Below are 57,671 nucleotides of genomic sequence, written 5' to 3' on the forward strand. Positions count from 1 at the left end.
GGGGGGGGCGGTGGGCACCGCCCCACCCCCGGCCGGGCGTCGGCAGGGGGCCTGTGGCGTGAACGGCGCCACGGGCCCCCTGCCGTTCCGTCTCCCGCCCCTGCGCGGCTCACGCGTCGCCGGAGCCGAAAGATTTCAGCCCTGAGAGACCGTCCGGGCAAGGCGCCCGCACGGCGTGGGACGTGCGGCATCAGGGCAGGTCACGCCGTATTTCCGCAGGAACGAGGGAGGGGTGGGTTCCAGCCGGATTGGCCTGCGTGTCTTGTGCCTGGGCAGCGCAATATTTAGGTTCGGTAACCGTTGTTTGATCTTCGTACGGTGATGCGGCTGGGTGGCAAGGGGAGGGGCTGCCGGTGAGTTCGGCCGGTTCGGCGCGTGGCGCGACCGTCGGGGCGGGGCTTCCCGAGGCCGGCCCCGGCAGGGGCCGTGACGGCGGTCGCCGCGACACGGACGTGGGAAGCGTCCGTACCAGGCACCACGCGAGCGTGGGAATTCCGTAGGCCACCGCGTCTTCACCCGTTTTCCTCCGCGTCATGTGACGCGCGTATTTCCTGTCCTTGTTGACCGTCACGTGCGGCCGGTTTCCCGTGCGCCGGGCCACGTCGTGGCCCGGGTGCGGGTCTGCCGTGCGCTTTCCATCTGAAGGGCTTCCCCATGGAAGAGCTGAGAGAGCGGGATGAGGATGCGATTCCGCTTCCGGAATGCGGACTTCCTGAAGCTTTCGAGAAGCAGGTCGCGCAGTCCCCGGAAGCGGTCGCGGTGGAACACGGGGAGGAATCCCTCTCCTACGCGGAGCTGAACGAACGGGCCGACCGGCTCGCCCGGCTGCTCGCCGGGGCCGGGGCGGCCCCGGGGGGACGGGTCGGTGTCCTCCTGGAGCGTTCCGCCGCCGTGGTGGTCACCCTGCTCGCCGTGGCCAGGACGGGCGCGGCCTACGTCCCACTGGACACCCGTTCCCCCGAGGCCCGGCTGCGCGGCATGGCGGACAGGACCCGCTGCGCGGTGCTGGTCGTAGACGACGGCACCCGGGGGCATCCGGTGGCGCGGGGGCGGCGCACCGTGCGGGTGCGCCCGGACGGGCTGCCCGCGGGCGCGGGCGGGGACCAGGGCGTGCTGCCCGCCGCCGGGCCCGGCCCCGACGACCTGTTGTATGTCATGCATACGTCAGGATCGACCGGTGTCCCCAAGGGCGTACGGGTCACCCACCGCAACGTCATGGCGCTCGCCTCGGACCGGGTCTGGCGCGGCGGGGCGCACGAGCGGGTGCTCTTCCACTCACCGCACGCCTTCGACGCCTCCACCTACGAGCTGTGGGTGCCGCTGCTGTCGGGCGGCCGGGTCGTCGTGGCCCCGGAGGAGGTCAACGCGGTCCTGCTGCGCCGGCTGCTGGAGAGCGGACGCGTCACGGCGCTGTGGCTGACGGCGGGACTGTTCGGCGCGCTCGCCGCGGGCGACCCGGGCTGCCTGCGGGGGGCGAAGGAGGTGTGGGTCGGCGGTGACGTCGTCCCCGCGCACGCGGTGCGGCAGGTCGTGGCGGCCTGCCCCGGCATCACCCTCTACAACGGGTACGGCCCCACCGAGACGACCACCTTCGCCACCCGCCACCGCATCCACCCCGGCCCGCCGGTGGGTGAGGACATCCCCATCGGCCGCCCGATGGACCACACCCGCGTCCACCTCCTCGACGACGGCCTGCGCCCCGTCCCCGACGGCGAGGTCGGGCAGCTGTACGTGGCCGGCGCCCACGTGGCCGCCGGGTACGAGGGCCGCGAGGAGCTGACCCGGGAACGCTTCCTGCCGGACCCCTTCGGCGCGCCCGGGGAGCGGATGTACGCCACCGGCGACCTGGCCCGCCGGGACGCGGACGGCGTCCTGCACTACGTGGGCCGCGCCGACCGCCAGGTGAAGATCAACGGTTTCCGGATCGAGCCCGGCGAGACCGAGGCCGCGCTCGTGCGGCACCCCGCGGTGGCGCAGGCGGCCGTGACGGTGGAGAAGGACCCGTCGGGCGGCGGGCGGATCCTCGCCTACGCCGTACCGGCGCACGCGGCGGGAGCCGACGCGGCGGCCGTGCGGCACGACCTGGAGGCACAACTGCCGTCGTACCTCGTCCCCGACGAGCTGGTCTTCCTGCCCTCCCTCCCGCTCACCGCCAACGGGAAGATCGACCGGGCCCGCCTGGCCGGTCACGGCAGTGTGCCCGCGCTGGTGGAGCGCTGGGTGCGGCGGCGGCCCGACGCGCCCGCCGTGCACGACCCGGTGGCCGGCACCTCACTGACCTACGCCGAGCTGTGGCGGCGGGCCGGAGCGCTCGCCGGGGAGCTCGCCGCCCGCGGCATCGGCCGCGGCGACCTGGTCGCCGTGGACCTGCGCCGGTCGGCCGAGCTGGTGGTGGCGTTCCTCGGGATCGCCCGCTCGGGCGCCGCCTACCTGCCGCTCGACCTCCAGGCGCCGGCCGAGCGGGTGGCGGACGTGCTCGCCGAGTCCGGTGCCGTCGCCGCGGTGGCCGGGGCCGAGAGCCGCATCCCGGCCGGGGTGCCGGTGCTGCGCGCGGACCGGACGGCGGACGGCGGCGACACGCCCGCACCGCCGGCCGGCGCGGGCGGCGAGGACCCGCTCTACGTGACCTACACCTCCGGCTCGACCGGGCGGCCCAAGGGCGTGGCCGTACCGCACCGGGCGGTCCTGCGGCTGGTGGAGGGCGCGGAGTACTGCCCGATCGAGCCCGGTGACCGGGTGGCGGGCACCTGCAACCCGGCCTTCGACGTGACGACGTGCGAGATCTGGTCCACGCTGTGCGCGGGCGGCACCGTGGTGCCGCTGCCGACCGTCACCGAGCTGGCCCTGGACGAGTGGATCGCGCTGGTGCGCGACCAGCGGATCGCGGTGATGTTCCTGACCACCTCGCTGTTCCACACGGCCGCCTGGGAACAGCCCGACGCCTTCTCCTCCCTGCGCACCCTCGTCGTCGGCGGCGAACAGCTCGACCTGGCCGCGGCCCGGCGGGTGCTGGCCGCCGGACCGCCCGAGCGGCTGGTCAACGGATACGGCCCCACCGAGGCGACCGCGTTCGCCACCTGGTTCCTGTGCACCGGGACGACCCTCGCCGGGCGGGAACGCGTCCCCATCGGCCGGCCGCTGCAGCAGACCACGGCCCACGTCCTCGACGACGAACTCGCGCCGGTCGCCCCCGGCGAACCGGGCGAACTGTGCCTGGGCGGCCCCGGAGTGGCACTGGGCTACCTCCACCGCGACGACCTGACCGCCGAGCGCTTCGTCACCGAACCCCGCACCGGCGAGCGGATCTACCGCACCGGCGACCTGGTACGGCTGCTGCCCGACGGCGAGCTGGAGATGCTGGGCCGGCGCGACCGGCAGGTGAAGCTGCGCGGCTTCCGGATCGAGCTGGAGGAGATCGAGCGGGCCGCGGTCGCCACCGGCCTGGTCGAGGCCGCGTTCGTGGAGAAGGTGGACGAGGGCACCCTCGCGGGCTGCGTCCTGCCCGACACGTCCTGCCCGGCCGCCCCCGAGGACCTGCCCGCCGCGCTGTCGGCACGGCTGTCCGAGCGCCTGCCGGACTACATGGTGCCGGCCCGCTGGCTGGTCCTCGACGAACTGCCCATCGGCTCCACCGGCAAGGCGGACCGGTCCCGCATGCTCGAACTCCTCGGCCGGCCTCAGGAACGCGCCGGGCGGCAGACGGCCACGGACCTGCGCACCCCCACCGAACGGCTCCTGGCCGAGATGTGGTCCGACCTCCTCGACACGCCGGTGACCTCCCGCGACGCCTCGTTCTGGGACCTCGGCGGCCACTCCCTGCGCGGCGTCACCCTGGTCGCTCGCATCCGGGAACGCCTCGGCGCCCGGCTGCGGCTGCGCGACCTGTTCCGGCTGCCGGTCCTCGCCGACCTGGCCGCGCACATCGACGCGCAGACCCAGGGGAACGGGACCGCCCCGGCCGCGCCCGCCGCCCCGGCACCCGAGGAGAGCCCGGCCTCCGCGTTCCAGCAGCAGATCTGGCTCGCCCAGAGCCTGGACCCGCAGCCCGGCCTGTACAACGTCCCCTTCGCCTGGCGGGTCGAGGGCCGTCTCGACGCTCAGCGCCTGGCCGCCGCGCTCGAACGGGTGGTGGCGCGGCACGAGGCCCTGCGCACCACCTTCGCCCAGCGGCCGGACGGGCTGCGCCAGCTCATCGGGCGGCCCTGGCGCCCGGAGGTCCGCCAGGAGAGCTGCGCCGGCCGGGAACAGCTCGGCGCACTGCTGCGGGACACGGCCGGCCGGCCCTTCGACCTGACCGGCGGACCGCTGCTGCGGGCCGGTCTCATCGACGGCCCCGACGGGCAGATCCTGACCCTGACGGTGCACCACATCGTCTTCGACGTCTCGTCGCTGCCGGTGCTCCTGGAAGACCTGCGGCAGGAGTACGAGGGACACGGCGGTGAACGCGGCGGACCGCAGTACCGGGAGCTGGTCGCCGCCACCGAGCGGCCGGACCCCGAGGGACTGGCCCGCTGGACGCAGCGGCTGCGCGGCGCCCCCAGCCGGCTGGAACTGGCCGCCCCCCGGGAGGCCGGCCCGCACGGCAGGGTGCCGCTGGAGCTGCCCGCCGGCCTGCTGCACCGGATGCGGCCGGTGCAGGAACGGCTCGGCATGTCCTGGTTCATGGTGGCCGCCGCGGCACTCGCCGGGCTGCTGCACCGCTGGACCGGGGCCGAGGAACTGACCTTCGGCTTCCCCGCGGACACGCGGGAGGGCGACACCTTCGCCCGGGTGCTCGGGCCCTGCCTGAACACGGTCGTCGTACGCTCCCGCTGCACCGCCGGCACCACGGTGACCGAGCTGCTCGAAACGGTCCGGGACGGGGTGCTGGACGCCCTGGAGGACCGGCACGTGCCGTTCGGCGCGGTGGTGGAGGCCCTCAACCCGCCCCGCACGGCGGGCGGCACGCCCTACCTCGACGTGGTCCTCGCCCCGCAGGTGCGCCCCGCCACCCCGCCGCGGATCGGCGGCTGCGCGCTGCTGCCGGTCACGGACGCGGACGGGACGGCGACGACCGGGAAGTTCGCCCTGACCGTGGGGCTGACGGTGACCGGCGACCGCATGAGCGGGGAACTCCTGTACCGGGGGGACCGCCTGTCGGCCGGGCAGGCGCGGGAGCTGGGGCGGGCCTACCCGGAGTTCCTGGCCGGGTTCGTGGCGGGCGCGGACGGCGACGCGGCGGTGAGCGTGCACGGCCTCGCCGCCTCCCTCCCCCCGCGGCCGGCCGCCGCCGACGCCGCGCCCCGCACCGGGGCCGGGGCGGGCCCGGCGGACACCGCCGCACCGCAGACGGGCGCCGACGACGGTGCCGAGCGGCGCGTCGCCGCCCTGTGGGCCGCCGTCCTCGGCCTGGACACCCCCGACGCCCTGCGGCCCGAGGACAACTTCTTCGACCGCGGCGGCACCTCCCTGAAGCTGGTCACCCTGCACGCCGAGCTGTGCCGCGCCTTCGGCACCGACCTGCCGATCCAGCGGCTGTTCGAGAACACCACCGTCCGGGCGATGGCCCGCATGGCCGCGCAGCCGCACACCCGGCCGGCACCGCCCGCGGCGACGGACCTGGACGCACGGGTCGCCGCCCGGCGGCGTGCCCGCCGCCACAGCACGGGAGGGCGCGCGTGAGCACCGCGAGCACACCCGGCGACGAGGGCGCCGTCGCCGTGGTCGGCATGGCCTGCCGCTACCCGGGGGCACCGGACGTGCGCCGCTACTGGCAGGCACTGCGGTCCGGGACCGAGGGCATCACCCGGTTCCGGCGGGAGGACCTGGTGCGGGCCGGAGCCGACCCCGACCTGGTCCGGGACCCGGACTACGTCCCCGCGCGCGGCGTACTGGCCGGGTCGCGGCACTTCGACTGGACGTACTTCGGCTACAGCCGCGCCGAGGCGGCCCTGCTCGACCCGCAGCACCGCGTCTTCCTGGAGTGCGCGGCCACGGCCCTGGACGACGCGGCGCTCGACCCGGAGCGCTTCCCCGGCTGGATCGGCGTGTACGCGGGGAGCGAGGGACCCACCCTGCCGGAGCGGACGGACGTGGACCCGCTGGCCCAGATGATCGGGCGGCGGCCGGACTTCCTGACCACCCGGGCCGCGTACAAACTGGGCCTGCGCGGACCGGCCGTCACCGTGCAGACGGCCTGCTCCACCTCGCTGACCGCGGTGCACACCGCCGTCCAGGGTCTGCTCGCCTACGAGTGCGACGCCGCGCTGGCCGGCGGGGTGTCGCTGACGCCGCACGGCGAGTGGGGCTACCTCCACCAGGAAGGCGGCATCCTCTCGCCCGACGGCCACTGCCGCCCCTTCGACGAGCGGGCCGCCGGGACGGTCCCCGGCGAGGGCGTCGGCATCGTCGTGCTCAAGCGCCTGGAGGACGCGCTGCGCGACGGCGACCGCATCGCGGGGGTGCTGCTCGGCACCGCCCTCAACAACGACGGCGGCGACAAGATCGGCTACACGGCGCCGTCCCTGTCCGGGCAGCGGGACGCCGTCCTGCTGGCGCAGAAGACCGCCGGCGTCGACCCGGCGGACATCACCTACGTCGAGGCGCACGGCACCGGGACCAGGATGGGCGACCCGGTCGAACTCCAGGCGCTCACCGACGCCTTCCGCACCGCCACCGACGCCGTCGGCACCTGCTGGATCGGCGCCGTCAAGAGCAACATCGGGCACACCGGGTCCGCCTCCGGCGTCGCCGGGCTGATCAAGACGCTGCTGATGATGGAACACGGCGAGCTGGTGCCCACCCTCCACTACCGGCGGCCCAACCCGCTGCTCAAGCTGGAGGAGACGCCGTTCCGGGTCTGCGCCGAGCCGGGGCCCTGGCCGGAGCGGAACGGCACCCGGATCGCGGCGGTCAGCTCCTTCGGCGTCGGCGGCACCAACGCCCACGTGGTGCTCGCCGGTTCACCGGTACGGACCCGGCCGCGCCCCCGGAGCGGCGCGCACCTGCTCGCCCTGACCGGCGCCTCGCCCGAGGGCCTGGAGGGACTGCGCGAGGAGTTGGCCGGCCACTTCGACCGGCACCCCGCGACCTCGCTCGCCGAGGCCGCCCGCACCCTCGCCGACCGGCCCCGCCGCCCCCGGCGCCAGGCCGTCGTCGCCGACGGCGCCGAGGACGCCGCCCGCGCCCTGCGCACCGCGCCGCCGCCCGCGCCCGGCACCCTCAAGCGGGTCGCCTTCCTGCTGCCGGGCCAGGGCACGCTCACCGCCGCGGCCGGAGCCGCCCCGTACCGGCTGCTGCCCGGCTTCAAAGCCGCCTTCGACGCCTGGACCGAGACCGTACGGGACGTGTGCGGCGTCGATCTGACGCCGGTGGTCCTGCCGGAGCGGGCGACGGAGGGCTGGTTCGAGGACACCGTGCACCAGCAGCTCGGACTGCTCGCGCTCGGCCACGCCCTCGGCCGCAGCCTGACGGACCTGGGCGTCGCCCCCGCCGCACTCCTCGGCAACAGCATCGGCGAGTACACGGCCGCGGTGCTCGCCGGGGTGTGGACCCCGCAGGAGGCGGCGCGCCTGGTGCACACCCGCGCCCGCGCCATGCGGGACACCGAGCCCGGCCGGATGGCCTCCGTGTCCGCCCCGGCCGCCGAACTCGCCGCCCGGCTCGGCGAGGAGCACGGCGGCGTCGAGGTCGCGGTCGCCGGACCGGGGCGCACCGTCCTGTCCGGGCCGCGCGCCGCCATGGACGCGCTGCTCGCCGGCGACGCCCTCGACGGCCTCGACGTGCGCCTCCTCGACGTGGGCCGCGCCTTCCACTCGGCCGCCATGGAGCAGGCCCTGCCCGCCCTGCGCCAGGCCGTCGCCGCGGTCCCGGGCCGGGCCGCCACCGTGCCCGTGGTGGCCAACGCGTCCGGCACCTGGGCCGACCCGGAGCACCTGCGCACCCCCGGCCACTGGGCGGCCCAGCTGCGCGGCACCGTCCGCCTGGAGGACTGCCTGGGCACCCTGCTCGCCGACGGCTGCGACACCTACGTCGAGCTGGGCCCGGGCACCTCCATGTCCGGGGCGCTGCGCCGGCACCCCGCGTGGGACCCGGAGCACGCCGCCGTACCGCTGCTCGGCGGTGACGCCACCGGCGGCGACCGGGCGCTGCTGCGGGCGCTGGGCACCCTGTGGGAGCGCGGGGCCCCGCTCGACCCGGCCGAACTGGCCGGCGAGCCGCGGCCGTCGCGCTGCTCGCTGCCCGGACACCCCTTCCAGGCGCGGGAACCCGACCGGCCGGCCGCCGCCGGCGGACCCCACTCACCCCGCGGGTCCGGGCAGCCCTATGGGTCCGGGCAGCCCCACGGACCCGAGCCGGCCGGCACCCCCGCGCCGGCTCCCCGCCGGCCCGGCCCCCGGCCCGGACCGTCCACGTCCCTGCGCGCCACGCTGGAACGCCTGTGGTGCGAGGCGCTCGGCGTCGCCTCCGCCGCCGACGGGGACGACTTCCTCGCCCTCGGCGGGGAGTCGCTGATGGCGGTCGGCCTGATGGGCGCCGTACGCCGGCACACCTCGGCCGCCGTGCCGGTCGCCGACTTCCTGGCCGGCCCGACCTTCGGCCGGCTCCTCGGCCTCGTGGAACGAGCCGCCGACCGGTCCCTGCCACCCGGTGTCGTACCACTGCGCCGGGGCACCGGACGGCCCGTCTTCCTGGCCGCCGACTCCCTGGACAGCACCGGCGGATACCGCACCCTCGCCGCCCTGACCGACACCGCGCGGCCGCTGTACGGCCTGGAGAGCGACGCGCCCGCCGGGGCGCGGGTCGAGCAGATCGCCGCCCGGCACCTCACGGCGCTGCGGGCGGTGCAGGCGGAGGGGCCCTACACCCTGGGCGGGTGGTCGTTCGGGGCCGTGGTCGCCCACGAGATGGCACGGCAGCTCACGCGCGCGGGCGCCCGGGTCGACGTCCTGCTCTGCCTGGACGGGTACGCCCCCGGCCGCGGGGGCCTGCCGGCCGGCGCCGATCCGGCGTTCCTCGCGGCCCAGCTGCGCCTCCAGGCCGACGCGGTCCTCGGCACCGGCGTCCTCGGCGCGAAGCTGCGCCGCGCCCCGGCCCTGCGCCGCGTCTTCCTCGCCCGGATCGGCGCGCTGCTGCGCTACCGGCCCCGGCCCGTGCCCTGCCCGGCCGTCCTGCTGAAGGCCGGGGCCACCCCCGCCACGGCGGCCCGGCTGCGACGGGCGCTCACCCCGCTCTACCCGCGCCTGGAGGTGCGGCCGGTGGCCGGGGACCACTGGTCGATGCTGGCCGAGCCGCACGCGCGCGGGCTCGCCGACGCGTTGGGCGCGGTCCTCGCGGACTTCGAACCATCCGGCGCATCCGGTGACCGTGGCACGGCAGGAGACGAGTGACACCCGTGAAACCCCTCGAAGAACCCCCCACGCCCGCCTCTCCCGCCGGGCAGGAGCAGCCCCCCGGTCCTCCCGGGGACGTGCCGCTCATCCGCAACCGCGACTTCCAGGCGCTGTGGATCAGCCGCTTCCTCGCCTCCATCGGCAAGGAGTCCGCCGAGGTGGCGTATCCGCTGCTGATCCTGGCGATCAGCGGCAAGGCCACGTACGCGGGTGCCGTCGGAGCCGTGCAGCTGCTGACCGCCGGGGCCGCCTCGATCGCGGGCGGCACGCTCGCCGACCGCATGGACCGGCGCCGGCTGCTGCTGGCCTGCGACGGTGTCAGGGCCCTGCTGCTCATCGTCTTCAGCGTGCTGGTCGCCACCGGCCGGGCGAGCGTGCCGGTGGTGTTCGCGCTGGTCGTCGGCTCGGCGCTGTGCCTGGGCCTGTCCGAGCCGCCCGCGCTCGCCGCGATCAAACAGGTCGTGCCACCGGCACAGCTGACGAAGGCGACCGCGCAGAACCAGATCCGGCCGCTCGGCGCCACCGTGGCCGGCGCGCCCATCGGCAGCTCCCTGTTCGGGATCGCCCGCAGCCTGCCGTTCCTCGCCACCGCGCTGACCTTCGTCTGCTCGGCCGCCGCCCTGCTGTTCATCCGCAGGCCCCTGCAGGCCGCGCCGACCGGCAACGCCGAGCGGATGCGGCCCGCGGAGGGCTTCCGGTTCATCGCCCGCACGCCGGTGCTGCTCATCTGGATCGTGTGGATCATGGGCTCCAACATGGCCTTCAACCACACCGGGGCCTTCCTCGCGCTGATCGCCACCGGCCAGGAGCGCGGCGCCTCGGAAGCGGCCGTCGGCACGATGCTGAGCATCGCCGGAGCCGGCGGCCTGGTGGGCGCGGTCCTCGCCTCCTGGGCCCTCAGGAAGCTGCGCCCGGCGACCCTGTTCCTCGCCGCGGCCTGGCTGGGACCGGTGGCCGCGGTCCTGCTGATGACGGTGCCGGGGGTGCTTCCCCTGGGCGTGATCCTCGGCTGCGTCTTCCTGCGCGGCCCGATCGTCAACGCCCTGTTCTTCGCCTATGTCGCCGTCCTCGTCCCCGACCGGCTCCAGGGCCGGGTGATGGGCGCCGTGACGTTCCTGTCCTACGGCGCTCAGCCGCTCGGCATCCTCGCCATCGGGGCGATCTTCGACACGGGCGGCCCGATCTGGGTCTTCGCCTTCATGGCGGCGGTGTCGTCGCTGGCCGCCCTGCCCACCCTCACCCGGCTCATCCGGCGGTTGCCGGCCCCCGACGAGATGGACGGCCGCGCCGCCCCGGACCGGGCCCCCTGAACGCCGAAACCGCCGCCCCGCCCTTCCGCCCGCCCCGCCCATCAAGGAGTGACACGTGCCCGGCCATCCCGAACCCCCCGCCGTCCCGGACGCCCCGGTCGTCCCCACGGAGTTCGTCACCTGCCCGGGAGCCGACCCGCACACGGCCGCCGCGCGCCTGCGCGAGCGCTGCCCGGTGCATCCCGTCGACTTCCCGGCCGGCGCCGCGGACCACGCGTACATCGTCGTCGGCCACGACGCCGTGACGCGCGCCTTCGGCGACCCCCGCATCTCCAAGACCCTGGAGAAGGCGCCCGCCTGGTTCCGCGAGCAGACCGTGAGCAACAGCTCGGTGCTCACCCGGAACATGCTGCTCGCCGACCCGCCCGAGCACACCCGGCTGCGCAAGCTGGTCAGCCGCGCCTTCCTGCCGCGCCGCATGGAACTGCTGCGGCCGCAGGTCCAGGAGATCACCGACGAACTCATCGACGCCTTCCCGGAGTCGGGCGAGTTCGACCTGCTGGAGGAGTTCGCGCTGCCGCTGCCGCTCATGGTGATCTGCGCGTTCCTGGGCGTGCCGTACGAGGACCGGGACCTGTTCACCCGGTGGGGCAAGGTCCTCAGCCAGGACCCCAGCCAGGAGGGCGAGGCGGCGCGCGAGCGCAAGCGGGTCAACGACGAGGTGGTGGAGTACTTCACCGGCGTGCTCGCCCGGCGCCGCGCCGAACCCCGGGAGGACCTCCTCGGCGACCTGGTGCGGGCCGCCGACGAGGACGGCATGTTCACCGACGAGGAACTCGTCTCCACGGCCATCTTCCTGGTCATCGCCGGCCACAAGACCACCGCCAACCTCGTCGGCAACGGGGTCTGGGCCCTGCTCACCCACCCCGACCAGCTCGAACTGCTCCGCTCCAGGCCCGAGCTGACCGATTCCGCGATCGAGGAGTTCCTGCGCTACGAGGGCTCGGTGGACCGGGGCACCCTGCGCACCGCCGCCGAGGACCTCACCCTCGGCGGGCAGCCGATACCCAAGGGCAGCTTCGTCCACCTGTCGGTCTCCGCCGCCAACCGCGATCCCGCCGTCTTCCCCGACCCGGACCGCTTCGACATCACCCGCTCTCCCAACCGCCACCTCACCTTCGGGCACGGCCCGCACTTCTGCGCCGGTGCCCCGCTCGCCCGGCTGGAGGGCCGCATCGCCTTCGAGACGCTGCTGCGCCGCGTGCCCCGGCTGGAGCCGGCGGTGCCGCCGGAGAAACTCACCTGGATCGCGGACAGTTCCATAAGCCGGGGGCTGGAGCGGCTGCCCGTCCGGATCGCCGGGAAGCTGCCGCGCGGTGTTCCGTACGGCCTCCCGGGCGAGGGCCGCTGACCCGCCGCCGCCCTCCGGCGCACCGGAACACGGCACGCAGGAACGCAGGATCACGGCACACCACACCACGGGGTGCCGGAACACAGCACACCGAAACACAGCACACCAGAGCAGGAGCACTACACCATGAGCAACGCATCCCCCGTGGCGCTGATCACCGGCGGTTCCAGCGGCATCGGCGCGGCCACCGCGCGGCGGCTGCTGGCCGAGGGCCACCGGGTCGCGGTCACCGGGCGCGGCGCCGGCCGGCTGGAGAAGTTCGCCGAGGAGACCGGCGCGAAGCCGGACACCCTCCTGACGATCCCGGGGGACGCCGCCGACCACGAGGCGGTCGCCGCCGCCGTGCACCGCACCGTGGAAACCTTCGGCCGGCTGGACACCGTGGTCGCCAACGCCGGGTACGCCACCCACGACTCGCTCGCCGACGGCGACCCCGCCGGGTGGCGCGACATGGTCCTCACCAACGTGCTCGGCCCGGCGCTGCTGATCCACCACGCGCTGCCGGCGCTGAAGGAGTCCCGCGGGCGGATCGTGCTGATCGGCAGCGTCGCCGGCGTCGTCTACACCCCCGGCAACATCTACGGCGCCACCAAGTGGGCGGTGACCGGCCTGGCCGAGAACACCCGGCGCATGGTCACCGGTGACGGCGTCGGCGTCACCCTGATCGCTCCGGGCCGGGTGGAGACCGCGTTCTGGGACGAGGCCGGCGGCGCCCCCGAGGGCCTCAACCTCACGGCCGAGCAGATCGCGGACTCGGTCGTCTGGGCCGTGCTCCAGCCCGCCGGAGTGGACGTCAACACCGTCGTGGTCCGGCCCACCGGCCAGGCCGTCTGACCCACCGCCCGGCACGATCCGCCACCCGGCACAACCCGCCGAAACCTCGCTTCGCAGAACCCAGGAGTGCAGTCAATGTCCACCGAGATACAGGGCGCATCCGGCTCCGCAGCGGACACCCCGACGGAACGGCAGGCCGCGCTGCGGGCCGAACTGGCCCGGCTGTGGGGCGAGGTGCTCGGCACCGGCCCGGTCGACGCGGAGGCCGGCTTCACCGCCCTGGGCGGCAACTCCCTCCAGGCCGCCCGGATCGCCGCCCGGGTCCGCACCCGCCTGGGAGTCGCGCTGACCGTGGCCGAACTGTTCGACTGCGGCACCGTGGCCGGCCTGGCCCGCCTGCTCGCCGGCCGGCCGCGCGACACGGCCGCGGACCTGCCCCCGGTGACCCCCGCCCCCGGCGGGGAGCCGCTCCTCGCGCCGGGCCAGCGCCGCCTGTGGTTCCTGGACCACCTCAGCCCGGCCGCGGGCACCGCGTACAACGTGCCCGCCCTCACCCGCCTGCGCGGCCCCCTGGACCCGGCCGCCCTCCGGGCCGCCTGGGCCGACGTCGCGGACCGGCACGAGCAGCTGCGCACCGTCTTCACCCTGGACGGAGGCGAGCCGCGCGCCCGGGTGACACAGACCCGGCCGGAGCCGGTGTTCACCGACCTGAGCGGCCACCCGGACCCCTACGGGGAGGCCGTACGCCGCGCGGAGTCGCTCGCCGCCGCGCACATCGACCTCGGCACGGCGCCCCTGGTCCGCCTCGCCCTGTTCCGCCTGGCCGCCGACGACCACCTGATGGTGCTGGTCCTGCCGCACCTGGTGGCCGACGGCCGCACCCTGGACGTCCTCGACCAGGACCTCGCCCGCGCCTACCGCCACCGCACCGGCGCCGCCCCGGACACCGAGCCGCCCGGCCTTCCGCTGTCCTACCGGGACTACGCCCACTGGGCGGCCGGCCTGGACGCCGTACGCCTCCTCGACCACTGGCGCGCCCGGCTCGCCGGCGCCCCCGTCACCCTCGACCTGCCCGCCGACCGGCCGCGCCCCCGGGTCCGCACCCACCGCGGCCGCCGCATCACCCGGCGCACCCGCGACGGCCTGCTCACGGCGGTCCGCGACCTGGCCGCCGCCACCCGCACCACCCCCTCCGCGGTCGCCCTGGCCGCCTGCGGGGTGCTGCTGGCCGAACTCACCGGCCGGGACGACCTGCTGGTCGCCACGCCCGTGGACGGCCGCCCCGACCCGGCCCTGGAGGACGTCGCCGGGTTCTTCGCCACGACGGTGCCCGTCCGGCTGCGGCCGCGCCCGGAACCCCGCCACTTCCGGCACCTGGTGACGCAGGCGCACGCCGCCGTCCTCGACGCGGTGGACACCCAGTACGTGCCCTTCGACCGGCTCGCCGCCGAACTGGCCCCGGCCGGCGACCTGTCCCGCACCCCGCTCACCCAGGTGGCCCTCGCCTACCAGGGCCGGCGCCGCCCGTACGCGCACCTCGACGGAGTGCGGGCCGAACCGCTGCCGGTGGACAACGGCACGGCCAAGTTCGACCTGACGCTGGAGGTGCACGAGGACGGCGGGGAATGGGAGGTGACGGCCGAGTACGCCACCGACCTGTTCACCGAGGAGCGGGCGGAGCGGATGCTCGGACGGTACCTGGAGATCCTCCGGACGGCGGTGCGCGCGGCACCGGAGGAGGACACCGCCGCACCCGCCGTACCGGACCGCGCCACCGTCGGCCGGCACCCCCGCTGCCTGCACGAGATCTTCGCCGAGACCGCCGCCCGCCACCCCGGCGCCACCGCCGTCACCGACGGCACCCGCAGCCTCACGTACGCCGAACTCGACCGCGCCGCCAACCGGCTCGCGCACCGGCTGCGCGCCCACGGCGCGGGGCCCGAGCGCCTGGTCGGCCTGTGCGCCGAACGGACCGTGGACCTCGTCGTCGGCGTCCTCGCCGTCCTCAAGTCGGGCGCCGGCTACCTGCCCCTCGACCCGCGCCACCCGGCCGCCCGCCTGTGCGACACCCTCGCCGACGCCGACTGCCGCCTGGTCCTCGGCGACGCGGACACCTGCGCCCCGCTGCTCGACGGCACGCGTACGCTCGTCCGCCTCGACGCCCCCCTCGACGACGAGCCCGACCACGCCCCCGACTCCGGCGCCGGCCCCGGCAGCACCGCGTACGTCATCTACACCTCCGGCTCCACCGGCAGGCCGAAGGGCGTCGTCGTCACCCACGCCAACGTCACCCGGCTGTTCACCGCCACCGAGGCCGACTTCGGCTTCGGCAGCGAGGACGTGTGGACCCTGTTCCACTCCATCGCCTTCGACTTCTCGGTGTGGGAGCTGTGGGGGCCGCTGCTGTACGGCGGGCGCCTGGTCGTGGTGCCGTACCTGACCAGCCGTGACCCCTACCTCTTCCTGGAACTGCTGCGCGACCAGCGGGTCACCGTGCTCAACCAGACCCCGACCGCCTTCCGGCAGCTCGCCGCGGCGGCCGAGGACACCGGCTTCCCGCCGCTCGGCCTGCGCACGGTCGTCTTCGGCGGCGAGGCACTGGACCCGGCGACGCTGCGCGGCTGGGTCGCCGGCTACGGCATCCGCCGCCCCCGCCTGGTCAACATGTACGGCATCACCGAGACGACCGTGCACGTCACCGTCCGGCCGCTGGAGATGGCCGACCTGTCCGGCTCCCTCAGCCCCATCGGCCGGCCCCTCGCCGACCTGCGGGTGTACGTGCTGGACGAGAACATGAACGAGGTGCCGCCCGGTACCGAGGGCGAGATGTACGTCGGCGGCCCCGGCGTGGCCCGCGGCTACCTCAACCGGCCGGAGCTGACCGAGCAGCGCTTCGTGCCCGACCCGTTCGGGGCGCCGGGGGAGCGGCTGTACCGCTCCGGCGACCTCGCGGTACGGCTGCCGGACGGCGAGCTGGAGTACCGGGGCCGCGCCGACCAGCAGGTGAAGCTGAACGGCTTCCGCATCGAACTCGGCGAGATCGAGCGGGCCCTGCTCGACCGGCCCGGCGTCCGCGCCGCCGCCTGCGTCCTGCGCGAGGACACCCCCGGCCTGCCCCGCCTGGTCGGCTACCTGGTGCCCGCCCCCGGCCACAGCCCGGACCCCGGACGGCTCCGTGAGGCGCTGGCACAGCGGCTGCCCGCCCACATGCTCCCGGCCGCCCTCGTCCCGCTGCCGGAACTCCCGCTCACCGCCAACGGCAAGCTCGACCGGAAGCGGCTGCCCGCCCCCGAGGACCTCCGCACCGGTCCCGGCACCGACTCCGGCACCGACTCCGGCTCCGGCACCGCGCCGGTCCCGCCGCGCACCCCCGCCGAACGCACCCTCGCCGCCCTCTGGTGCGAGGTCCTCGGCCTCCCCGGCCTCGGCGTCCACGACAACTTCTTCGCCCTCGGCGGCGACTCCCTGCGCGCCGTACGCCTGGGCGCCCGCGCCCGCGAGGCGAACCTGCCCGTCACCGTGGAGAAGATCTTCCTGCACCCGACGGTCGCCGAACTCGCCGCGGCCTGTGCCGCCCCCGACGGCACCCCGGACACCCCGGACACTCCGGACACCCCGGCCGTCCTCACGACCACCCTCGCCGACCTCGACCCGGCCGCGCTGCCCGCGGGCACCGCCGACGCCTACCCGACCGCCGCGATGCAGCTCGCCATCCTCTTCGAGTGCGAGTACGCCGAGGACGACACCGCCGGTCTCTACCACGACCTGATCAGCGTCCGCCTGGACGGCCCCTTCGACCGGGCCGCCCTGGAACGCGCCCTGGCCGTGATGTGCGAGCGCCACGAGATCCTGCGCACCTCCTTCCACCTGGGCGCCTTCCGCGAGCCGATGCAGCTCGTGCACGCCTCGGCCACCCTTCCGCCGACCGTCGAGGAGCACACGGCGCAGCCGGACGACAAGGCCCGCGAACGGCTGCTGCGGGCCTGGTGGGAGCGGGAGAAGGCGGACCCGTTCGACGTGGCGCGCCCGCCGCTCGTCCGCTGCCACGTCCTGCGCTGCGCCCCGGACGGCTTCCAGCTCTCCCTCGCCGTGCACCACGCCGTCCTCGACGGCTGGAGCCTGGCCCACCTGACCACCGAGCTGCTCCTGGCCTACGACGGCGAACTGACCGGCGCCGGCCGGGCCGTCCTGCCGCCGGTGCCCGCCACCCGCTACCGCGACTTCGTCGCCGCCGAACAGGCCGCCCAGGCCGACCCCGCCGCCCGCGCCTGGTGGGAGGAGCTGCTGCGCCGGGAGGGACCGGCCGCCGAACTGCCCGTGCTGCCCGGCGGGCCCGCCGAGGACGAGTTCGCCTTCCACGCCCCGCTGCCCGAAGACCTCGACACCGCCCTCGACCGGACGGCGGCCCGGCTCGGACTCCCCGCCAAGAGCCTCTTCCTCGCCGCGCACGCCCGGGCGCTGGCCGACCTCACCGGCCGCGGCCGTACGACGACCGGAGTGCAGGTCAACGGCCGCCTGGAGGAGCCCGGTTCGGACCGGCTGCTCGGCCTGCTGCTCAACATGGTGCCGGTCCACCTCACGGCCGACGGCACCTGGGCGGACCTGGCCGCCGCCGCGTTCACCGCCGAACGCGACCGGCAGCCGTACCGCCGCTTCCCGCTCGCCGCGATGCAGCAGCTCGTGGGGCGGGGCCACAGCCTGTTCGAAGTGGCCTTCAACTACACCGACTTCCACACCTTCGACGGCCTGGGGGCGCTGAAGGGCGTGCGCCCGCGCGACTGGTGGTTCTCCGACCGGCACAGCTTCCCGCTGATGGTGGAGATCACCCGCTCGCCCCGGGACGGCCGGCGGGCGCTCGCCGTCACCGTCGGCGCCGACAGCCCGTACGCCGGTACCGGCGCCCGCCTCGGCGAGCTCGTCCTGCGGGCGCTGCGGCGGATCGCCGCCGGCCCGCACTCCCCGGCGGCGGACCCGGCGGCTCCGGCGGACGGAGGCACCGCGTGATCCTCGTGACCCCCAGGCCGCTGCCGCACGCCGCCCACCGCCTGGTCGTCTTCCCCCACGCGGGCGGCGGTCCCTCCTACTACCACTCCTGGACCGCCGTCGACGACGTCGAGATCTCCCTCGTCCAGTACGCGGGCCGGGAGCGGCGCATGGCCGAACCACCGGTGTCCGACCCGTACGCCGTGGTCGCGGAGGTGTGCGCCGCGCTGGCCGACGGCGACGACGGCCGCCCGACGGCGCTGTTCGGGCACAGCATGGGCGCGCTGCTGGCCTACGAGACCGCGGCCGCCCTCGTCGGCGGGCCCGAGCCGTCCGCGCTGTTCGTCTCCGCCCGCCGCGCGCCCTCCACCGTGGAGCCCGTCCCCCTGGACCCGGCCACCGGCCGGGCCCGGCCCCGCAGCGACGAGGAGATCCTCGCCTCGCTGCGGGAGCACGGCGGCACCCCGATGGACCTCTTCGACGACCCGGCGGTGCGGGAACTGTTCCTGCGCGTCCTGCGCGCCGACTACCAGCTCATCGAATCGCACCGCCCGCCGGCCGGGCGACCCCCGCTCACCCTGCCCCTGACGGCCCTGTGGGGCGAACAGGACCCCACCGCCGACGAGCCCCTGATGCGCCCCTGGGCCGCCTGCACCACCGGCCCCTTCCACGGGTACGGCTTCGACGGCGGTCACTTCTACCTCGTCCCGCACCGCGAGCGCGTCCTCACCCTGATCCGTGAACGCCTCGGCGTGACCGGCGCCGTGCCCGGACGAGCCGGACCACGACCGGGTCGTGGTCCTGCGGTGCGTGCAGCAGGTCCACCGCCTCGACGGTGAAGCCGCGACCGGTGAGCAGCTCTTCCCGCTGCCGCGGGGCGAGAATCCACATCAGGACGGGGGCGGGTTCCTCGTCCCGGAGCCGGACGAACTCCTGGCGCGGTGCCACGGCGGCGGACGGGGCGCGCCCGTCGGCGCCGTCGGCGAGGGCGCCGTGCGCGCGGGCCACGCGGGCCGGCGCGGACCCGCCCGCTTCGCGGGGGCCCGCCGGCAGGTGCCGCGTCGAGAGAGCGAACGCGCCGCCGGGGGCGCGGGGGCGTCCGCACGGTGACCGTGGTCACGCGGCACCGCCCGACTGGTCGCCGGTGTGCTGCTGGAGTTCCCACAGGGAGCGGAACAGGCCGGGCTCCCGGGTGAGTTGGGCGTACGTTCCCTCCTGCACGATCCGGCCCTGGTCGAGGACGACGATCCGGTCCGCCACGGCGACGTTGGCGAGCCGGTGCGTGATCAGCAGGATCGCGCGGTCCTTGGCCAGGTTCCGCAGGCCGGTGAAGACGCGGTGCTCCGCTCGCGCGTCCAGGGCCGCCGTGGGCTCGTCCATCACGAGCAGAGCCGCTTGCCGGTGGAACGCCCTGGTGAGCACGACACGCTGCCACTGCCCCCCGGACAGCTGCTGGCCGCCGAACCACTCCGACGTCAGGAGGGTGTCGAGACCGGAACGCAGGCCGGGCAGCATGTCCGCCGCCCCGGACGCCTCGCAGGCCGCCAGAACGGCGGCGTCACCGGTGTCGCCCTGCCCGAGGGTGATGTTGTCGCGCAGCGTCAGCGGCAGGTAGGTGTACCTCTGCGGGGCCAGGGCGACGTGTTTCCACGCCTCCCAGGGCTCCATCTCGGCCGTGGTCGCGTGGTCCCAGGCCACCTCGCCGGACGTGGGCAGCAGCAGGCCGCAGAGCAGCCGGGACAGCGTGGACTTGCCCGACCCGTTCTCCCCGACCAGTGCCACGATCTCCCCGCGCCGCACCCGCAGGGACACCCCGCCGAGGCTGTCCCTCGCCGCGCCGTCGTACCGGTAGGTCACGTCGCGGACCTCGAACCGCTCCGGCGGACCGGACAGCGTCCGGGTGCCCCGGGACGCCGCCATGGCCTGTCCGTGCGCGTTGTCGAGGAAGTTCTGCCAGTCCTGCACGTACCAGCCGGTGCGCACCAGCCGGGCCCCGCTGTTGATGATGCCGCGCACGGACCCCGTCGCCGTCTGCAGGGCGAAGACCGCACCGCCTCCGGCGGCGAGGTCCATGCGGCCGGAGGCCAGGAGCCACAGCAACGCGGCCCACACCGCGGCGGAGGCCACGCCGCCGGCGGCCGCGCCGGCCAGCCCCATCCACGCACCGGTGTCCGCGGCTTTGCGTTCGGCGGCGTTGACCGAGGCGGCCAGCCGCCGGTACCGGGCGATGAGGAAGGGCCCGGCCAGACAGGCCCGCATCTCCTCGCTGGACTCCACGTAGGCCATGTGCCAGCGCAGTTTGTACAGCATCCGCCGCCGCCCCGAGGTCTCCAGGCCCGCCAGGTACAGCACACGCGCCGCCCGCACGTACGCGGCGGCCTGCGGCAGGCACGCCAGCAGGAGGAGCGGCAGAAGCACGGGGTGCAGTACGGCGACGACGGCCGCGCCGGCGGCGAGCGTCGCGGTGGCGGCCAGCACGTCCTGGGCCTCGTCCACGAGGTCCGGGGTGACCTGGGCGCCCCGGTCGGCGATGTCGTAGAAGTCGTTGTAGCCGGGCTTGTTGTTCGCCGCCGGTTCCGCGCCGAGCGCGGCCTCGAGCATCGTCAGCTCCGCCGCCCGGGCCAGCACCGGCCGCAGCCGCCCGGTCAGCCACGTCACCGTGATGCCCAGCACGGCCCGCAGACCGGCCGCCGCGGCGATGACCGCCAGTTGCGGGGCCGCCTGCCACAGCCGCTCGGTGACGTCACCCGAGGCGATCAGCGCGGTGATCGTCCCCGTCACCGCGAGCAGCCCCAGCGCGGCGAGCACACCGGTGCCCACCTGGCACGCCAGCAGCCCGGCCGTCGCGCCGCGGTCCACCTGCCAGGCCATCTTCAGCGACCGGAGGATCAGCACGGGCAGCCGCCGCGCCATCGTGCCGGTCGTCAGCTGCGCACCGGCCTGGCGCCGGGACTCGTCGCGGTACAGGAACTCCTCGTCCTGTCCGCTGCTCGCGGTGCTCGCGGTGTTCGTGCTGCTCGACGTGCTCGTGTCCGGTGTGTCCGGGGTCGGCTGCTGCCGTGTGCTGGACGAGGTCAACGTGGTCCTCCTTCGGCGGCCGGTGCGGCCGGTGCGGCCCGCTCGTGAGGCTCAACGACCCGGCCGGAATTTCGAACACGTGTATTTCGGCCGGGTACGGAACCCCGGAATCAGGGGCGTGGCGGAGGGTGCGCGTTGCATCGACCCTTGCCGGGCAAAGGGAGGGATGCGGAGCGGCGGTGGCCGAAACGCCGCAGCCGATGCCCGGGTGACGTATGAGTCCGTGTCGCCTGCGGGGGAGAGGAGGAGCCGGCAGGGAGGAGGAGAGGGGTGCGGGAGCCGGAGTGCGGGAGCCGGGGTGCCAGGGGCGCGGGCCGCCCGGTGGTCTCGGTGACGAAGCGCGCGGGAACGTCGCCGGAGTGCGGTGGGAAGCGGCTCGGGCACGCCCCGGCTCCCTCCCGGGGAGGGCCGTCGTCACGGGGGCGGTACGGCGGAGCCCGCCACCGTGGCGGACACGGGGCCCGCCGGCGCGTACCGGCGGTCCGTCCCGCCACACCGCGTCCGGCGTCTTCCGAGGTCACCGGCCGGCCCCGTCCGACGAGCCCGGCGGGGCCGGCCTGCGGCCGTCCGGTCAGCGCCACACGGACAGTGCCGACTGCGGCAGGCGCCGGACCAGCCAGGCACTGACCAAGCCGATGGCCGCGCCGGCGGCGACGTCGCTGGGGTAGTGGGCGCCCGACTGCACCCGCTCGACCGCCACCAGCGCGGCCGGTACCGTACAGGCGGCTCCGGCCAGGGGCCAGGAGGGGAGGACGGCGGCGGTGAAGGCCACGGCCGCCGCGGTGTGCCCGGAGGGGAACGAAGAGGAGTCCGGCCGGTCCTCGACCTCGTCGTGCGGGATCCACTCCTCGGGCGGCCGCGAACGGCCGGTCACCTGTTTGCACACACCGTTGGAGATCAGCTGCGCCACGGCGAGAGCCGCCACTCCCGCCACGGCGGCCGTGCGGCCTCGCCATCCGCCGGCCCAGGCCATCATCACGGCCGCACCGCACCACAACTTGCTGCTCTCGGCTGCTTCCTCCGTCACCGACAGCGTCCGGTGCACAGCGGGCTCCTGCCAGGCGGCCACGCGTTTGGTCACGCGCCGGTCGATATCGCGCACCACAGCCAGAATGCTCATGGCCTGCTGGTATCCCGCCCGCGGAGGATCAAGACCACCGAATCCGCCGGACGGACGGCAGCGGCGCATCCTGTGGCGCCCCGGCCGAGGTCCGGTACGGCTCGCTGCCGCCGACGGCCGCGGCCAGGGCGGTCAGGACGGCGCCGCACGGTTTCGGCCGAACGGCGACACGCCGCGGCCCGTGCGCCGACGGGCCGCCCCCCGGGCACAGGCCGAGGGGCGGCCGGAACCCACGGGTCACATTCCTTCGCCGGCGCCTGCGGCAGGGCGATGCCACCGCCGGGCACGATGCCCTCCTCGACGGCCGCCTTGGCGTTGCGCACGGCGTCCTCGATGCGGTGCTTGCGCTCCTTTTTTCGGCGTTCCCGGTGGTGGCCCACCGCCAGGGCAGGCGCACCACCAGGTCGCCGCCGTCGACGTGCAGCCGCGTCACGTTACTCACCTGCCCTTCCGTCCCGCCCTGCCCCGGCTCGCCGGCCGAGGCGGCCTGCGACGACGGCGTCCTCACTCTGCGCATCCCGCTGAACGCCGACCCTCGGCACCTCGGAGCCCGGATATTCCTCTCCGGCCGTCACGCTTGGTTACTATGCTCACTTCATGCCGGAAGTCCGGAAGCAGGAAGCAGGGGGGCGGAGCGCCATCGGCGAAGCTGCCGGGGAGAAGGCGAGCGTGCCGGCCGGAACTCCCCGGGTTCTCCCCGGGGGCGGCAGCGGGTGCTTCCCCCCCCCCGGTTGCAGCACCTCAGAGGTGACCATGGGAGACGAGGAAGGTAGGCGATGGAGCCTTCGAAGGCATTGAGGGAGGTCGCTGCAACCCGCTACATCGAGCCCCTGCGCTCCGGTGGTTCCGTCCCCGGTGTCGTCGAGGCCGACGACCTGGGCACCTACGTCGTCAAGTTCACGGGCTCCGCGCAGGGCCGCAAGGCGCTGGTCGCCGAGGTGATCGTGGGGGAGCTGGCGCGGGCGCTCGGGCTGCGCGTGCCCGAGCTGGTCCTCGCCCGCTTCGACCCGTCGCTCGGCGCCCACGAACCGCACCAGGAGGTACGGGAGCTGCTGCACGCCAGCGCGGGACTCAACCTCGGCATGGACTACCTGCCGGGCGCGCGGGACTTCACGCCCGAGGTGGCGAAGGTGTTCCCGGTCGGTTCCCTGGAGGCGGGCCGGATCGTCTGGCTGGACGCCCTCACCGTCAACGTCGACCGCACGGTCCACAGCTCCAACCTCATGGTCTGGCCCACCTTCGGCACCGCACCGGCGCGCCTGTGGCTGATCGACCACGGGGCGGCCCTCGTCTTCCACCACCGCTGGGACACCTCCGCGCCGGAGAAGTCCTACGACTTCCGCCACCACGCCCTCGGCCACTGCGCGCCGGACGTGCGGGCCGCCGACGCCGAACTGGCGCCGAAGGTGACCGACGTGCTGCTGCGGGAGGTCCTCGCCGAGGTGCCCGACGCCTGGCTGGACGGCGAACCGGGCTTCGCGACGCCGGACGAGGTGCGGGACGCGTACGTCGGCTACCTCTCCGCGCGCGTGAGGGCCTCCGGCGACTGGCTGCCCACGGACTTCCCCAGCCGCGAGGAGCTCGCCGCCGAGGAGGCGCGCCGCGCGGCACGGAACCAGCGAGGACGGCCGGACTGGCTCAAGCGGGTCCCCGACCTGCACGGCAAACCGGCCGCGGAACAGGATTGGTCGGTGCACCTGGGATGACGGACATCCAGCGCGTGGAGATCGAGTACTGCACGCAGTGCCGCTGGCTGCCGCGGGCGGCATGGCTGGCACAGGAGCTGCTGACGACGTTCGAGGCCGAACTGACGGAGCTCGCGCTCAAGCCCGGAACGGGCGGGGTGTTCGTCGTGCGGGTGAACGGCGAGGTGGTGTGGGACCGCCGTGAACAGGGCTTTCCCGAGCCGACGGCCGTGAAGAGAGCCGTACGGGACCGGGTGGCGCCGGGGAGATCCCTCGGCCACACGGACCGCACGGACGCCTGAACGCCTGGGCATCCACCTCCGGGTGCCCGGACGCCCGCGCCCCCGGTGCTGTGCGGTACCGGGGGCGCGGGCGGCTCGGCGCGGTGGGTCAGCCCTTGAGCTGCTCGTACGCCGGCAGGGTGAGGAAGTCGGCGTAGTCCTCGTCCAGGGAGACCTTCAGCAGCAGGTCGTGGGCCTCCTGCCAGTGACCGGCCGCGAACGCCTCGTCGCCGATCTCGGCGCGGACGGCGTCCAGCTCCTTGGCGGCGACCTCGCGGGCCAGGTCGGCGGTGACCTTCTCGCCGTTGTCGAGGACGACACCGGCGTTGATCCACTGCCAGATCTGCGAGCGGGAGATCTCGGCGGTGGCCGCGTCCTCCATCAGGTTGAAGATGGCGACGGCGCCCAGGCCCCGCAGCCACGCCTCGATGTACCGGATGCCGACCTGGACGGCGTTGACCAGGCCGTCGTAGGTGGGCTTGGCGTCGAGCGAGTCGATGGCGATGAGGTCCCCGGCCTTGACGTCGACGTCCTCGCGCAGCCGGTCCTTCTGGTTCGGCTTGTCGCCGAGGACCTTGTCGAAGGACTCCATGGCGATCGGCACCAGGTCGGGGTGGGCGACCCAGGAGCCGTCGAAGCCGTCGCCGGCCTCGCGGTCCTTGTCGGCGCGGACCTTCTCGAAGGCGACCTTGTTGACCTCGGGGTCCTTGCGGGAGGGGATGAACGCCGCCATGCCGCCGATCGCGTGCGCGCCGCGCTTGTGGCAGGTGCGCACCAGCAGTTCGGTGTAGGCCCGCATGAACGGGGCGGTCATCGTCACCGCGTTGCGGTCCGGCAGGACGAACTTCTCGCCGCCGTCACGGAAGTTCTTGACGATGGAGAAGAGGTAGTCCCAGCGGCCGGCGTTCAGGCCCGCGGCGTGGTCGCGCAGCTCGTAGAGGATCTCCTCCATCTCGTACGCCGCCGTGATCGTCTCGATCAGGACGGTGGCGCGGACGGTGCCCTGCGGGATGCCGACGTGGTCCTGCGCGAAGACGAAGATCTCGTTCCAGAGGCGGGCCTCCAGGTGCGACTCCGTCTTGGGGAGGTAGAAGTACGGGCCCTTGCCCAGGTCGAGCAGGCGCTGGGCGTTGTGGAAGAAGTACAGGCCGAAGTCGACCAGGGCGCCGGGGACCGGCACGCCGCGCTCGTCGACGAGGTGCCGCTCGTTCAGGTGCCAGCCGCGCGGGCGCATGACGACCGTCGCCAGCTCCTCGTTCGGACGCAGGGCGTAGGACTTGCCGGTCCGCTCGTCCGTGAAGTCGATCTTCCGCGTGTAGGCGTCGATCAGGTTGAGCTGGCCGAGGACGACGTTCTCCCAGGTGGGCGCGGAGGCGTCCTCGAAGTCGGCGAGCCAGACCTTCGCGCCCGAGTTGAGGGCGTTGATGGTCATCTTGCGGTCGGTCGGACCGGTGATCTCGACGCGGCGGTCCTGAAGGGCGGCCGGGGCGGGCGCCACCTTCCAGGAGTCGTCCTCGCGGATCGCGGCGGTTTCCGGGAGGAAGTCGAGCGTGGAGGTGCGGGCGATCTCGGCGCGGCGCTCCGCACGGCGGGCGAGGAGCTCGTCACGCCGGGGCGTGAACCGTCGGTGCAGCTCCGCCACGAAGGCGAGCGCAGCCTCGGTGAGGACCTCCTCCTGCCGGGGCAGGGGCTCGGCGTCGACGATGGCCAGCGGGGACGGCGCTGGTGCGGACATGAGCTGTCACTTCCTTCAGCGAGCTTCGTGGCACGGGGTGTCAGGGGCCCGGACAGGGCGGCCGGCGCCCCGCGGAGCGGTCGGGCACTTCTGAACAGTGGATAGTAGTTTCCTCATGGTGGAAGTTCAATGGTTTGTTGATGTCGAGATTCTCTGAGTCGAGGGAAGGTGGCGCTGGGTGCCACGCCCCTCACTCAAGGTGGAACAGATCGGCCTCGGTGTCGATGTCGTAGGGCCGGGCCACGTCCCCGCACTCGACGAGCGTGATCTCCCGCTCGTGTTCCTTCAGGTAGGCGCGTGCCCCGCGGTCCCCGGTCGCAGTCGCGGCGACGGCGTCCCAGTGGGCCGCGCCGAAGAGGACCGGGTGCCCGCGCACCCCCGCGTACGCGGCCGAGACGAGCGAGAATTCGTCCCGGCAGGCGGCCCGCACGCGCGCCATCGCCTCCGGTCCGATGCCGGGCTGGTCCACCAGCGACACCAGTGCCGCCCGCGCCCCCGTCCCGGCCAGCGAGGCGAGCCCGGCCCGCAGCGACGTGCCCATGCCCCGCTCCCACGCGGGGTTGTCCACCAGGACGCACGCGCCGAGCGATGCGCTGCGGCGTACGGCGTCGGCGCGTGCCCCCAGCACCACGTGCACGCGGACGCAGCCGGCCGCCCGCAAGGCGTCGGCCGCGTGTTCGACGAGGAGTCGTCCCCGGTGTTCGAGCAGTGCCTTCGGGCGTCCGCCGAGCCGCCGTCCGCCCCCGGCGGCGAGGAGCACTCCGGCGACCTGGTCTTCGTTGTCCGTCATGGGTCCTGCATACCCGACCGCCGGCCGGGCAGATGGGGTGCGGGCGGGCGGACGCCAGGCTTCCGAAGGCTGAATTTCGGTCCGCGTGGTGGCGTGTCGCGCACCGGGTGGCGTTTACTGGCCCGCGTCCCCGGCGCCCGCCCAGCGTCCTGGGGCGCTCGGCGTGAGAACGACGTGGAGGCGCACAACGGTGTGCGAGGGGGAGGGGCCGTGCTGCGAAGCGTGGAGCAGGGGTCGGAGCAGAGGCCGGTGTCCGGCGCGGACGAGGACGTGAGGGTGACGGCGCTGCGGACCGCGGTGTCCCGGCTGCGCCGCCGGCTCGCCGTGCTTCCCGCCGAGTTCCCCGACCGGGTCGTCGCCGAGGAGGAGCTGGCCGCGCTCGCGGCGATGGCGGCCCACGGCGTCCCCGAGGTGCCGCGGCTGCGCCGCTCCTTGTTGCTGATCGCCGGGGCGATCGGTTCGGTCAGCGCCCTGTCGGGGGAGCTGGCGGATGTCCGTCACGCCGTGGAGCTCTTCGGAGAGCCGCCGCGGCGGTGAGGCGCCGGGGCCGCCGTGCCCTCCTCGGCCTGGGGCCGAGGGGCGCGACGGGGCGCCGAAGGCCCCAGCCGGAGCCGGGGCCGGGTGCCGCGTGAGGGCGGCGGAGGGCGGCGGTGTGACGGCCGCGGGTGTGGGCCGGGGCGTGACCCGGGAGGCACGGCCGGCCGGCGCCGGGATGCAGTCGGGTCGGCGCCGGGGCGTGGTCGGCCGGTGCCGGCCACGGTCAACCGGTGTCAGCCGGTGCCGGCCACGGTCAACCGGTGTCCGCCGGTATCGGCCACGGTCAACCGGTGTCCGCCGGTATCGGCTGCGGCCGGCCGGCCGAGGGTCGCGGCCGGCTCAGGCCGTCGGGTTGCCGCCCGAGGTGATGAGCGCCTCCGACAGCTCCGCCGCCACCTGCTGCAGCACCGGCACGATCTTCTCCGTCGCCGCTTCCGTGACCCGGCCGGCCGGGCCGGAGATGGAGATGGCCGCCGCGGTGGGGGAGTCGGGCACGGGAACCGCCAGGCAGCGGACGCCGATCTCCTGCTCGTTGTCGTCGACCGCGTACCCCAGCCGCCGCACGTCCTCCAGCGCCGCCAGGAAACCCTCCGGCGTGGTGATCGTCTTGTCGGTGGCGGCCGGCATGCCGGTGCGGGCGAGCAGCGCCCGCACCTCCTCCGGCGGGAAGCCGGCGAGCAGCGCCTTGCCGACGCCGGTGGAGTGCGGCAGGACGCGCCGGCCGACCTCGGTGAACATGCGCATCGAGTGCTTGGACGGCACCTGGGCGACGTACACGATCTCGTCCCCGTCGAGCAGCGCCATGTTGGCCGTCTCGCCGGTCTCCTCCACCAGGCGGGCGAGGTAGGGGCGCGCCCAGGTGCCCAGCAGCCGGGAGGCCGACTCGCCGAGCCGGATCAGGCGCGGGCCGAGCGCGTACCGGCGGTTGGGCTGCTGGCGTACGTACCCGCAGGCCACGAGCGTGCGCATCAGGCGGTGGATGGTGGGCAGGGGCAGTCCGCTGCTCGCGGACAGCTCGCTCAGACCGACCTCCCCGCCCGCGTCCGCCATCCGTTCGAGCAGGTCGAAGGCGCGCTCCAGGGACTGAACGCCACCGCTGGCGGAGGACCTGGCGATGTCGGTGGTGCTGGCGCTGGACGTCGGCACGGCGCGTTCCTTTCGGGGCTGGCGGAGGGCAGAAGCCTACCCGGCAGACGGTTGACTCCCCGCTTGTAGATAGCTACGTTCTGCTTGACGGAATTCTAATTCCGCTTTGTGGAAACGTCCAGGGTCGATCCCGAAGTGGGTCCCGAGGCGGATCCCGAGGTGGGCCCGAGAGGGATCCCGAGGCGGAATCCGAGGGGCCCCTGTCGGTGTGCCTGCGAAAAGTGTGCCCTTGACGGGGGTCGAAGAGGGAGTGAAGACTCCTTCAACAGAACGTTGAAATCCCGTTGTGTGACGGTAGATCCCGTTTCCCGTGAGGGATCCCGGCGGCAGCCCGCCGGAGGTGGACCCGGCAGACGAACGGCGGCAAAGAGAGGGGTTCGGGTGTCCGACGCTGAACTGGTGCTGCGCTCGACGCGTGTCATCACTCCCGAGGGGACGCGCGCCGCTTCGGTCCAGGTGACCGGAGGCACGATCACGGCCGTCCTGCCGTACGACGCGCCCGTGCCGGACGGCGCCCGCCTGGAGGACGTCGGCGACCACGTCGTCCTGCCCGGCCTGGTCGACACCCACGTGCACGTCAACGACCCCGGCCGCACCGAGTGGGAGGGCTTCTGGACCGCCACGCGCGCCGCGGCGGCCGGCGGCATCACGACCCTGGTCGACATGCCCCTCAACTCCCTCCCGCCGACCACCAGCGTCGACCACCTGCGCGTCAAGCAGAAGGTGGCCGCCGACAAGGCCCACATCGACGTCGGCTTCTGGGGCGGCGCCCTGCCCGACAACGTCAAGGACCTGCGCCCGCTGCACGAGGCCGGCGTCTTCGGCTTCAAGTGCTTCCTGTCGCCGTCGGGCGTGGACGAGTTCCCGCACCTGGACCAGGAGCAGCTCGCCCGGTCGATGGCGGAGATCGCCTCCTTCGGCGGCCTGCTCATCGTGCACGCCGAGGACCCGCACCACCTCGCCGCCGCCCCGCAGAAGGGCGGCCCCAAGTACGCCCACTTCCTCGCCAGCCGCCCGCGCGACGCCGAGGACACGGCCATCGCCAACCTGATCGCGCAGGCCAAGCGGTTCGACGCGCGCGTGCACATCCTCCACCTGTCCTCCAGCGACGCGCTGCCGCTGATCGCCGAGGCCCGGGCCGAGGGCGTCCGCGTCACCGTGGAGACGTGCCCCCACTACCTGGCCCTGACGGCGGAGGAAGTCCCGGACGGCGCCAGCGAGTTCAAGTGCTGCCCGCCCATCCGCGAGGCCGCCAACCAGGACCTGCTGTGGCAGGCGCTGGCCGACGGCACCATCGACTGCATCGTCACCGACCACTCGCCCTCCACGCCCGACCTGAAGACGGACGACTTCGCCACCTCCTGGGGCGGCATCTCCGGCCTCCAGCTCAGCCTGGCGGCGGTGTGGACCGCGGCCCGCGAGCGGGGCCACTCCCTGGAGGACGTCGTCCGCTGGATGTCGACGGCCACCGCCAACCTGGTGGGCCTGGACCGCAAGGGCGCCATCGAGGCCGGCCGCGACGCCGACTTCGCCGTCGTCGCCCCGGACGAGACCTTCACCGTCGACCCGGCCTCCCTCCAGCACCGCAACCGCGTCACCGCGTACGCGGGCCGCACCCTGCACGGCGTCGTGAAGTCCACCTGGCTGCGCGGACAGCGCATCGTGGCGGACGGCGACTTCACCGAACCGAAGGGGCAGCTCCTGACCCGGACGCCCTGAGCGCACCGCCGGCGTCCCCTCCCGACCATCCGCATCCGCACCGTACCGACTCCCGAAAGGCAGGACCTGATCCCCGTGACGGCGATTCCCAGCTTCACCGGCGACGCGAACCCCTACGGAGGCGGCGACCCGTACGCGGACTACCGCACCGCCGACTTCCCCTTCACCCACCACGCCAACCTCGCCGACCGGCAGCTCGGCGCCGGTGTCATCGCCGCCAACGACGAGTTCTTCGCCCAGCGCGAGAACCTGCTGGTGCCCGAGCGCGCCGAGTTCGACCCCGAGCACTTCGGGCACAAGGGCAAGGTCATGGACGGCTGGGAGACCCGCCGGCGCCGCGGCGTGTCCGCCGAGCACCCCTGGCCGACCGAGGACGACCACGACTGGGCGCTCATCCGCCTCGGCGCGCCCGGCGTGATCCGCGGGATCGTCGTCGACACCGCCCACTTCCGCGGCAACTACCCGCAGGCGGTCTCCGTCGAGGGCGCCAGCGTGCCCGGCTCCCCGTCGCCCGAGGAACTCCTCGCGGACGACGTGAAGTGGACGACGCTGGTCCCGCGCACCGCGATCGGCGGCCACGCGGCCAACGGCTTCGCCGTCACCGCCGAGCAGCGCTTCACCCACCTGCGCCTCAAGCAGCACCCCGACGGCGGCATCGCCCGCCTGCGCGTGTACGGCGAGGTCGTCCCGGACCCGAAGTGGCTGGCGGCGCTCGGCACCTTCGACGTGGTCGCCCTGGAGAACGGCGGCCAGGTCGAGGACGCCTCCAACCTCTTCTACTCGCCCGCCACCAACACCATCCAGCCGGGCCGCTCCCGCAAGATGGACGACGGCTGGGAGACCCGCCGCCGCCGCGACCAGGGCAACGACTGGATCCGCTACCGGCTGGTGGACCGCTCGCAGATCCGCGCCATCGAGATCGACACCGCCTACCTCAAGGGCAACTCGGCCGGCTGGGCGTCGGTGTCCGTCAAGGACGGCGAGGACGGCGAGTGGCGCGAGGTCCTCCCGCGCACCCGGATGCAGCCCGACACCAACCACCGCTTCGTCCTGCCGGAGCCGGCCGTCGGCACGCACGCGCGCGTGGACATCTTCCCCGACGGCGGCATCTCCCGCCTGCGCCTGTTCGGCTCGCTGACCGAGGACGGCGCGGACCACCTCGCCGCCCGCCACCAGGAACTGGGCGGCTGACCGATCCACCCGGACCCGCGAGGCGCCCCGGCCTGACAGCACCGGGGCGCCTCGCGCGCCTTCTCCTCGCCGAGGGGCACGGAGGGGCTCACGTCACGCCGCGTGCCCGCCGTCCACGGCGAACTCCGCGCCCGTCACGTACGCCGCTCCCGCCAGGTACGCGACCATCGACGCCACCTCGCCGGCCGTCCCGAAGCGGCCCAGCGCGGTCATCGCCGCCTGGCCGTCCGCGTACGGGCCGTCCGCCGGGTTCATGCCAGTGTCGACCGGGCCGGGATGGACGATGTTCGCCGTGATCCCGCGCGGGCCCAGCTCCCGGGCCAGCGCCTTGGTGAGGCCCACCAGGGCGGCCTTGCTCATCGCGTACAGCGTCCCGCCGGGCCCCGGCACCCGCAGCGCCATGCAGCTGCCTATGGTGATGATCCGGCCGCCCGCCGTCATCCGGGACGCGGCGGCCTGCGAGGCCAGGAAGACACCGCGCACGTTCACCGCGAGGACACGGTCGACGTCGGCGGGCGACAGGCTCTCCAGCGGGCCGAGCAGGCCCACGCCCGCGTTGTTCACCAGGATGTCGAGGCGGTCCCCGAACGTCACCGCCCGCTCCACGGCCCCCGCCGCCTCGCCCGCGTCGGCCGCGTCCGCGCGCAGCGCCACCGCCCGGCGCCCCAGCGCCCGGACGGCCCGTACGACGTCCTCGGCCGCCTCCTTGTTCCCGGCGTAGGTCACGGCCACGTCCGCGCCCTGGCGGGCCAGCCGCAGCGCCACCGATCACTCCCGTTACTGGGGCGAACGGGACCTTCGGTCTCTGCACGTGCTGGCTCTTGTGCAGGAGTTCGGTTCCACCTGCTTGGCCGCCCGGGCCGAGGACGGGATCCGCGGGTACGTCTTCGGGTTCGTCACCCCGGACGGCACCGGGTACGTGCATCTGATCGCCACGCGGGACGATGCCCGTGGCGCCGGTCTCGGGCGCCGTCTGTACGCGGCGTTCGCCGAAGCGGCGGAACGTCACGGTGCGCGGAGGCTGAAGGCGATCACGTCCGTCGGGAACGCCGGATCGATCGCCTTCCACCGCCGTCTCGGCTTCGAGGCGCAGATCGTCGACGACTACGACGGCCCCGGCCGGGCCATGGCCGTCTTCCACCGGGATCTGCCGTTCGGCGTCTCACGGCCCTGACTCCACCAGCCGTCACCGGTGTGCGCACAAGCCGCCAGGCGCGGCAGAGCCCGCGGTCCGCTGCGAGGCCGCAGCCACGCGTCGCCGCCGTCAGCGAGGGGCTGCGGCGTACTGGTCCGACGACAGCTCGAACACCCGCACTCGGCGGCCGTAGGCGGGGCTTACGGTCTCACGGACCGGACGCATCCCCAGTTTGGCCATGATCCGTTCGGAGGCGTCGTTGCCCACTTGAGCGATGCTGACGATCCGCTCCAGCCCCCGCTCTTCGAACCCGAACCGTACGGCGGCGGCAGCGGCCTCGGTGGCCAGGCCCTGCCCCCAGTGGGAGCGTCCCAGCCGCCAGCCGACCTCGACCGCCGGCAGGACCTCCGGCAGGAAGTGCGGCACCGAGAGGCCGGTGAACCCGGCCAGCTCACCCGTGGACCGGATCTCCACGGCGAACAGGCCGAAGCCCCGTGACTCCCACTCGCCCTCCCACGCCCGGATCCCGTCGCGGGTCTGCTGTTCGTCACGGACGCTGCCGTCACGGATCCACCGCATGACCTCGGGGTCGGCATGGAGGGCGGCCATGGGTGCGACGTCTTCCTCACGCCAGCGACGCAGGATCAAACGAGGAGTCTCCAGCCTGACCATCCGATCATTCTGGATCATGAACGGGCTCTCCACCACCCTCACCGGACACTTTCGGTACACCTCCCGGGAGCGGTGGCGGTGGTTTCCACCCGGCCCGGGAAGGGGGCGGGTGAGGCGCCGTGCGGGGCACCGATGAGTTGCGGGGGCCGGTGGGGTCTGAGGTGATGACACGGACCCCGAGCACAGAGAGGCACCCGCCATGGGCAAGCTCGTCCTCACCACCTTCCTCACCCTCGACGGCGTCTACCAGGCCCCCGGCGGACCGCAGGAGGACACCCGCGACGGCTTCGGCCAGGGCGGCTGGAGCGTCCCGTACGCCGACGAGGACTTCGGCCGGTTCGTCGACGAGGTCTTCGGCCGCGTCGGCGCCTTCCTCCTGGGCCGCTGTACGTACGACATCTTCGCCTCCTACTGGCCGAAGGTGACGGACCCCGCCGACCCGGTCGCCGGCAAGCTGAACGGCCTGCCCAAGTACGTCGTCTCCACCACCCTGGACCGGCCGGAGTGGGCGGGCGCGGCCGTGGTCCGCGGCGACCTCGCCAAGGAGGTCGCCGCCCTGAAGGAGCGCACCGACGGCGAGCTCCAGGTGCACGGCAGCGGCGCACTCGCCCAGTCCCTGTTCGCCCTGGACCTGATCGACACCGTCCACCTGCTGACCTTCCCGGTCGTGCTCGGCGCCGGACGCCGCCTCTTCCCGGAGGGCGCCGTGCCGACCGCGTTCCGGCACACCGGCGGACGCGTCACCACCACCGGGGTGTCCATCCAGTCGTACGACCTGGCGGGCCGCCCCGAGTACGGCTCGTACGAGCTCCCGGAGACGGACGCCTGAGGCGGGCGGCGGCGCGGCTCACCGGCCTGCCGCCCGTGGTGAGCGGGACCCGGGCGACAGGTTAACTGCCCGGGAACACAGGGGACTTGAGGTGAAATTCCGTGGATTGTCATTGACATGCCGACGTCTACGCGCGTCATCATGACGGCATGAGATTCCCCCCACGCGCCACTCGGACCGGCGCCGCAGCCGCTCTCCTGTCCGCCCTCCTCGTGGGCGGCACCGTCTCCGCGACCCCGGCCGCCGCCGCCCCCGCGGCGGTCGGCAGCATCTGCTACAGCGACCTGCCGTCCCAGGCCCACGACACGCTCGGCCTGATCGAGCGGGGCGGCCCCTTCCCGTACGAACAGGACGGCACGGTCTTCCGGAACCGGGAAGGCATCCTGCCCTCCCGGCCGACCGGCTACTACCACGAGTACACCGTGATCACGCCCGGCTCCTCCACGCGCGGCGCGCGCCGCATCGTCACGGGTGAGGGGTACCAGGAGGACTACTACACCGCCGACCACTACGCCTCGTTCGACCTGGTGGACCACGACTGCTGAGCGCGGTCCAGGTATCACCGGCACGCGGATGTGTGGCCCCGCGGCCCCGGGAGGGGTGCGGGGCCACTGTCGTGTCCGGGGGCGGAGGCTCGCGTGACAGTCGTCTGGCCTCGCCCTGCCGTTCGGTGACGTTGCTGCGGTGGGGCTGAGGAACCTGACGTAATCCTGAACAGATGTTCCTTGAATATGCGTGCGGAACCCAGAACTCTTGAAGGCGGGATCGGGTGTGCCGCCGGCCGGACCCACTCGTTCCAGGAGAACTCCCGTCGAGGACTGTCCGGGAAGCACGGCCGACCCCGCCCCGTCCGCGAGTCCGCGAGCCCACGAGCCCACGAGTCCGCGAGCCCACGAGCCTTCGTGCCGCGCGAGCGCGCCGGCGCCCCGTCGCGCCGACATGTGTGGCGCGTACATGACATAGACCTGCGATCCGGCGTCCGGCCTGACCCGACCCCGGCACCACCGCCGAACCAAGGAGCACGTCCCATGCACAGCACACTGATCGTCGCCCGCATGGCGCCCGAGTCGAGTGCCGAGGTGGCGAAGCTGTTCACCGCGTTCGACACCACCGAGATGCCGCACCGGATGGGAACACGGCGACGCCAGCTGTTCTCCTACCGGGGCCTGTACTTCCACCTCCAGGACTTCGACACCGCCGACGGCGGCGAGCGCATCGAAGCCGCCAAGACCGACCCGCGCTTCATCGGGATCAGCAACGACCTGAAGCCGTTCATCGAAGCGTACGACCCGGCGACCTGGCGCTCCCCGGCGGACGCCATGGCGACCCGCTTCTACGCGTGGGAGGCGTCGGAGTGACGGCACGGCGGGTGGTCATCACCGGGCTGGAGGTCCTCGCCCCCGGGGGTGTCGGCACCAAGAACTTCTGGAGTCTGCTCAGCGAGGGCCGCACGGCGACCCGCGGCATCACCTTCTTCGACCCCTCTCCCTTCCGTTCCCGGGTCGCCGCCGAGATCGACTTCGACGCGTACGCGCACGGACTGTCCCCCCAGGAGATCCGCAGGATGGACCGCGCGGCCCAGTTCGCCGTGGTCGCGGCGCGCGGCGCGGTCGCCGACAGCGGCATCGAGACGGACACGCTCGACCCGTACCGGATCGGTGTGACCGTGGGCAGCGCGGTCGGCGCCACCATGGGACTGGACCAGGAGTACCGCGTCGTCAGCGACGGCGGCCGGCTCGACCTCGTGGACCACGAGTACGCCGTCCCGCACCTGTACGACCATCTGGTGCCCAGCTCCTTCGCGGCCGAGGTCGCCTGGGCCGTGGGCGCGCAGGGACCGAGCACCGTCGTCTCCACCGGCTGCACCTCCGGCATCGACTCGGTCGGCTACGCCGCCGAGCTGATCCGGGAGGGCTCCGCCGATGTCATGGTCGCCGGGTCGTCGGACGCCCCGATCTCGCCGATCACCATGGCGTGCTTCGACGCGATCAAGGCCACCACACCGCGTTTCGACGACCCGGCCACCGCCTCGCGCCCCTTCGACGGCACCCGCAACGGGTTCGTCCTGGGCGAGGGCGCCGCCGTCTTCGTCCTGGAGGAACTGCGGGCCGCCCGGGCGCGCGGCGCGCACATCTACGCGGAGATCGCGGGGTACGCCACGCGCAGCAACGCCTACCACATGACCGGGCTGCGGCCCGACGGCGCGGAGATGGCCGAGGCGATCCGGGTGGCGCTCGACGAGGCCCGGCTCGACCCGCGGGAGATCGACTACATCAACGCCCACGGCTCCGGCACCAAGCAGAACGACCGGCACGAGACCGCCGCCTTCAAGAGGAGCCTCGGCGAGCACGCCTACCGCACCCCCGTCAGCTCCATCAAGTCGATGGTCGGGCACTCGCTGGGCGCCATCGGCTCCATCGAGATCGCCGCGTCCGTGCTGGCCATGGAGTACGACGTGATCCCCCCGACGGCCAATCTGCACACCCCCGACCCCGAATGCGACCTGGACTACGTGCCGCTCACGGCACGGGACCAGCTCACCGACGTGGTCCTCACCGTGGGCAGCGGCTTCGGCGGGTTCCAGAGCGCGATGGTGCTGGCCGACCCGGAGCGGAGCGCGGCATGAGCACCTCGGTGGTCGTCACCGGACTGGGCGTCGCGGCACCGAACGGGCTCGGCACCACGCCGTACTGGGCGGCGACGCTCGACGGCAGGAGCGCGATCGGGCGCCTCACCCGCTTCGACCCCTCGCGGTACCCGGCCCGGCTGGCCGGGGAGATCACCGGCTTCGTCGCCGAGGAGCACCTGCCCAGCCGGCTGATCCCGCAGACCGACCGCATGACGCGGATCGCGCTGGCCGCCGCCGACTGGGCACTGGAGGACGCCGGGGTACGGCCCGGGGAGCTGGGCGAGTTCGACATGGGCGTCGTCACGGCCAGCGCCTCCGGCGGCTTCGAGTTCGGGCAGGGCGAGCTGCGGAAGCTGTGGAGCCAGGGCGGTCAGTACGTCTCCGCGTACCAGTCCTTCGCCTGGTTCTACGCCGTCAACAGCGGCCAGATATCCATCCGCCACGGCATGAAGGGACCGAGCGGCGTGGTCGTCAGCGACCAGGCCGGCGGCCTGGACGCGGTGGCGCAGGCCCGGCGGCAGATCCGCAAGGGCACCCGGCTGATCGTCTCCGGCGCGGTCGACGCGTCCCTGTGCCCCTGGGGCTGGGTGGCGCAACTGGCGAGCGGCCGGCTCAGCACGAGCGACGAACCGGCCGCGGCATACCTCCCCTTCGACCGCCGGGCGCGGGGCCACGTACCCGGCGAGGGCGGCGCGATCCTCGTGCTGGAGCGGGCGGAGGAGGCCGCGCGACGGGGAGCCCGCCGCTACGGGGAGATCGCCGGGTACGGCGCGACCATCGACCCCAGGGGAGGCGCCCCGGACGGGGAGGGCCTGCGCAAGGCCGCCGAACTCGCCCTCGCCGACGCGGGCCTGGAGACGGCCGACGTCGACGTGGTGTTCGCGGACGCCGCGGGCGACCCGGACCTCGACCGGGCCGAGGCCGCCGCCCTCGTCGCCCTGTTCGGCCCGCGCGGTGTGCCGGTGACCGCCCCCAAGACCATGACCGGACGCCTGTATTCGGGGGCGGCCCCGCTCGACGTGGCCGCCGCGCTCCTCGCCGTCCGGGACCGGGTCGTCCCGCCGTCGGTCCACACCGACCCCGCCCCCGAGTACGGCCTCGACCTGGTCGTGGGACGGCCGCGTCCCGCGCCCGTGCGCACCGCCCTGGTGCTGGCCCGCGGCCACGGAGGGTTCAACTCCGCCCTGATCGTCCGGGCCGCGCGGTGACATCGCGCACCGCCGCACCGCCGCACCGCCGCACCGCCGCACCGCCGCACCGCCGCACCGCCGGGCCACCGCCCGGCACCCCCCTGAAACACCCCCTGAAACACCCTCTGAAACACCCCCACAGATCCCGACACCGCTTGGAAAGGACCCCCCGTGGTCACCGACGTCTTCACCCTCGACGAACTGAAGCGGATTCTGCTGGAAGCCGCCGGCGCCGACGAGCAGGTCGACCTGGACGGCGACATCCTCGACACCGAGTTCCAGGACCTCGGTTACGAGTCGCTGGCACTGCTGGAGACGAGCAGCCGGATCGAGCGGCGGTACGGCATCTCGCTGGACGACGAGGCGGTGTCCGACGCCCTGACGCCGCGTGCCCTCATCGCCGTCGTCAACGCGCGGCTGACCGCCGTCCGAGCCTGAGGACCCCGGGATGACCGAGATGAGCGAGACGACAGAGACAGCACAGGACACGGGACGCGTCGCGGTGGTCACCGGCGCGACGAGCGGGATCGGCCTGGCCGTGGCGCGGCTGCTCGCCGCCCGGGGACACCGGGTGTTCATCGGCGCCCGCAACGCCGACCGGGTCGTCGCCACCGTCAAGGAGCTGACCGGGGAGGGGCTGGAGGCCGACGGCGCGGTCGTCGACGTCCGCGACCGGGCCGGGGTCAAGGAGTTCGTGCAGGCCGCGGTGGACCGGTTCGGCACGGTGGACGTGCTGGTCAACAACGCGGGCCGGTCCGGCGGCGGCGTGACGGCCGACATCGCCGACGAACTCTGGGACGACGTGATCGACACCAACCTCAACAGCGTCTTCCGCGTCACCCGCGAGGTCCTCACCACCGGCGGCATGCGCGGGAAGAAGCGCGGACGCATCATCAACATCGCGTCCACCGCGGGCAAGCAGGGCGTGGTGCTCGGCGCCCCGTACTCGGCCTCCAAACACGGCGTGGTCGGCTTCACCAAGGCCCTCGGCAACGAGCTGGCGCCCACCGGCATCACCGTCAACGCGGTCTGCCCCGGCTATGTCGAGACACCGATGGCCCAGCGCGTACGGCAGGGCTACGCGGCCGCCTACGGCACCACCGAGGAGGCGATCCTGGAGAAGTTCCAGGCGAAGATCCCGCTCGGCCGCTACTCCACCCCGCAGGAGGTCGCCGGCCTCGTCGCCTACCTCGCCTCCGACACCGCGGCCTCCATCACCTCGCAGGCCCTCAACGTCTGCGGCGGACTCGGCAACTTCTGAACCGCCCGACCGCCCAGAGGACACCCCTTCCCCGGAGGAGAGCACGTCATGACGACCCGAGAGGTCGAGCACGACATCACCGTGGCCGCCCCGGCCGCCGCCGTGTACCGGCTGCTGGCCGAGGTGGAGAACTGGCCGCGCATCTTCCCGCCCACCCTTTTCGCCGACCGGACCGAGCACACCGCGACCGGCGAACGCATCCGCATCTGGGCCACCGCCAACGGCGAGGCCAAGAACTGGACCTCCCGCCGCACCCTCGACCCGGACGCGCTGCGGATCACCTTCCGCCAGGAGGTCACCCAGCCTCCGGTCGCCGCGATGGGCGGTGCCTGGATCATCGAGCCCCGGTCCGAGGCCGAGTCCCGGGTACGGCTGCTGCACGACTACCGGGCCGTCGACGACGACCCGGAGGGCCTGAAGTGGATCGACGAGGCCGTCGACCGCAACAGCCGTTCGGAACTGGCCGCGCTGAAGCAGAACCTCGAACGCGCCCACGCCGACGAGGACCTGACCTTCTCCTTCACCGACAGCGTGACCGTCCGCGGCGCCGCCAAGGACCTGTTCGACTTCGTCAACGAGGCCGGCCGCTGGCCCGAACGGCTGCCCCACGTGGCCACCGTACGGCTCACCGAGGACACCCCCGGACTGCAGACCCTGGAGATGGACACCCGCGCCAAGGACGGCTCGACGCACACCACCAAGTCGTACCGGGTCGTCTTCCCGCACCACCGGATCGCCTACAAGCAGGTCACCCTGCCCGCGCTGATGACCCTGCACACGGGGATCTGGACCTTCGAGGAGACGGCGCGGGGGACGGTCGCCTCCTCGCAGCACACCGTCACCCTCGCCACCGGCGCCATCGAGCGGGTCCTCGGCCCGGACGCCACCGTCGCCGACGCCCGCGCCTACGTGCACGAAGCGCTGAGCACCAACAGCCTGGCGACGCTCACCCACGCCAAGCAGTACGCCGAGCGGAAGAACCGGCCGGCGTGAACGGCGCCGGCCGGCCGGACACCCAGGTCGTCGTGGTGGGCGCGGGACCGGTGGGCCTGATGCTCGCCGGGGAACTGCGCCTGGGCGGCGCCGAGGTGACCGTACTGGAGCGGCGGACCGCGCGGACCACCGAGTCGCGCGCCTCGACCCTGCACGCCCGCACCATGGAGATCCTGGACAGCCGCGGGCTGCTGGCACCGCTCGGCACCCCGCCGCGCGAGCCGCGCGGCCACTTCGCCGGCATACCGCTCGACCTCACCCTGCCCGGTCCCTACCCCGGGCAGTGGAAGGTCCCGCAGTCCCGCACCGAGGAGGTGCTGGAGCAGTGGGCGCGTTCGCTGGGCGCGGACATCCGGCGCGGCCACGAGGTGCGCACGCTCACCGTCACCGAGGAGTACGTCGAGGCCGGGGCCGACGGTCCCGGCGGCCCCGTGCGGATACGCGCCGGACACCTCGTGGCCTGCGACGGCGAGGACAGCACCGTCCGCCGGCTCACCGGCGCCGCGTTCCCCGGGAACGACGCCCGCCGCGAACTGCTCCGCGCCGACCTGAGCGGCGTCACCGTCCCCGACCGGCGCTTCCAGCGGCTGCCCGCGGGTCTGGCCATCGCGGCCCGGCGCGGCGACGGCGTCACCCGCGTCATGGTGCACGAGTTCGGCTCCACCGCCCGGCCCCGCACCGAGGAGCCCGGTCTCACCGAGATCGCCGAACGGTGGAAACGGGTCACCGGCGAGGACATCAGCGCCGCGACGCCGCTGTGGGTGAACGCCTTCGGCGACGCCTCCCGGCAGCTCACCCGCTACCGCGAGGGCCGCGTCCTGTTCGCCGGCGACGCCGCGCACCGCCAGATGCCCATCGGCGGGCAGGCCCTCAACCTGGGCCTGCAGGACGCCGTCAACCTCGGCTGGAAACTGGCCCGGCACGTCACCGGCAGGGCCGCCCCCGGCCTCCTCGACACCTACCACGCCGAGCGGCACCCGGTCGGCCGCCGGGCCCTGGCCGCCATCGAGGCCCAGGCACAGCTGCTGCTCGGCGGGCCCGAGGCGGAACCGCTGCGCGCGCTGCTGGCGGAGCTCGTCGCCCTGGAGGCCGTACGCGCCCACCTCGCCGGGATGATCAGCGGCCTCGACGTGCGCTACGACCTCCCTGGGGACCCGCACCCCCTCCTCGGAGCACGCCTGCCGCCCCTCTCCCTGGACACCGGCCAAGGCCACGTCACCACGGCGGAGCTGCTCCGGCCGGGCCGGGGCCTGCGCCTCGGCCTGCGCGGCACCGAGGTCATGGCCCGTACGGACACGGCCCGTACGGACATGGCCCGTACGGACACAGCCCGTACGAATACGGCCCGCACGGACACGGCCTTCGCGGGCGTCCGCTCCCTGCTGGTCCGGCCCGACGGCCACATCGCCCAGGTGGAGCGGGCGGACACGCCGCCCGAGGACCGGGCGGAGGCCGAACGACGGTGGTTCGGCCCGGACGCCGGCGCACGGATCCCCACGACGGAAGGAACACCATGCCCCTGATCTCGCCCGACGACGGCTACCTGACCGTGTTCAACCTCTTCGAGACCGACACCCCCGCGCTCCAGGACGACGTCCTCGACGCGATGCGCGACATCATCGACCACGCGGACTACCCGGGCTGGATCTCCTCCACCCTGCACGCCGGCGTCGACACCCCCGGCACCGCCAACTACATCCAGTGGCGCAGCGCGGCGGACCTCCAGGCGCGCTACGAGGGCCGGAAGTTCCAGCAGAAGACCGTGCCGCTGTTCCACAGACTCGCCCGCACCGTACGGCTGCTGAAGACCGAGGTGGCGTTCACCCAGCACCACCCGTCGCTCGGCGACGCCGTGGAGATCTCGCCGAAACGGGACGACCACACCGTACTGATCGTGCTCGACACCGAGCCGGAGAACCAGAAGGAACTGCTGGAGACGCTCGCCAAACCCGACGAGTGGATCAAGACGGTCCCCGGCTACCGCTCCCACACCTACTTCCGCGGCCTCGACGGCACCTTCGTCGTCAACTACGCGCAGTGGGACAGCAAGGAGCTGTACGACGCCTTCCACACCCTGCCCGAGGAGCAGCGGCCCGCCGACGTGCGCGCGGGACGGCTGCGCGCCCGCGAGCTGGTGACGAAACGCCAGGCCAACACCTACCGCGTGGTGCACACCCGCTCCGCCGGGGACTGAGGGGCGGCCGTGGACACCGACGTCATCGTCGTCGGCGCCGGACCCACCGGCCTGATGCTCGCCGGGGAGCTCCGCCTCGGCGGGGCCCGGGTCGTGGTCCTGGAGCGGCTGGCCCGGCCCACCGGCCAGTCCCGCGGCCTGGGCTTCACCGCCCGCGCCATGGAGGTGTTCGACCAGCGCGGCCTGCTCCCGCGCTTCGGCCGCGGCCCCACCCTGGAGACCAGCCCCGTCGGCCACTTCGGCGGCGTGCGGTTCGACTACTCGGTGCTGGAGGGCGCCCACTTCGGCGCCCGCGACATCCCGCAGTCGCAGACCGAGGCGGTCCTGGAGCGGTGGGCCACGGAACTGGGCGCCGACATCCGGCGCGGCTGGGAGTTCCAGGGCCTGGACCTGGGTCCGGGCCTGGACCCGGACGTGGGCCCGGGCCTGATTCCGGGTCTGGTCCCGGGCGCGGGTCCGGGCCTGATTCCGGGACTGGCCCCGGGCGCGAGTCCGGGCACGGACGCCGGCCGGCGGGGGGAGGCGGGGAAGAGCGCGGGGAAGGAGGCGCGGAGGGACGCGGGGAAGGAGGCGGGGAAGGACGCGGGGGTCACCGTCACCGCGCGCACCCCCGACGGCGTTCGCCGCCTGCGCGCGGTCTACCTCGTGGGCTGCGACGGCGGCCACAGCGCCGTCCGCCGGGCCGCCGGCATCGACTTCCCCGGCACCCCGGCGACCCGCGAGATGTTCCTGGCCGACGTGGCCGGCTGCGCGCTCAGGCCACGCCCCCTGGGCGAACGGCTGCCGCACGGCATGGTGATGGCGGCGCCCCTGGGCGACGGCGTCGACCGGATCATCGTCTGCCCGCACGGCACACCGCCCCGCGACCGCGCCGGGCGGATCACCTTCGCCGAGGTCGCCGACGCCTGGCAGCGCATCACCGGCGAGGACATCCACGGCGGCACCGCCGTCTGGGTCAGCTCCTTCACCGACGCCACCCGCCAGGCCGCCGCCTACCGGCGCGGCCCGGTGCTGCTCGCCGGGGACGCCGCGCACATCCACCTCCCCGCCGGCGGCCAGGGCCTGAGCACCGGCGTGCAGGACGCGGTCAACCTGGGCTGGAAGCTGGCCGCCACGGTCCGCGGCACCGCGGCGGACGGCCTCCTCGACACCTACCACGCCGAACGGCACCCGGTGGGCGCGCGCCTGCTGTCCCACACCCGCGCCCAGGGCACGGTGTTCCTCGGCGGCGCGGAGGCGGACCCGCTGCGCGACCTGCTCACCGGACTCCTCGCCCACGACGACGTCAAACGGCACCTGGCGGGCCAGGTCAGCGGCCTCGACATCCGTTACGACCTGGCGACCGGCGACCACCCGCTGCTCGGCCGCCGCCTCGCGCCCCGCCGGCTGGTGGGCGAGACGGGCGAGAGCGACACGACGAGCCTGCTGCACCCGGGGCGCGGTGTCCTGCTCGACCTCGCCGACGACCCCGCCCTGCGCGCGGCGGCGGCCGGCTGGCAGGACCGGGTGTCCGTCGTGACCGCCGTGCCCAAACCCGTGGACGGCGCCGACGAACTGGCCGGCACGGCCGCGCTGCTGGTACGCCCCGACGGGCACGTGGCGTGGACGGCGCCCGGCACCCGCGTCCCGGCGGGCCCGGCCGGGGCCCTGCGCCGCTGGTTCGGCCCGCCCGCCCCCGGCCACCACTCCGACCTCCCCGCGAAGGAGACGTGATGGCACCGCGCCTGTTCACCTCCGAGTCCGTGACCGAGGGCCACCCCGACAAGATCGCCGACCAGATCAGCGACACCCTGCTGGACGCGCTGCTGGCCCAGGACCCCTCCTCGCGCGTGGCGGTCGAGACGCTGATCACGACCGGCCTGGTGCACGTGGCCGGGGAGGTCACCACCACGGCGTACGTCCCGATCGCGCGGCTGGTGCGCGAACGGATCCTGGACATCGGCTACGACGCGTCGGCGAAGGGCTTCGACGGCGCCACGTGCGGTGTGTCGGTGTCCATCGGCGCGCAGTCCCCGGACATCGCCCGGGGCGTCGACACGGGCGGCGCCGGCGACCAGGGCCTGATGTTCGGTTACGCGTGCGACGAGACGCCGGAACTGATGCCGCTGCCCATCCGGCTCGCCCACCGGCTGTCGCGCCGGCTCACCGACGTCCGCCGCGACGGGACCGTCCCCTACCTGCGCCCGGACGGCAAGACGCAGGTCACCCTGGAGTACGACGGCGACCGGGCGGTCCGCCTGGACACCGTCGTGGTCTCCGCCCAGCACGCGGCCGGCGTCGACCTGGCGGGCCTGCTCGCCCCCGACATCCGCGCGTTCGTGGTCGAGCCGGAACTGGCGGCGCTGCGCGAGGAGGGCATCGAGGTGGAGACCGAGGGCCACCGGCTGCTGGTCAACCCGACCGGGCGGTTCGAGATCGGCGGCCCGATGGGCGACGCCGGCCTGACCGGCCGGAAGATCATCATCGACACGTACGGCGGCACGGCCCGGCACGGCGGCGGCGCCTTCTCCGGCAAGGACCCGTCCAAGGTGGACCGTTCGGCGGCGTACGCGATGCGCTGGGTCGCCAAGAACGTCGTCGCCGCCGGGCTCGCGCGCCGCTGCGAGGTCCAGGTCTCCTACGCCATCGGCAGGGCCGAGCCGGTCGGCCTGTTCGTGGAGACCTTCGGCACCGAGACGGTCGCGCCGCAGCGGATCCAGGACGCCGTGACGGAGGTCTTCGACCTGCGTCCGGCCGCCCTCATCCGCGACCTGGACCTGCTCCGCCCGATCTACGCCCGGACCGCCGCCTACGGCCACTTCGGACGCGAGCTGCCCGAGTTCACCTGGGAGCGGACCGACCGCGCCGAGGAACTGCGCAAGGCGGCCGGAGCGTGACCGGCCCCCGGCGCGTCCTCGTGACCGGCTCGGTGGCCACCGACCATCTCATGGCCTACCCGGGGCGGTTCGCCGAGCAACTCCTCGGCGACCGGCTGGACCGGATCTCCCTGTCCTTCCTCGCCGACACGCTCGACATCCGCCGCGGCGGCGTGGGCGCCAACATCGCCCTGGGGCTCGCCCGGCTCGGGCTGCGGCCCGTGCTCGCCGCCGCGGCCGGCCGGGACTTCGCGGAGTACGGCGCGTGGCTGCGGGCGAACGGCGTGGACACCGGCGCCGTGCGCGTCAGCGACACCCTGCACACCGCCCGGTTCGTGTGCACCACGGACGCCGACCAGAACCAGATCGCCACCTTCCACGCCGGCGCGATGGCCGAGGCCCGGCACATCGGCCTCGCGCGGACGGCGGACCGGCACGGCCCCTTCGCCCTCGCGGTGATCGGCCCCGACGACCCGGAGGCCATGCTGCGCCACGCCGAGGAGTGCCGGCGGCTCGGCATCCCGTTCGCCGCGGACCCCTCCCAGCAACTCGCCCGCCTGGACCGGACCCGGACCCGGCACCTGATCGACGGGGCCCGGCTGCTGTTCACCAACGAGTACGAGGCCGGTCTGCTGCTGCGGCACACGGCCTGGACGCGGGAACAGGTGCTGGAGCGCACCGGCGCCTGGGTGGTCACGCGGGGAGCGCCCCGGGCCACCGTCGTCGCCCTGCACGGCGGCGGCGTCCACGCCGGCTACTTCGACGGGCAGGCCCACCCCGACCTGTCCCTGCTGACGCTGGGCACCCGGCTCGGCTTCACCGTGCTGGCCGTCGACCGGCCCGGCTACGGCCACTCCGCCGCACGGCTGCCCGAGGGCCTGCCCCTGGCCGCCCAGTCGGCCGTCCTGGGCGCGGCGCTCGCCGACTTCACCGCCGGGCACCCGGTCGGCGCCGGCCTCTTCCTGCTCGGCCACTCGCTCGGCGGCAAACTGGCCCTGCTGGCCGCCGCCGACGGACCGCCCCTGCTGGGCGTGGACGTCTCCGGCTGCGGTCACCGCCCCGCCGCCGGCCCGGCCGCTCCGGACCGGGCCGCCCGCGCCTGGGGCCCCCTCGGCCTGTACCCGCCGGGCACCTTCCGCCCCGACGCGGACCTGTTCCGCCCGATACCGCCGCGGGAGGCCGCCGACATCCCGCACTGGCCACGGCTGTTCACCCGGATCGCGCCCCGCGTGCGGGTACCGGTCCGGTTCACCTTCGCCGAACACGAGCGGTGGTGGTGCCACGGCGACCGGGACCTGGCCGACCTCAGGGCCCGGTTCACCGGAGCCCCCCGGGTGCTGACCGAGCGCCAGCCGAGCGCGGGCCACAACATCAGCCTGGGCTGGGCGGCCCGCTCCTACCACCTGCGGGCGCTGGCGTTCCTGGAGGACTGCGTCACCCGCCTGGCCGGGCGGTGACACCGGCGCGCCCACCCCCGGCGGCCCGCCCCGGCACACCGGCCGGAACCCGGTCGCCACCACCCACGAAGACGAAGGAGTGCCATGTCCGCCCACGACGCCCTGACCGCCCTCCGGGAGCAGGTGCGGCTGCTCGTCGACCGCGCCGAGATCACCGCGCTGTGCGACCGTTACATCACCCACCTGGACAAGGACCGGCACCGCGACGACTGGTTCGGATCGGTCTTCACCGACGACGCCCACCTCGTCTTTCCCATGGGCGAGTACAAGGGGGCCGCCGGGCTCGCGGAGTTCCAGGAGATGGCCCGCGCCACCTTCGAACGCACCCACCACCTCGCCTCCAACTACACCGTCGGCATCGACGGCGACACCGCGCGCATCGGCGCCCACCTCACCGCCGTGCACCTCAGGCGCGCGGCCGAGCCGGGAAGCCACTTCGACATCGGTGGCCATTTCGAGGCCGAGGCCGTGCGCACCCCCGAGGGCTGGCGGCTGCGCCGCTTCGTCTTCGCCCTGGCCTGGCACACGGGCGACCGGCCGCAGGGCGCGGACGGCCACTGACCCGTCGCGCCCGCACGCAACCGGCCCGGCTTGACCAAGACCTGACACGAGTTCACCAAGATCTGACACGGGACCGCCTTGATCCGGCCGCCGCCCCTGACAGAGGCTTCCAAGGGGCCTGCCGGTGCGTCCCGGTCCACCATCCGGTACAGAGGAGGAAGTCCCTTCATGCCCTCGCAACCCTCCCAGCTCCCCGTCCAGGTACGGATGCTGCAGCTGATCACGGCCGGCTGGCTCGGGCAGGCCGTGAGCGCCGCCGCCGAACTGGGCCTCGCGGACGCGCTCGCCTCCGGACCCCGCTCGGTGCGGGACCTGGCCGAGGCCACCGAGGCGCACGCCCCCAGCCTGTACCGGCTGCTGCGGGCCTGCGCCGACATCGGTCTGTTCGACGAACACGACGACCAGGTCTTCGCCCTCACGGAACTCGGCGAGACCCTGCGCGACGACAGCCCCGTCTCGCTGCGCAACTTCGCGGTCTGGACCGGACTGCCCGCCGAACGGTACGCCTGGGCGGGCCTCGCCGGTGCCGTGCGCACCGGCCAGCCGGCCTTCCCCGAGGTCCTCGGCAAGTCGGTGTGGGACTACATGCAGGACCACCCGGACGTCCTGACCGTGTTCGACAAGGCGATGACCGAGCTGTCCCGGCAGATCATCGGCCCCGTGGTCGCCGCCTACGGCTTCGGCGGCTTCGGGACGGTGGTCGACGTCGGCGGCGGCCGGGGCGCCCTGCTCGCCGCGGTCCTCGCCGCCAACCCCGAGGCCCGGGGCATCCTCTACGACCGGCCCGAGGTCATCGCCCGGGCGGGCGGCCCCTTGCGCGAGGCGGGCGTCGACGACCGGGCGCAGCTGATCGGCGGGGACTTCTTCGACGGCGTGCCCCGGGGCGGCGACGCGTACGTGCTGTCCAACATCATCCACGACTGGGACGACGAACTGTCCCGGCGGATCCTCGCCCACTGCCGCGACGCGCTGCCCGGCGACGGCCGCGTCCTGCTGGTCGAGGCGGTCGTGCCGGACCGCCCCCGGCCCACCCCCACCGTCTCCCTGATGGACCTCGACATGCTGGCGGTCGCCGGCGGCCGCCAGCGCACGGCCGCCGAGTTCGAGGCTCTGCTGCGCACGGCCGGTCTCCGGCTGGAACGGATCGTCCCCGGCGGCCACTGCAGCGTCGTCGAGGCGTCCCGCGCCTGACCGCCACCACCCCGCCCGTCACGCCGTACCCCCGTACCTCCGTATCACCCGGGCACCGTCCCGGACCGCACCCCCGCGCCCAGGAAAAAGCTCAGGAAAAGAGCTCAGGAAAAGAGCTCCCGACAAGAGCTCAGAACAAGATCAGGAAGGCACCTTCCATGCCAGAACGGCTCACACGCACACCGTGGTTCGGATTCGGACCGGGCGTAGGCGTGGGCGAGGCACCCGCACTCCTGCGCAGCGTGGAGTACGCGGACCGGGCGGGGCTCGACTTCTTCACCGTCTCCGACCACCCCTACTACGGCAGCCGCCTGGAGGCGTACAGCACGCTGTCCCTGCTCCTGGGCCGCACCCGGAACATCGCCGGCGTCACCACCGTCACCAACCTGCCCACCCGGCCGGTGCCGGTCCTGGCCCGCATGCTCACCAGCCTGTCCGCGCTGACGGACGGACGCGTCGTCCTCGGCGTCGGCGCCGGCGGCTACTGGGACGACATCGTCCGGCTGGGCGTGCCCCGGCTCGGGCCGGGCGCCGCCGTCCGTGCCCTGGAGGAGGCCATCGGCCTGGTCAGGGACCTGTCGGGCGGCGGGCGGCCGGTCACCTTCGAGGGCGAGTTCTCCCAGGTGACCGCCCTGGACCCGGCACCCGTCCCGGCCCCGCCGGTGTGGACGGGCTCGGTCGGGCCGAAGTCGCTCGCCGTCACCGGCCGGCTGGCCGACGGCTGGATACCCGGCAACGCGGCGGACTGGCACAGCGACCGCTACCGCCGGTCACGCCCGGTCGTCGACGAGGCCGCCGCCTCCGTGGGCCGCGACCCCGGCGCCGTCGCCACCGTCTTCAACCTGCCCGCACGGATCACCGACTCCCCGCTCAACACTCCCCGCGACCCCTCCGGCCGCTGGCTGGGCGGCTCCGTCGCGCAGTGGACCGAGGAGCTGACCGGGGCCGTGCTCGAACACGGCGCCTCGGGATTCGTCTACTTCGCCTCGGGCGACCCCTCCGGCGACCTCGGGCTGGCGCGCTGGGCCGAGGAGATCGCCCCCGCGGTCCGTGAAGCCGTCGCCAAGGGCTGAGCAGTGCCTCGCACGCGACCGAGAGCCCGAACGAGAGGAACCCACGTGCCCGAGACCAAGGTCACGCTCAAGGTCAACGGAACCCCGCACACCCTCACCGTCGAACCGCGGGTCACCCTGGTCCGCGCCCTCCGCGACCACCTGGGGCTGACCGGCACCAAGATCGGCTGCGACCGGGGCGAATGCGGCGCCTGCACCGTGCTGGTGGAGGGCCGGCGCGTCACCTCCTGCATGACGCTGGCCGTGATGCAGGACGGCCGTGAGATCACCACCGTCGAGGGGCTGGCCGGCGCCGACGGGGAACTCCACCCGGTCCAGGCCGCGTTCGCGGAGCACGACGCCTTCCAGTGCGGCTACTGCACCCCGGGGCAGCTGCTGTCCGCCGTCGCCTGCGTCGCCGAGGGGCACACCCGCGACGACGACGAGATCCGGGAGTGGATGAGCGGCAACCTGTGCCGCTGCGGCGCCTATCCGCAGATCGTGGCAGCCGTCCGGGACACGGCCCGGCGGACCGCCCTCGCCGGCCGGACGGACGGCGATGCGTGACGTCGACTACACCCGCGTGGACGACCCCGCCGAGGCGGTCGCCGTCCTGTCCCGCAACCCCGGCGCGCGGCTCCTCGCCGGCGGGACCGACCTGCTCAACCTCCTCAAGGAACACATCGAGGAGCCCGGCCTCCTCGTGGACGTCTCCCGCACCCCGCCGACCGGGATCGCCGAGGAACCGGACGGGCTCACGCTGGGCGCGCTCACCACCCTCGCCGACGCCGCCGCCCACCCCGCCGTACGCCGCGGCCACCCGGCCGTCGCCCAGGCGCTGGAGAGCTCCGCCTCACCGCAACTGCGCACCATGGCGACGCTCGGCGGCAACCTGCTGCAACGCACCCGCTGCCCCTACTTCCGCGCGGAGACCGCCCTGCCCTGCAACAAGCGCCGCCCCGGGACCGGCTGCGCCGCCCGCACCGGCGACCACCGCAGCGCCGCGATCTTCGAAACCGGCACCGCCTGCGTCGCCACCCACCCCTCCGACCCGGCGGTCGCGCTCGCCGCGCTCGACACCCGGCTGCGGCTGCGCGGCCCCCGCGGGGAGCGGACCCTCGCCCTGGCCGACCTGTACCGGATGCCCGGCGACCCGCCGCACGTCGAGACCCGCCTCGACCACTACGAGATGATCACGGCGCTGCACATCCCCTCGTCCCCGCTCACCGCCGCCTCCCGCTACGTCAAGGTCCGGGAACGGGCCTCCTACGAGTTCGCCCTGGTGTCGGCCGCCGTCGCCGCCGTGGTCGAGGACGGCGTCCTGACGGATGTACGGATCGCCCTGGGCGGGGTCGCCCCCCGCCCCTGGCGCCTGCACGAGGCCGAACGGGCCCTGCGCGGCGTGGAGCCGCGGCCGGCCGCCGTCCGGGAGGCCGTCGCCCCCGCCTTCGCCGCCGCCCGCCCCCTGCCCCGCAACGCCTTCAAGGTGGAACTGGCGCTGCGCACCGTGGTCCGGGCGCTCACGGACGTCACGGACGCGCCTAGGGCACCGCAGGCACCGGAAGGAGCACGCCGATGACCGCGCCGCCGCGCCCCGGCTGGAGCCGCACCGAAGCCGCCGAGAAGCTCACCGGCCGGGCCCGGTACGCCGCCGACCGGCCCGTGGACACGCACGCCGTGCTGGTCACCTCCACGATCCCGGCCGGCCGGGTGCGGGAGGTGAGGCTCGACACGGCCCGCTTCCCCGGCGTGCGGGTGCTCACCCACGCCGACGCCCCGCGCCTGCGGGACCCCGACGAGGGCGGCCGGATCGCCGAGGGCAAGGTGCCCGTCTACGTCCAGCGCGTCCTGCCCCTCCAGGACGACCGGGTGCACTACGAGGGCCAGCCGGTGGCCCTCGTCCTCGCCGACCGCGCGGAGACGGCCCACGAGGCCGCCGCCGCGCTGCGCGTGGAGTACGACCCCGAGCCCGCCGTGCTGCCCGCCGACGCCGACGAGGCCGACGCCCGCCCCGCCCGCGACTGGCTCGTCCCCTCCTCCTCCGCGGTCGGCGACCTCGACGCGGGCGTCGCCGAGGCCCACACCGTGCTGGAGCGGACCTACACCACGGCCGCCCGCCACCACAGCCCGATCGAGCCCGCCGCCACCGTCGCCGCCTGGGACGGCGGCCGGCTGACCCTGTACGACGCCACACAGTCGCTGTTCGCCGTGCGCGCCACGGTCGCCGCCGTCCTCGGACTGCCCGAGGACGGCGTCCGGGTCGTCGCCGAGCACGTCGGCGGCGGCTTCGGCAGCAAGGGGTACGTGTGGCCGCACGTCCTGCTCGCCGCCATGGCGGCCCGGCTGCTCGGCGGCACCGTCGCCCTCGTGCTGACCCGCGCCCAGAGCTTCACCGCCCACGGCTTCCAGCCCGAGACCCGGCAGAGCGTGCTGCTCGCCGCCCGCGCCGACGGCCGGCTCACTGCCGTACGCCACCTCTCCACCAACCTCACCGCGCGCTACGCGGAGTACCCCGAGTTCTCCGCCATCGGCACCCGCACCCTGTACGCGTCCCCGGCCATCGAGACCCGCACCCGGGTCCTGCCCGTCGACCTGGGCCTGCCCACCCCGATGCGCTCCCCGCACGAGGGCACCGGCATGTTCGCGCTGGAGTCGGCGATGGACGAACTGGCCTACGCGCTCGGCGTCGACCCGCTGGAGCTGAGACTGCGCAACCACGCCGAGCAGGACCCCACCGAGCGACGCCCCTTCTCCTCGAAGGAACTGCGCGCCTGCTACGAGGAGGGCGCCCGCCGGTTCGGCTGGGACCGGCGGCCGATGGCCCCCCGCTCGCTGCGCGACGGCCGCGAACTCGTCGGCCAGGGCATGGCGAGCGTCATCCTGCACTCCGTACGCCTGCCCGCCACCGCCCGCATCACGATGGAGCCCGACGGCGGCGTCGTCCTCGCGGCCGGCACCCAGGAGATCGGCGGCGGCACCCGCACGATCATGCCGCAGATCGCCGCCGAGACCCTGGGCGTCCCGCGCGACCGGATCACCTTCCGCATGGGGGACACCTCACTGCCCGCCAACCTGTACTCGGTGGGCTCCTCCACCGCCAACAGCCTCGGCTCCGCCGTCCGCAAGGCCGCGCTCGCCCTGAGGGAACGGCTCGGCCCCGGCGCCCGGCCGCCCGCCGAACCGCTCACCGTCCAGGAGACCTGGCTGCCCGCCCCGGGCGACCGCTCCGTGCACAGCTTCGGCGCGGTCTTCGTGGAGGTCGGCGTCGACGAGGACCTCGGAGTGACCCGCGTCCGCCGCGTCGTCGGCGTCTACAGCGCCGGCCGGATCATCAACCCGGTCACCGCGCGCAGCCAGCTCACCGGCGGGCTCGTCTGGGGCATCGGGCAGGCCCTCCTGGAGGAATCCGCCGTCGACCCCCGGCTCGGCCGCTTCGTCTCCAAGAACCTCGCCGGCTTCCTCGTCCCCGTGCAGGCCGACATCCCCGACCTCGACGTCTCCTTCGTCGACGAGTACGACCCGCACGCCGGCGCGCTCGGCGGCCGCGGCATCGGCGAGCTGGCCCCGATCGGCGTCGCCGCCGCCGTCGCCAACGCCGTCCACCACGCCACCGGCATCCGCCTGCGCTCCCTGCCCCTGCGCACGGTGGAGGCCCTGACCACCACCCCCGCCTGACCGCTCGCCCCGCGCGCCGCGGACAGCTCCGACCGCCCCGCCGTCCAGAAAGGTCCCCGGATGTCCACCAGCACCTCCGGCCCCCGCCCCCGCCGACTCCTCCGGTCCGCGGCCGCGCTCGTCGCGCTGCTGCTGCCGGTCACCGCGTGTTCCGGCGGCTCCGCGGGGTCCGGTGACGGCTCCGGGGGCACCCCGCGCGACGGCGGCACCCTGACCGTCGGCGCCGAGGCCGACCCCACCTGCCTGGACCCCCAGCAGACCGGACAGCTGGCCGCGGTGGACATCACCCGCTCCCTGGTCGACACGCTCACCGACCAGGACCCGGAGACCGGCCGCATCGTGCCGTGGCTGGCGCGGTCGTTCAAGACGAGCCCCGACGCCACCGCCTTCACCTTCGTCCTGCGCGAAGGCGCCACCTTCAGCGACGGCAGCCCCGTCGACGCGCGGTCCGTGAAGCTGACCTTCGACCACCTCGTCGAACAGCCCGCCAACGGCGCCCCGGCGTATCTGCGCGGCTACCGGGGCACCGAGATCGCCGGCCCCCGCGAGTTCACCGTCCGCTTCGACGCGCCCAACGCCCAGTTCCTCCAGGCGACCTCGCTCGTCGGCCTGGGCATCCTGGCCCCGGCCACGTTCGAGCAGTCCGAGGCCGCCCGGTGCCGGGGCCGGTTCATCGGGTCCGGGCCGTACGTCCTGGACCACTACACCGCCAACCAGGAAGCCGTCCTCACCCGGCGCGACGGCTACGCCTGGCCGTCGTCGCTCGCCCGCAACCGGGGCGCCGCCCACCTGGAGTCGGTGCGCTTCGTCTTCGTCCCGGAGGCCGGTGCCCGCAGCGGCGCGCTCGGTTCCGGCCAGGTACAGGTGGCCAAGAGCGTCCAGCCCACCGACCAGGAGCAGTTCCAGAAGGGCGGCTTCCGGCTGCTGTCCAAGCCCGCCCCCGGCCTGGTGCCGCCGCTGTCCCTCAACCACTCCGGCGTCCTCGCCGACCGGCGGGTGCGCCAGGCACTCCTGAAGGGCATCGACCGCCGGCAGCTCGTCGACACCGTCCTCAGCCCCGCGCACCGGCCGGCCACCAGCGTCCTGGCCTCCACCACCCCCTTCCACACCGACATGAGCGACCGGCTGCGCCACGACCCGGCCGGCGCGCGCAAGCTGCTGGACAGCGCCGGCTGGCGGGTGGGCGGCGACGGCATCCGCGTCAAGGACGGCAAACGGCTCACGCTGACCTGGCTGATCCCGGCGCCCATGCCGCCCGTCAACGAGTACGTCCAGCAGCAGCTGCGCACCCTCGGCATCGACGTCCGGCTCAAGGCGGTCCAGCCGGCCGCCTACGTCGAACAGCAGCAGCAGGGCCGGTTCGACCTCACCGCCGTCGCCGTCACCCGCGCCGACCCCGACGTCCTGCGGACCGTGTTCTCCTCCACCGGGGCCAACCTCTGGCACCTGCCGCCCAGCACGCTCGACACCTACCTGGAGCAGCAGGCGTCGGCCACCGACGACCGGGCCCGCCAGGCCGCCGTCACCAAGGCCGTCGCGTGGATCCTCGACCACGCCGACACCGTCCCGCTGTACGAGGGCGCCCTCGTCCACGGCGTCTCCACGACGGTCCACGACCTCGAACTCGACGCGTCCACGCGGCTCGACCTGCACGACGCGTGGATCGGGTGACGCCATGACCTTCCACCCGCCCACCACGACCGCACCGCGTGAAGGGAGGACACCGTGACCACGGCCTGGTTCCTGGCCGGGCGGCTGCTGCGCGCCGTGTTCGTCGTCTGGGCCGCGTTCACCGTCGCCTTCGCGGCGCTGCGGCTGCTGCCCGGCGATCCGGTGGCGCTGATGCTCAGCGGACGCGGCGGCTTCGAGACCCTCACCCCCGAGGACATCGCCCGGGCCGAGGCCGAGCTCGGCTACGACCGGCCCCTGTGGCAGCAGTACGGCAGCGCCCTCGCGGACGCCGCCCGCGGGGACCTCGGCACCTCCCTGCAGACCGGCCAGCCGGTCGCCCGGATGATCCGCGACGCCCTGCCGCCGACCCTGACGGTGGGCCTGACGGCCCTGGCGCTCGCGCTGACCGCCGGCACCCTGCTCGCCGTGCTCGCCAACCTCGCCACCTCGCCGGCGGCCCGGCAGCTCCTGCGGTCCCTCCCGTCGTTCGCCGTGTCGCTGCCCTCCTTCTGGGTCGGGCTCCTCCTCATCCAGCTCCTGTCGTTCCACTGGCGCCTGTTCCCCTCGCTGGGCGACACCGGACCGTCGAGCGTCGTCCTGCCGGCCTGCACCCTGGCCATCCCCGGCGCCGCCCTGGTCGCCCAGGTGCTCGGCAAGAGCCTGCACACGGCCCTGCGCGAGCCGTACGCCGAGACGGTCCGCGCCACCGGCGCCGGCCGGGCACGGCTGGTGCTCGCCCACGGGCTGCGCAACGCGGCGATCCCGGCGGTGACCGTCGTGGGACTGCTGGTCGGCTCCCTCATCGGCGGGGCCGTCGTCGTCGAGACCGTCTTCTCCCGCCCCGGGATGGGACGCATCACCCAGGCCGCCGTCGCCGCCCAGGACCTGACGGTCGTCCAGGGCGTCGTGGTGGTGGCCGCGCTCGCCTTCGCCGTGGTCAACCTCGTGGTCGACCTGATCTATCCCGTACTGGATCCCCGGATCCGCTCCACCGGCCGGCTGGTGGCCGCATGACCGGCACCGAGTTCCCCGCCGGACCCTCTGCCGGGACCCCCGCCGGGCCCTCTGCCGGGTCCTCCGCCGGGCCCTCTGCCGGGTCCTCCGCCGGACCCTCTGCCGGGACCCCCGCCGGGCCCTCTGCCGGGTCCTCCGCCGGGCCCTCCGCCGAGACCGCGCCGAAGAGCACGCCGGACGGAGCGGGGCGGCGCCGGCCGTGGCCCGCGCGGGCCGGCCGGGCCCTGCTGCGCTCGCCCGGCATCACCCTGTCCGTGCTGACCCTGCTGCTCGTGCTGGGCTGGGCGGTGGCGCCCCGCTGGTTCACGGACCGCAGCCCCACCCAGGGCGTCCCCGGCCAACGCTTCCGGGCGCCCGGTGCCGGACACCCCTTCGGCACCGACCAGCTCGGCCGGGACGTGTACGCGCGCGTGGTGCACGGCGCGTCGCTCTCCTTGCGCGCGACCGTCCTCGCCCTCGTCATCGCCCTCGTCGCCGGGGCGCTGCTCGGCCTGCTGGCCGGTTTCTTCGGCCGCTGGACCGACGCGGTGATCACGCGGGCGGTGGAGGTCATGCTGTCGATCCCGCCCGTCCTGCTGTCGCTGACCATCGTCACCGCCATCGGATTCGGCACCACCCAGGTGGCGATCGCCGTCGGGGCCACCAGCGTCGCCGGATTCACCCGGGTGATGCGCGCCGAGGTGCTGCGCGTCCGCACGGCCGTGTACGTCGAGGCCGCGATCCTGTGCGGCGCGCGCTGGTGGCGGATCCTGCCCCGTTACATCCTGCCGTCGGCCGCGGGCCCCGTCCTGGCGCTGGCCGCCCTGGACTTCGGCCTGGTCGTCCTCGCCGTGGCCTCCCTCAGCTTCCTCGGGTACGGCGAACCGCCACCGGCCCCCGAGTGGGGCGCGCTCGTCGCCGACGGACGCAACTACCTCGGCACGGCCTGGTGGCTGACGACCCTGCCGGGCCTCACCGTGTCCGCCGTCGTCCTCGCGGCCAACCGGCTGTCGCGGGTCCTGGAACCCGAAGGGAGAAACGGGTGAACGCCGCGCACCGGTCCCCGGCCCGGGCACCGGGCACCGTCCGGGCCGGGAAGACGTCCCCGCTGCTGCGCATCGAGGGCCTGCGGATCGGCTACCGCACCTCGGACGGCGCGCACACGGCGGTCGACGGGCTCAGCCTCGACGTCGCCCCGGGCCGTATCACCGCCGTGGTCGGCGAGTCCGGCTCCGGCAAGAGCAGCACGGCCCACGCGGTCGTCGGACTGCTGCCCGCGGGCGGCCGGATCGAGGCCGGCAGCATCCGGCTGGAGGGCGAGGAACTGACCACGCTCGGCGAACGGGCCTGGCGCCACGTCCGGGGCCACCGCATCGGACTGGTCCCCCAGGACCCCGGGATCGCGCTGGACCCGGTCAAGCCCGTCGGGCGGCAGGTGGCCGAAGTGCTGCGCGTCCACCGGCTGGCCACCCGGCGCGGTGCCGCCGGGCAGGCGGTCGACCTGCTGGCCCGGGCGGGCCTGCCCGATCCGGCCGCACGGGCCCGCCAGTACCCGCACGAGCTGTCCGGAGGGATGCGCCAGCGCGTCCTCATCGCGCTGGCGACCGCGGCCCGGCCCCGGCTGCTGGTCGCCGACGAACCCACCTCCGCGCTGGACGTCACCGTCCAGCGGCAGATCCTCGACCACCTCCAGGAGGTCGTCACCACCACCGGCACCGCCCTGCTGCTCATCACCCACGACCTGTCCGTCGTGGCCGACCGGGCCCAGCACGTGGTGGTGATGGCGGACGGACGGGCCGTGGAGGCGGGCCCGACGCGGCAGGTGCTGGGCGACCCCCGGCACCCGTACACGCGCCGGCTGCTCGCGGACGTACCCCGCCCACCGCTCCGAGCCCGCGGCCCCGCCTCCGTCACCGGTCCCGGTCTCACCTCCGTCACCGGTCCCGCCTCCGTCACCGGGGCTGATCCCGGCCGCATCTCCGCCGCCGATCCCGATACCGTCCCCGACCCCGATGCCGCCCCCGTCCCCGACCCCGATGCCGCCCCCGTCACCGACCCCGATGCCGCCCCCGTCACCGGCCCCGACGCCGATCCCGGCCCCGGCCACGCCCCCGGACAGACGCTGCTGCGCGTGCGGGACCTGGTGCGCTCCTTCCCGGTCCGGGGACCGGGCCCGCGCGCACGCCGTCGGCGCAGGGCCGTGGACGGGGTCGGTTTCGACCTCGCCCGCGGCGAGATCCTG

43 protein-coding genes and 1 pseudogene (1 of these 44 running past the window's edge) are annotated in these 57,671 nt (G+C 74.4%); 37 read left to right on the plus strand and 7 right to left on the minus strand.

The window, feature by feature from the left end:
- Window positions 1–654 precede the first annotated feature (654 nt).
- From ABZ340_RS28300 to ABZ340_RS28335, 8 genes are all read left to right on the plus strand, one after another.
- A complete protein-coding gene (locus ABZ340_RS28300; RefSeq protein WP_358784666.1) occupies window positions 655–5,661 on the plus strand; it encodes an amino acid adenylation domain-containing protein in 5,007 nt (1,668 codons plus the stop codon).
- Window positions 5,658–9,368: a beta-ketoacyl synthase N-terminal-like domain-containing protein gene (locus ABZ340_RS28305; protein ID WP_358784667.1), complete on the plus strand. Its 3,711-nt coding sequence runs from the start codon at window positions 5,658–5,660 to the stop codon at window positions 9,366–9,368. The genes ABZ340_RS28300 and ABZ340_RS28305 overlap by 4 nt, the downstream gene beginning before the upstream one ends.
- Before the next feature lie 5 nt (window positions 9,369–9,373).
- Window positions 9,374–10,681 (plus strand): MFS transporter, encoded by a 1,308-nt coding sequence (locus ABZ340_RS28310; RefSeq protein WP_358784668.1) that lies wholly within the window; start codon window positions 9,374–9,376, stop codon window positions 10,679–10,681.
- A 55-nt stretch (window positions 10,682–10,736) separates the two neighbouring features.
- Window positions 10,737–12,032 (plus strand): cytochrome P450, encoded by a 1,296-nt coding sequence (locus ABZ340_RS28315; RefSeq protein WP_358784669.1) that lies wholly within the window; start codon window positions 10,737–10,739, stop codon window positions 12,030–12,032.
- A 126-nt stretch (window positions 12,033–12,158) separates the two neighbouring features.
- A complete protein-coding gene (locus ABZ340_RS28320) occupies window positions 12,159–12,866 on the plus strand; it encodes an SDR family oxidoreductase (RefSeq protein WP_358784670.1) in 708 nt (235 codons plus the stop codon).
- 75 nt (window positions 12,867–12,941) lie between these two features.
- Window positions 12,942–17,810, plus strand: a complete 4,869-nt coding sequence (locus tag ABZ340_RS28325) for an amino acid adenylation domain-containing protein (RefSeq protein ID WP_358784671.1) — start codon at window positions 12,942–12,944, stop codon at window positions 17,808–17,810.
- Window positions 17,807–18,628 (plus strand): alpha/beta fold hydrolase, encoded by an 822-nt coding sequence (locus tag ABZ340_RS28330; protein WP_358784672.1) that lies wholly within the window; start codon window positions 17,807–17,809, stop codon window positions 18,626–18,628. Before ABZ340_RS28325 ends, ABZ340_RS28330 begins: the two co-directional genes overlap by 4 nt.
- Window positions 18,600–18,899, plus strand: coding sequence for a hypothetical protein (locus ABZ340_RS28335; RefSeq protein ID WP_358784673.1), 300 nt, complete (start codon window positions 18,600–18,602; stop codon window positions 18,897–18,899). Before ABZ340_RS28330 ends, ABZ340_RS28335 begins: the two co-directional genes overlap by 29 nt.
- Before the next feature lie 6 nt (window positions 18,900–18,905).
- Here the strand turns inward: ABZ340_RS28335 and ABZ340_RS28340 are convergent, their stop codons facing one another.
- Together ABZ340_RS28340 and ABZ340_RS28345 are read right to left on the minus strand one after the other, a co-directional pair.
- Complete coding sequence (locus ABZ340_RS28340) at window positions 18,906–20,756, minus strand: ABC transporter ATP-binding protein (protein WP_358784706.1); 1,851 nt, start codon at window positions 20,754–20,756, stop codon at window positions 18,906–18,908.
- A gap of 682 nt (window positions 20,757–21,438) precedes the next feature.
- Window positions 21,439–21,987 (minus strand): phosphatase PAP2 family protein, encoded by a 549-nt coding sequence (locus tag ABZ340_RS28345; protein WP_358784674.1) that lies wholly within the window; start codon window positions 21,985–21,987, stop codon window positions 21,439–21,441.
- 776 nt (window positions 21,988–22,763) lie between these two features.
- Between ABZ340_RS28345 and ABZ340_RS28350 the strand changes: the two genes are divergently transcribed.
- Window positions 22,764–23,693, plus strand: coding sequence for a HipA family kinase (locus tag ABZ340_RS28350; RefSeq protein ID WP_358784675.1), 930 nt, complete (start codon window positions 22,764–22,766; stop codon window positions 23,691–23,693).
- Window positions 23,690–23,974: a SelT/SelW/SelH family protein gene (locus ABZ340_RS28355; RefSeq protein WP_358784676.1), complete on the plus strand. Its 285-nt coding sequence runs from the start codon at window positions 23,690–23,692 to the stop codon at window positions 23,972–23,974. The genes ABZ340_RS28350 and ABZ340_RS28355 overlap by 4 nt, the downstream gene beginning before the upstream one ends.
- Before the next feature lie 88 nt (window positions 23,975–24,062).
- On the opposite strand, the gene aceB is transcribed toward ABZ340_RS28355, so the two are convergent.
- Both aceB and ABZ340_RS28365 read right to left on the minus strand, forming a co-directional pair.
- Complete coding sequence (gene aceB / locus ABZ340_RS28360) at window positions 24,063–25,688, minus strand: malate synthase A (RefSeq protein WP_358784677.1); 1,626 nt, start codon at window positions 25,686–25,688, stop codon at window positions 24,063–24,065.
- 190 nt (window positions 25,689–25,878) lie between these two features.
- Complete coding sequence (locus ABZ340_RS28365) at window positions 25,879–26,478, minus strand: nucleotidyltransferase family protein (RefSeq protein WP_358784678.1); 600 nt, start codon at window positions 26,476–26,478, stop codon at window positions 25,879–25,881.
- A gap of 210 nt (window positions 26,479–26,688) precedes the next feature.
- Here ABZ340_RS28365 and ABZ340_RS28370 point away from each other — a divergent pair, with 210 nt between their 5' ends.
- Window positions 26,689–27,015 (plus strand): DUF5955 family protein, encoded by a 327-nt coding sequence (locus ABZ340_RS28370; RefSeq protein ID WP_358784679.1) that lies wholly within the window; start codon window positions 26,689–26,691, stop codon window positions 27,013–27,015.
- A 339-nt stretch (window positions 27,016–27,354) separates the two neighbouring features.
- Here ABZ340_RS28370 and ABZ340_RS28375 read toward each other — a convergent pair whose 3' ends face one another.
- Window positions 27,355–28,161: an IclR family transcriptional regulator gene (locus ABZ340_RS28375; RefSeq protein ID WP_358784680.1), complete on the minus strand. Its 807-nt coding sequence runs from the start codon at window positions 28,159–28,161 to the stop codon at window positions 27,355–27,357.
- 381 nt (window positions 28,162–28,542) lie between these two features.
- On the opposite strand from ABZ340_RS28375, the gene allB reads away from it, so the two are divergent.
- Entirely contained in the window at window positions 28,543–29,880 is a 1,338-nt protein-coding gene (gene allB / locus ABZ340_RS28380) for an allantoinase AllB (RefSeq protein WP_358784681.1), read from the plus strand.
- A gap of 75 nt (window positions 29,881–29,955) precedes the next feature.
- Window positions 29,956–31,071, plus strand: a complete 1,116-nt coding sequence (alc, locus tag ABZ340_RS28385) for an allantoicase (RefSeq protein ID WP_358784682.1) — start codon at window positions 29,956–29,958, stop codon at window positions 31,069–31,071.
- Between the two features lie 93 nt (window positions 31,072–31,164).
- Here the strand turns inward: alc and ABZ340_RS28390 are convergent, their stop codons facing one another.
- Window positions 31,165–31,836 (minus strand): SDR family oxidoreductase, encoded by a 672-nt coding sequence (locus ABZ340_RS28390; protein ID WP_358784683.1) that lies wholly within the window; start codon window positions 31,834–31,836, stop codon window positions 31,165–31,167.
- Window position 31,837: 1 nt separating this feature from the next.
- Between ABZ340_RS28390 and ABZ340_RS28395 the strand changes: the two are divergent.
- Window positions 31,838–32,245: pseudogene (locus tag ABZ340_RS28395) on the plus strand (GNAT family N-acetyltransferase); the annotation flags it as partial.
- A 90-nt stretch (window positions 32,246–32,335) separates the two neighbouring features.
- On the opposite strand, the gene ABZ340_RS28400 reads toward ABZ340_RS28395, so the two are convergent.
- The gene (locus tag ABZ340_RS28400) at window positions 32,336–32,878 is read right to left on the minus strand and encodes a GNAT family N-acetyltransferase (protein WP_358784707.1); all 543 of its coding nucleotides are present in this window, start codon (window positions 32,876–32,878) and stop codon (window positions 32,336–32,338) included.
- 199 nt (window positions 32,879–33,077) lie between these two features.
- On the opposite strand from ABZ340_RS28400, the gene ABZ340_RS28405 reads away from it, so the two are divergent.
- The 23 genes from ABZ340_RS28405 to ABZ340_RS28515 form a co-directional block, all read left to right on the plus strand.
- Window positions 33,078–33,707 (plus strand): dihydrofolate reductase family protein, encoded by a 630-nt coding sequence (locus ABZ340_RS28405; RefSeq protein WP_358784684.1) that lies wholly within the window; start codon window positions 33,078–33,080, stop codon window positions 33,705–33,707.
- A gap of 149 nt (window positions 33,708–33,856) precedes the next feature.
- The gene (locus tag ABZ340_RS28410; protein WP_358784685.1) at window positions 33,857–34,252 is read left to right on the plus strand and encodes a ribonuclease domain-containing protein; all 396 of its coding nucleotides are present in this window, start codon (window positions 33,857–33,859) and stop codon (window positions 34,250–34,252) included.
- A gap of 483 nt (window positions 34,253–34,735) precedes the next feature.
- A complete protein-coding gene (locus ABZ340_RS28415) occupies window positions 34,736–35,065 on the plus strand; it encodes a TcmI family type II polyketide cyclase (RefSeq protein WP_358784686.1) in 330 nt (109 codons plus the stop codon).
- Complete coding sequence (locus tag ABZ340_RS28420; RefSeq protein WP_358784687.1) at window positions 35,062–36,333, plus strand: beta-ketoacyl-[acyl-carrier-protein] synthase family protein; 1,272 nt, start codon at window positions 35,062–35,064, stop codon at window positions 36,331–36,333. Before ABZ340_RS28415 ends, ABZ340_RS28420 begins: the two co-directional genes overlap by 4 nt.
- A complete protein-coding gene (locus ABZ340_RS28425; protein ID WP_358784688.1) occupies window positions 36,330–37,544 on the plus strand; it encodes a ketosynthase chain-length factor in 1,215 nt (404 codons plus the stop codon). The genes ABZ340_RS28420 and ABZ340_RS28425 overlap by 4 nt, the downstream gene beginning before the upstream one ends.
- A gap of 153 nt (window positions 37,545–37,697) precedes the next feature.
- On the plus strand, window positions 37,698–37,964 hold the full coding sequence (locus ABZ340_RS28430) for an acyl carrier protein (RefSeq protein WP_358784689.1): 267 nt from the start codon (window positions 37,698–37,700) through the stop codon (window positions 37,962–37,964).
- Window positions 37,965–37,983: 19 nt separating this feature from the next.
- Complete coding sequence (gene fabG, locus ABZ340_RS28435) at window positions 37,984–38,787, plus strand: 3-oxoacyl-ACP reductase FabG (RefSeq protein ID WP_358784690.1); 804 nt, start codon at window positions 37,984–37,986, stop codon at window positions 38,785–38,787.
- Between the two features lie 48 nt (window positions 38,788–38,835).
- On the plus strand, window positions 38,836–39,780 hold the full coding sequence (locus ABZ340_RS28440) for an aromatase/cyclase (RefSeq protein WP_358784691.1): 945 nt from the start codon (window positions 38,836–38,838) through the stop codon (window positions 39,778–39,780).
- Window positions 39,777–41,303, plus strand: coding sequence for an FAD-dependent monooxygenase (locus tag ABZ340_RS28445; protein WP_358784692.1), 1,527 nt, complete (start codon window positions 39,777–39,779; stop codon window positions 41,301–41,303). Before ABZ340_RS28440 ends, ABZ340_RS28445 begins: the two co-directional genes overlap by 4 nt.
- Window positions 41,294–41,974 (plus strand): antibiotic biosynthesis monooxygenase, encoded by a 681-nt coding sequence (locus ABZ340_RS28450; RefSeq protein WP_358784693.1) that lies wholly within the window; start codon window positions 41,294–41,296, stop codon window positions 41,972–41,974. The genes ABZ340_RS28445 and ABZ340_RS28450 overlap by 10 nt, the downstream gene beginning before the upstream one ends.
- Window positions 41,975–41,983: 9 nt before the next feature.
- On the plus strand, window positions 41,984–43,687 hold the full coding sequence (locus tag ABZ340_RS28455) for an FAD-dependent monooxygenase (RefSeq protein WP_358784694.1): 1,704 nt from the start codon (window positions 41,984–41,986) through the stop codon (window positions 43,685–43,687).
- Window positions 43,687–44,850: a methionine adenosyltransferase gene (gene metK / locus ABZ340_RS28460; protein WP_358784695.1), complete on the plus strand. Its 1,164-nt coding sequence runs from the start codon at window positions 43,687–43,689 to the stop codon at window positions 44,848–44,850. The genes ABZ340_RS28455 and metK overlap by 1 nt, the downstream gene beginning before the upstream one ends.
- A gap of 50 nt (window positions 44,851–44,900) precedes the next feature.
- Entirely contained in the window at window positions 44,901–46,286 is a 1,386-nt protein-coding gene (locus tag ABZ340_RS28465; RefSeq protein WP_358784708.1) for a PfkB family carbohydrate kinase, read from the plus strand.
- Window positions 46,287–46,370: 84 nt separating this feature from the next.
- Window positions 46,371–46,847, plus strand: a complete 477-nt coding sequence (locus tag ABZ340_RS28470; protein ID WP_358784696.1) for a nuclear transport factor 2 family protein — start codon at window positions 46,371–46,373, stop codon at window positions 46,845–46,847.
- A 168-nt stretch (window positions 46,848–47,015) separates the two neighbouring features.
- Window positions 47,016–48,038 (plus strand): methyltransferase, encoded by a 1,023-nt coding sequence (locus ABZ340_RS28475; RefSeq protein ID WP_358784697.1) that lies wholly within the window; start codon window positions 47,016–47,018, stop codon window positions 48,036–48,038.
- Window positions 48,039–48,250: 212 nt separating this feature from the next.
- On the plus strand, window positions 48,251–49,111 hold the full coding sequence (locus ABZ340_RS28480; protein WP_358784698.1) for an LLM class flavin-dependent oxidoreductase: 861 nt from the start codon (window positions 48,251–48,253) through the stop codon (window positions 49,109–49,111).
- 3 nt (window positions 49,112–49,114) lie between these two features.
- Complete coding sequence (locus ABZ340_RS28485; RefSeq protein ID WP_358784699.1) at window positions 49,115–49,657, plus strand: (2Fe-2S)-binding protein; 543 nt, start codon at window positions 49,115–49,117, stop codon at window positions 49,655–49,657.
- Window positions 49,650–50,669, plus strand: coding sequence for an FAD binding domain-containing protein (locus tag ABZ340_RS28490; RefSeq protein WP_358784700.1), 1,020 nt, complete (start codon window positions 49,650–49,652; stop codon window positions 50,667–50,669). The genes ABZ340_RS28485 and ABZ340_RS28490 overlap by 8 nt, the downstream gene beginning before the upstream one ends.
- Window positions 50,666–52,765 (plus strand): xanthine dehydrogenase family protein molybdopterin-binding subunit, encoded by a 2,100-nt coding sequence (locus tag ABZ340_RS28495; RefSeq protein ID WP_358784701.1) that lies wholly within the window; start codon window positions 50,666–50,668, stop codon window positions 52,763–52,765. Before ABZ340_RS28490 ends, ABZ340_RS28495 begins: the two co-directional genes overlap by 4 nt.
- 60 nt (window positions 52,766–52,825) lie before the next feature.
- A complete protein-coding gene (locus ABZ340_RS28500) occupies window positions 52,826–54,436 on the plus strand; it encodes an ABC transporter substrate-binding protein (RefSeq protein WP_358784702.1) in 1,611 nt (536 codons plus the stop codon).
- Window positions 54,437–54,490: 54 nt separating this feature from the next.
- Entirely contained in the window at window positions 54,491–55,450 is a 960-nt protein-coding gene (locus ABZ340_RS28505; RefSeq protein ID WP_358784703.1) for an ABC transporter permease, read from the plus strand.
- Window positions 55,451–55,704: 254 nt separating this feature from the next.
- Window positions 55,705–56,475, plus strand: a complete 771-nt coding sequence (locus ABZ340_RS28510; RefSeq protein ID WP_358784704.1) for an ABC transporter permease — start codon at window positions 55,705–55,707, stop codon at window positions 56,473–56,475.
- Window positions 56,472–57,671: the 5' portion of a dipeptide ABC transporter ATP-binding protein gene (locus tag ABZ340_RS28515; protein ID WP_358784705.1), read on the plus strand. 735 nt of this gene lie beyond the right edge of the window; only the first 1,200 of its 1,935 coding nucleotides appear in the window; its start codon is at window positions 56,472–56,474; its stop codon lies beyond the right edge, outside the window. Before ABZ340_RS28510 ends, ABZ340_RS28515 begins: the two co-directional genes overlap by 4 nt.

It is taken from the genome of Streptomyces sp. NPDC006134 (assembly GCF_040628835.1).
Classification (GTDB): domain Bacteria; phylum Actinomycetota; class Actinomycetes; order Streptomycetales; family Streptomycetaceae; genus Streptomyces.

Coding starts and splice junctions, on each gene's coding strand:
- ABZ340_RS28405 (WP_358784684.1), top strand. CDS start 33,078: ATGGGCAAGCTCGTCCTCACCACCTTCCTCACCCTCGACGGCGTCTAC.
- aceB (WP_358784677.1), bottom strand. CDS start 25,688: ATGTCCGCACCAGCGCCGTCCCCGCTGGCCATCGTCGACGCCGAGCCC.
- metK (WP_358784695.1), top strand. CDS start 43,687: ATGGCACCGCGCCTGTTCACCTCCGAGTCCGTGACCGAGGGCCACCCC.
- ABZ340_RS28400 (WP_358784707.1), bottom strand. CDS start 32,878: ATGGTCAGGCTGGAGACTCCTCGTTTGATCCTGCGTCGCTGGCGTGAG.
- ABZ340_RS28500 (WP_358784702.1), top strand. CDS start 52,826: ATGTCCACCAGCACCTCCGGCCCCCGCCCCCGCCGACTCCTCCGGTCC.
- ABZ340_RS28365 (WP_358784678.1), bottom strand. CDS start 26,478: ATGACGGACAACGAAGACCAGGTCGCCGGAGTGCTCCTCGCCGCCGGG.
- ABZ340_RS28415 (WP_358784686.1), top strand. CDS start 34,736: ATGCACAGCACACTGATCGTCGCCCGCATGGCGCCCGAGTCGAGTGCC.
- ABZ340_RS28425 (WP_358784688.1), top strand. CDS start 36,330: ATGAGCACCTCGGTGGTCGTCACCGGACTGGGCGTCGCGGCACCGAAC.
- ABZ340_RS28465 (WP_358784708.1), top strand. CDS start 44,901: ATGGCCTACCCGGGGCGGTTCGCCGAGCAACTCCTCGGCGACCGGCTG.
- ABZ340_RS28440 (WP_358784691.1), top strand. CDS start 38,836: ATGACGACCCGAGAGGTCGAGCACGACATCACCGTGGCCGCCCCGGCC.
- ABZ340_RS28355 (WP_358784676.1), top strand. CDS start 23,690: ATGACGGACATCCAGCGCGTGGAGATCGAGTACTGCACGCAGTGCCGC.
- ABZ340_RS28350 (WP_358784675.1), top strand. CDS start 22,764: ATGGAGCCTTCGAAGGCATTGAGGGAGGTCGCTGCAACCCGCTACATC.
- ABZ340_RS28410 (WP_358784685.1), top strand. CDS start 33,857: ATGAGATTCCCCCCACGCGCCACTCGGACCGGCGCCGCAGCCGCTCTC.
- ABZ340_RS28490 (WP_358784700.1), top strand. CDS start 49,650: ATGCGTGACGTCGACTACACCCGCGTGGACGACCCCGCCGAGGCGGTC.
- ABZ340_RS28495 (WP_358784701.1), top strand. CDS start 50,666: ATGACCGCGCCGCCGCGCCCCGGCTGGAGCCGCACCGAAGCCGCCGAG.
- ABZ340_RS28320 (WP_358784670.1), top strand. CDS start 12,159: ATGAGCAACGCATCCCCCGTGGCGCTGATCACCGGCGGTTCCAGCGGC.
- ABZ340_RS28300 (WP_358784666.1), top strand. CDS start 655: ATGGAAGAGCTGAGAGAGCGGGATGAGGATGCGATTCCGCTTCCGGAA.
- ABZ340_RS28475 (WP_358784697.1), top strand. CDS start 47,016: ATGCCCTCGCAACCCTCCCAGCTCCCCGTCCAGGTACGGATGCTGCAG.
- ABZ340_RS28345 (WP_358784674.1), bottom strand. CDS start 21,987: ATGAGCATTCTGGCTGTGGTGCGCGATATCGACCGGCGCGTGACCAAA.
- fabG (WP_358784690.1), top strand. CDS start 37,984: ATGAGCGAGACGACAGAGACAGCACAGGACACGGGACGCGTCGCGGTG.
- ABZ340_RS28325 (WP_358784671.1), top strand. CDS start 12,942: ATGTCCACCGAGATACAGGGCGCATCCGGCTCCGCAGCGGACACCCCG.
- ABZ340_RS28450 (WP_358784693.1), top strand. CDS start 41,294: ATGCCCCTGATCTCGCCCGACGACGGCTACCTGACCGTGTTCAACCTC.
- ABZ340_RS28470 (WP_358784696.1), top strand. CDS start 46,371: ATGTCCGCCCACGACGCCCTGACCGCCCTCCGGGAGCAGGTGCGGCTG.